Annotated in this window: 49 protein-coding genes (2 of these 49 running past the window's edge); 33 read left to right on the top strand and 16 right to left on the bottom strand. The window is 69.8% G+C overall.

What is annotated here, in order from left to right:
* The 7 genes from truA to ACWEKS_RS02125 form a co-directional block, all read left to right on the top strand.
* Positions 1-194 carry the 3' end of a tRNA pseudouridine(38-40) synthase TruA gene (gene truA / locus ACWEKS_RS02095; RefSeq protein ID WP_452338380.1) on the top strand. 721 nt of this gene lie to the left of the window's left edge, so only the last 194 of its 915 coding nucleotides appear in the window; its start codon lies off the left edge, out of view; its stop codon occupies positions 192-194.
* Between the two features lie 305 nt (positions 195-499).
* The gene (locus ACWEKS_RS02100) at positions 500-1483 is read left to right on the top strand and encodes a hypothetical protein (protein WP_452338381.1); all 984 of its coding nucleotides are present in this window, start codon (positions 500-502) and stop codon (positions 1481-1483) included.
* Between the two features lie 113 nt (positions 1484-1596).
* Positions 1597-2562: a helix-turn-helix domain-containing protein gene (locus ACWEKS_RS02105; protein ID WP_452338382.1), complete on the top strand. Its 966-nt coding sequence runs from the start codon at positions 1597-1599 to the stop codon at positions 2560-2562.
* Positions 2563-2810: 248 nt separating this feature from the next.
* Complete coding sequence (locus ACWEKS_RS02110; RefSeq protein WP_452338383.1) at positions 2811-3791, top strand: AraC family transcriptional regulator; 981 nt, start codon at positions 2811-2813, stop codon at positions 3789-3791.
* A gap of 81 nt (positions 3792-3872) precedes the next feature.
* A complete protein-coding gene (locus tag ACWEKS_RS02115; protein WP_452338384.1) occupies positions 3873-4727 on the top strand; it encodes a nitrilase-related carbon-nitrogen hydrolase in 855 nt (284 codons plus the stop codon).
* Between the two features lie 111 nt (positions 4728-4838).
* The gene (locus ACWEKS_RS02120) at positions 4839-5801 is read left to right on the top strand and encodes an AraC-like ligand-binding domain-containing protein (RefSeq protein WP_452338385.1); all 963 of its coding nucleotides are present in this window, start codon (positions 4839-4841) and stop codon (positions 5799-5801) included.
* Positions 5802-5880: 79 nt separating this feature from the next.
* Positions 5881-6876, top strand: a complete 996-nt coding sequence (locus ACWEKS_RS02125; RefSeq protein WP_452338386.1) for a nitrilase-related carbon-nitrogen hydrolase — start codon at positions 5881-5883, stop codon at positions 6874-6876.
* 3 nt (positions 6877-6879) lie between these two features.
* Here ACWEKS_RS02125 and ACWEKS_RS02130 read toward each other — a convergent pair whose 3' ends face one another.
* Complete coding sequence (locus ACWEKS_RS02130; RefSeq protein ID WP_379382092.1) at positions 6880-7149, bottom strand: metal-sensitive transcriptional regulator; 270 nt, start codon at positions 7147-7149, stop codon at positions 6880-6882.
* Between the two features lie 183 nt (positions 7150-7332).
* Between ACWEKS_RS02130 and ACWEKS_RS02135 the strand changes: the two genes are divergently transcribed.
* The 3 genes from ACWEKS_RS02135 to ACWEKS_RS02145 all read left to right on the top strand — a co-directional run bounded on the left by ACWEKS_RS02135 (position 7333) and on the right by ACWEKS_RS02145 (position 10223).
* Positions 7333-8148, top strand: coding sequence for an S-methyl-5'-thioadenosine phosphorylase (locus ACWEKS_RS02135; RefSeq protein WP_452338387.1), 816 nt, complete (start codon positions 7333-7335; stop codon positions 8146-8148).
* Between the two features lie 227 nt (positions 8149-8375).
* On the top strand, positions 8376-9635 hold the full coding sequence (locus ACWEKS_RS02140; protein WP_452338388.1) for an NAD-dependent epimerase/dehydratase family protein: 1260 nt from the start codon (positions 8376-8378) through the stop codon (positions 9633-9635).
* A 24-nt stretch (positions 9636-9659) separates the two neighbouring features.
* Positions 9660-10223: an NADPH-dependent FMN reductase gene (locus tag ACWEKS_RS02145; protein ID WP_452338389.1), complete on the top strand. Its 564-nt coding sequence runs from the start codon at positions 9660-9662 to the stop codon at positions 10221-10223.
* Here the strand turns inward: ACWEKS_RS02145 and eccE are convergent.
* Entirely contained in the window at positions 10220-11863 is a 1644-nt protein-coding gene (gene eccE, locus ACWEKS_RS02150) for a type VII secretion protein EccE (RefSeq protein WP_452338390.1), read from the bottom strand. The genes ACWEKS_RS02145 and eccE overlap by 4 nt on opposite strands.
* A gap of 130 nt (positions 11864-11993) precedes the next feature.
* On the opposite strand from eccE, the gene eccB reads away from it, so the two are divergent.
* The gene (eccB, locus tag ACWEKS_RS02155) at positions 11994-13481 is read left to right on the top strand and encodes a type VII secretion protein EccB (RefSeq protein ID WP_452338391.1); all 1488 of its coding nucleotides are present in this window, start codon (positions 11994-11996) and stop codon (positions 13479-13481) included.
* A gap of 19 nt (positions 13482-13500) precedes the next feature.
* Here the strand turns inward: eccB and mycP are convergent, their stop codons facing one another.
* Both mycP and eccD read right to left on the bottom strand, forming a co-directional pair.
* Positions 13501-14970: a type VII secretion-associated serine protease mycosin gene (gene mycP, locus ACWEKS_RS02160; RefSeq protein WP_452338392.1), complete on the bottom strand. Its 1470-nt coding sequence runs from the start codon at positions 14968-14970 to the stop codon at positions 13501-13503.
* Positions 14971-14982: 12 nt separating this feature from the next.
* The gene (gene eccD / locus ACWEKS_RS02165; protein WP_452338393.1) at positions 14983-16443 is read right to left on the bottom strand and encodes a type VII secretion integral membrane protein EccD; all 1461 of its coding nucleotides are present in this window, start codon (positions 16441-16443) and stop codon (positions 14983-14985) included.
* Between the two features lie 79 nt (positions 16444-16522).
* Here eccD and eccCa point away from each other — a divergent pair, with 79 nt between their 5' ends.
* Positions 16523-20578, top strand: a complete 4056-nt coding sequence (eccCa, locus tag ACWEKS_RS02170) for a type VII secretion protein EccCa (protein WP_452338394.1) — start codon at positions 16523-16525, stop codon at positions 20576-20578.
* Between the two features lie 115 nt (positions 20579-20693).
* Positions 20694-21233: a hypothetical protein gene (locus ACWEKS_RS02175; RefSeq protein ID WP_452338395.1), complete on the top strand. Its 540-nt coding sequence runs from the start codon at positions 20694-20696 to the stop codon at positions 21231-21233.
* Positions 21234-21359: 126 nt separating this feature from the next.
* Here ACWEKS_RS02175 and ACWEKS_RS02180 read toward each other — a convergent pair whose 3' ends face one another.
* The 5 genes from ACWEKS_RS02180 to ACWEKS_RS02200 all read right to left on the bottom strand — a co-directional run bounded on the left by ACWEKS_RS02180 (position 21360) and on the right by ACWEKS_RS02200 (position 26225).
* Entirely contained in the window at positions 21360-21662 is a 303-nt protein-coding gene (locus tag ACWEKS_RS02180) for a WXG100 family type VII secretion target (protein WP_354830360.1), read from the bottom strand.
* Positions 21663-21711: 49 nt separating this feature from the next.
* Positions 21712-22029 carry a WXG100 family type VII secretion target gene (locus ACWEKS_RS02185; protein WP_452338396.1) on the bottom strand — a complete coding sequence of 106 codons (318 nt, stop codon included), beginning with the start codon at positions 22027-22029 and terminating at the stop codon, positions 21712-21714.
* A gap of 99 nt (positions 22030-22128) precedes the next feature.
* Entirely contained in the window at positions 22129-23331 is a 1203-nt protein-coding gene (locus ACWEKS_RS02190; protein ID WP_452338397.1) for a DUF7373 family lipoprotein, read from the bottom strand.
* A gap of 37 nt (positions 23332-23368) precedes the next feature.
* A complete protein-coding gene (locus ACWEKS_RS02195) occupies positions 23369-24595 on the bottom strand; it encodes a DUF7373 family lipoprotein (protein WP_452338398.1) in 1227 nt (408 codons plus the stop codon).
* A 49-nt stretch (positions 24596-24644) separates the two neighbouring features.
* Positions 24645-26225 carry a serine/threonine-protein kinase gene (locus ACWEKS_RS02200; protein ID WP_452338399.1) on the bottom strand — a complete coding sequence of 527 codons (1581 nt, stop codon included), beginning with the start codon at positions 26223-26225 and terminating at the stop codon, positions 24645-24647.
* Between the two features lie 278 nt (positions 26226-26503).
* On the opposite strand from ACWEKS_RS02200, the gene ACWEKS_RS02205 reads away from it, so the two are divergent.
* Positions 26504-27847 (top strand): FHA domain-containing protein, encoded by a 1344-nt coding sequence (locus ACWEKS_RS02205; protein ID WP_452338400.1) that lies wholly within the window; start codon positions 26504-26506, stop codon positions 27845-27847.
* A 167-nt stretch (positions 27848-28014) separates the two neighbouring features.
* On the opposite strand, the gene ACWEKS_RS02210 is transcribed toward ACWEKS_RS02205, so the two are convergent.
* On the bottom strand, positions 28015-29454 hold the full coding sequence (locus ACWEKS_RS02210) for a metallopeptidase (protein WP_452338528.1): 1440 nt from the start codon (positions 29452-29454) through the stop codon (positions 28015-28017).
* A gap of 148 nt (positions 29455-29602) precedes the next feature.
* Here ACWEKS_RS02210 and ACWEKS_RS02215 point away from each other — a divergent pair, with 148 nt between their 5' ends.
* Entirely contained in the window at positions 29603-32332 is a 2730-nt protein-coding gene (locus ACWEKS_RS02215; RefSeq protein ID WP_452338401.1) for an ATP-binding cassette domain-containing protein, read from the top strand.
* A gap of 79 nt (positions 32333-32411) precedes the next feature.
* Positions 32412-34925, top strand: coding sequence for a hypothetical protein (locus tag ACWEKS_RS02220; protein ID WP_452338402.1), 2514 nt, complete (start codon positions 32412-32414; stop codon positions 34923-34925).
* Here the strand turns inward: ACWEKS_RS02220 and ACWEKS_RS02225 are convergent.
* Positions 34842-35471, bottom strand: a complete 630-nt coding sequence (locus ACWEKS_RS02225; protein WP_452338403.1) for a hypothetical protein — start codon at positions 35469-35471, stop codon at positions 34842-34844. The genes ACWEKS_RS02220 and ACWEKS_RS02225 overlap by 84 nt on opposite strands.
* Positions 35472-35773: 302 nt before the next feature.
* Here ACWEKS_RS02225 and rplM point away from each other — a divergent pair, with 302 nt between their 5' ends.
* The 3 genes from rplM to glmM all read left to right on the top strand — a co-directional run bounded on the left by rplM (position 35774) and on the right by glmM (position 38341).
* Positions 35774-36217 carry a 50S ribosomal protein L13 gene (gene rplM, locus ACWEKS_RS02230; RefSeq protein ID WP_326309446.1) on the top strand — a complete coding sequence of 148 codons (444 nt, stop codon included), beginning with the start codon at positions 35774-35776 and terminating at the stop codon, positions 36215-36217.
* A complete protein-coding gene (gene rpsI, locus ACWEKS_RS02235; protein WP_452338404.1) occupies positions 36214-36735 on the top strand; it encodes a 30S ribosomal protein S9 in 522 nt (173 codons plus the stop codon). Before rplM ends, rpsI begins: the two co-directional genes overlap by 4 nt.
* Positions 36736-36964: 229 nt before the next feature.
* Positions 36965-38341, top strand: a complete 1377-nt coding sequence (gene glmM / locus ACWEKS_RS02240) for a phosphoglucosamine mutase (RefSeq protein ID WP_452338405.1) — start codon at positions 36965-36967, stop codon at positions 38339-38341.
* 49 nt (positions 38342-38390) lie between these two features.
* Here the strand turns inward: glmM and ACWEKS_RS02245 are convergent, their stop codons facing one another.
* Positions 38391-40034: an ABC-F family ATP-binding cassette domain-containing protein gene (locus ACWEKS_RS02245; protein ID WP_452338406.1), complete on the bottom strand. Its 1644-nt coding sequence runs from the start codon at positions 40032-40034 to the stop codon at positions 38391-38393.
* 117 nt (positions 40035-40151) lie between these two features.
* Between ACWEKS_RS02245 and ACWEKS_RS02250 the strand changes: the two genes are divergently transcribed.
* From ACWEKS_RS02250 to ACWEKS_RS02265, 4 genes are all read left to right on the top strand, one after another.
* On the top strand, positions 40152-40358 hold the full coding sequence (locus ACWEKS_RS02250; RefSeq protein WP_452338407.1) for a PspC domain-containing protein: 207 nt from the start codon (positions 40152-40154) through the stop codon (positions 40356-40358).
* A gap of 105 nt (positions 40359-40463) precedes the next feature.
* Positions 40464-40775, top strand: coding sequence for a DUF6802 family protein (locus tag ACWEKS_RS02255; RefSeq protein WP_364605403.1), 312 nt, complete (start codon positions 40464-40466; stop codon positions 40773-40775).
* A 46-nt stretch (positions 40776-40821) separates the two neighbouring features.
* A complete protein-coding gene (locus ACWEKS_RS02260) occupies positions 40822-41142 on the top strand; it encodes a hypothetical protein (RefSeq protein ID WP_452338408.1) in 321 nt (106 codons plus the stop codon).
* Positions 41139-43034: a hypothetical protein gene (locus tag ACWEKS_RS02265; RefSeq protein ID WP_452338409.1), complete on the top strand. Its 1896-nt coding sequence runs from the start codon at positions 41139-41141 to the stop codon at positions 43032-43034. Before ACWEKS_RS02260 ends, ACWEKS_RS02265 begins: the two co-directional genes overlap by 4 nt.
* A 231-nt stretch (positions 43035-43265) precedes the next feature.
* On the opposite strand, the gene ACWEKS_RS02270 is transcribed toward ACWEKS_RS02265, so the two are convergent.
* Complete coding sequence (locus tag ACWEKS_RS02270) at positions 43266-44129, bottom strand: dienelactone hydrolase family protein (RefSeq protein WP_364605397.1); 864 nt, start codon at positions 44127-44129, stop codon at positions 43266-43268.
* A 210-nt stretch (positions 44130-44339) separates the two neighbouring features.
* Between ACWEKS_RS02270 and glmS the strand changes: the two genes are divergently transcribed.
* Complete coding sequence (gene glmS, locus ACWEKS_RS02275; protein WP_452338410.1) at positions 44340-46208, top strand: glutamine--fructose-6-phosphate transaminase (isomerizing); 1869 nt, start codon at positions 44340-44342, stop codon at positions 46206-46208.
* 8 nt (positions 46209-46216) lie between these two features.
* Here the strand turns inward: glmS and ACWEKS_RS02280 are convergent, their stop codons facing one another.
* Positions 46217-46642, bottom strand: a complete 426-nt coding sequence (locus ACWEKS_RS02280; protein WP_452338411.1) for a cupredoxin domain-containing protein — start codon at positions 46640-46642, stop codon at positions 46217-46219.
* Between the two features lie 117 nt (positions 46643-46759).
* On the opposite strand from ACWEKS_RS02280, the gene ACWEKS_RS02285 reads away from it, so the two are divergent.
* Positions 46760-48307, top strand: a complete 1548-nt coding sequence (locus ACWEKS_RS02285; protein ID WP_452338412.1) for an NAD(P)H-hydrate dehydratase — start codon at positions 46760-46762, stop codon at positions 48305-48307.
* Positions 48308-48361: 54 nt separating this feature from the next.
* Here ACWEKS_RS02285 and ACWEKS_RS02290 read toward each other — a convergent pair whose 3' ends face one another.
* Positions 48362-49237 carry a LysR family transcriptional regulator gene (locus ACWEKS_RS02290; protein ID WP_452338413.1) on the bottom strand — a complete coding sequence of 292 codons (876 nt, stop codon included), beginning with the start codon at positions 49235-49237 and terminating at the stop codon, positions 48362-48364.
* A 70-nt stretch (positions 49238-49307) separates the two neighbouring features.
* Between ACWEKS_RS02290 and dapA the strand changes: the two genes are divergently transcribed.
* The 6 genes from dapA to tsaD all read left to right on the top strand — a co-directional run bounded on the left by dapA (position 49308) and on the right by tsaD (position 54250).
* Positions 49308-50213 carry a 4-hydroxy-tetrahydrodipicolinate synthase gene (gene dapA, locus ACWEKS_RS02295; protein WP_452338414.1) on the top strand — a complete coding sequence of 302 codons (906 nt, stop codon included), beginning with the start codon at positions 49308-49310 and terminating at the stop codon, positions 50211-50213.
* A 118-nt stretch (positions 50214-50331) separates the two neighbouring features.
* Positions 50332-51468: an alanine racemase gene (alr, locus tag ACWEKS_RS02300; RefSeq protein WP_452338415.1), complete on the top strand. Its 1137-nt coding sequence runs from the start codon at positions 50332-50334 to the stop codon at positions 51466-51468.
* An 11-nt stretch (positions 51469-51479) separates the two neighbouring features.
* Positions 51480-51911: a tRNA (adenosine(37)-N6)-threonylcarbamoyltransferase complex ATPase subunit type 1 TsaE gene (gene tsaE / locus ACWEKS_RS02305; RefSeq protein ID WP_354831590.1), complete on the top strand. Its 432-nt coding sequence runs from the start codon at positions 51480-51482 to the stop codon at positions 51909-51911.
* Between the two features lie 94 nt (positions 51912-52005).
* Positions 52006-52716 (top strand): tRNA (adenosine(37)-N6)-threonylcarbamoyltransferase complex dimerization subunit type 1 TsaB, encoded by a 711-nt coding sequence (gene tsaB, locus ACWEKS_RS02310; protein WP_452338416.1) that lies wholly within the window; start codon positions 52006-52008, stop codon positions 52714-52716.
* The gene (gene rimI, locus ACWEKS_RS02315) at positions 52713-53222 is read left to right on the top strand and encodes a ribosomal protein S18-alanine N-acetyltransferase (protein WP_452338417.1); all 510 of its coding nucleotides are present in this window, start codon (positions 52713-52715) and stop codon (positions 53220-53222) included. Before tsaB ends, rimI begins: the two co-directional genes overlap by 4 nt.
* Positions 53219-54250: a tRNA (adenosine(37)-N6)-threonylcarbamoyltransferase complex transferase subunit TsaD gene (tsaD, locus tag ACWEKS_RS02320; protein ID WP_452338418.1), complete on the top strand. Its 1032-nt coding sequence runs from the start codon at positions 53219-53221 to the stop codon at positions 54248-54250. The genes rimI and tsaD overlap by 4 nt, the downstream gene beginning before the upstream one ends.
* Before the next feature lie 141 nt (positions 54251-54391).
* Here the strand turns inward: tsaD and ACWEKS_RS02325 are convergent, their stop codons facing one another.
* A complete protein-coding gene (locus ACWEKS_RS02325; RefSeq protein ID WP_452338419.1) occupies positions 54392-55783 on the bottom strand; it encodes an Hsp70 family protein in 1392 nt (463 codons plus the stop codon).
* 636 nt (positions 55784-56419) lie between these two features.
* Here ACWEKS_RS02325 and groES point away from each other — a divergent pair.
* Both groES and groL read left to right on the top strand, forming a co-directional pair.
* Complete coding sequence (groES, locus tag ACWEKS_RS02330; protein ID WP_040855536.1) at positions 56420-56722, top strand: co-chaperone GroES; 303 nt, start codon at positions 56420-56422, stop codon at positions 56720-56722.
* A gap of 138 nt (positions 56723-56860) precedes the next feature.
* Positions 56861-57516, top strand: the 5' end (the start) of a protein-coding gene (gene groL, locus ACWEKS_RS02335; RefSeq protein WP_452338420.1) for a chaperonin GroEL. 952 nt of this gene lie beyond the right edge of the window; only the first 656 of its 1608 coding nucleotides appear in the window; it begins with the start codon at positions 56861-56863; the stop codon falls past the right edge of the window.

The following is a 57516-nucleotide window of genomic DNA, read 5'->3' on the forward strand; positions in this document are numbered from 1 at the left end:
GCCGCCGCACTCCCGCCTGGATCGCCGATTTGCTGAACGAGCGTGAGCGCTCGAGCTCTGTCACCGTGGCCCCGGCCCACGGCCTGTCGCTGATCGCGGTCGACTACCCGGACGACGCCGACCTGGCCGCCCGCAATGCCCAGACCCGCGAGGTCCGCACCGTTCCCGACCCCGAAGGTTGCTGCGGCGACTGACTCGTCCTGCACCCGTGTGGTACACGCCAACCGGCCGGCCGAACGCTGACCAGCGACCGCGCCGACGCCGTGTTCCGCCAACCGGTGTGCGGTCTCGGCTGTTTCGGGCACTCGGACGCACCCGCGCACCCGGGCCGGGCCACCTGCGTGGCTGCACCGGTGCAACCGCCGGCCGGTCGCCGGCGGCACGCTGGGCCGCAGCGTGAATGAGCGCGAAAAGTAGAGGGTGAACTTCTTTTTGGTTCGAGGGTGCGAAGTTTCGCTTTGCGATGTGGTGGCCGGGGTACGGGCGGATAGTCCTTGGTATGGGGAAATCGAAGCGGGCCCGCGGGGGTCGAAAGCACAAGGGTGGGCGTGGCGGCGGGCGACGGCCGGAGCGGGCGCTCGCATCGCACGAGGATGAGCTCGTATCGCACGAGGATGAGGTCGCCCGGTTCGACGGGCAGGGGCTCGATCTACGGGAGCCGATCGACCGTGTGCTGGCGGATGCAGCCGAGCTGGGGGATGACACCGATCCCCTGGAGGTCGAATTCCTGGTCGCCGATCTGCTCGCCGGGGGCGACGAGGATCTAGGGTTCGCCAAGCTGTTCGGCGCGTGGGCGGTGCTCGTGCTCGAGGAGCGAGCGACCTCGGACGCCTTGGGCACGCTGCGCGCCCTGGCCCGGCTCTCGACCGCCGAGCTGTCGCGTGCGGCAGGTGCCGCGGCGGATCGGCTCGAGGCGCAGGGGGTGAGCGTGCCGGGCTGGTCCGTCCGGGCGGCAGCACCGCTGCGGGCGGTAGCGTGCACCCGCTCGACTGCCGCAGACGCTTCGGTGCTCGTCGGCAGTTTCGAACGCGCGGACCGCATCCATACCTTCCTCGTCTGGATGCTCCATGACGGCGGGGAGGTCGCGGAGGTCATCGACCTGCTCCCGGGCGATCGGACGGCCGTGGCGCGGCAGTTGGCCGGCGCGGACCTGCCCGGCGTCACGGAGCGACTGTCACCGTGGGAGTTTCGCCGGCAGGTGGAGGCGGTGCTGGATCGGCGGGCGCGTCGGGAGCGTGCGGCGCTGATGGCGGATCTCGACGTGTTCGACGACCCGGACGACGACGACCCGGACGCCGATCTGCCGCCGTATGCGCTCGCCGCGACGGTACTGCGCGCGCAGCTGCGGACGATCGACTCGACCGTTCGATGTGGTCCGGCCTGCACGGCGGGCAGAGCGGCGAATTCGATGTCGGGTGGAAATGACGGGCATGTGATTGTGGATGGGGGTGTGGGTGTGGGTGAAAGTGCAAGTCCGGGATGAAGATTCGTGGTGCGAGTTGCGGGGAATGGGGAAATTCGGGCGACGTGATGAAAGTTGGATGTTGTTAAGGGAATTCGCGGATCGGGGCGGGCGTGGGGTGCGAGAATCGGGCGATGAGGGGCGGCGTCGAGCCCGCGGTGATGGAGGTTCGGTCCACACCGGAGGTTTCGCAGCAGGAGACTTTCGAGGAATGGGAGGCCGTTGTCGCAGCGGCCTACGTTCCGCTGGTGGTGACGCCGGTGCGGTCGGGGGAGTTCCGGGCGCGCATCGTGCAATCGCGATTCGACGGCATCGATGTGTCCATGGTGACGGCCAGCGGTCAGCACCTCAGCCGGATCCCGCGGCTCCTCCACGAGCCCGAGGAACCCATCCTGTTCGCCAGCGTGACCACACACGGGCACGGCTGGCTGGAGCAGGACGGGCGGGTCGGGGAGCTCGCCGACGGCGGGCTCACCCTGCACGTCAGTTCCCGGCCCTTCAGCGCGCATTTCGAGCAGTCCTGGGGCGTGGTGGCGGTGCAGGTGCCGCTGGCGGAGGTGGTGGGGGCGTCGGGGGTGCCGGCGGACCGGCTGCCGACCGCGGTGCGCTTCCCGCCCGAGGGGGCGGCCGGCATCGTGGGCCGCTTCTTCTGCGGCCTGGCGCAATTGCAGTACACCGCACCGGACCAGGCGGCAGTGCTGGCCAAACACGGTACGGGACTGCTCGCTTCGGTGGTGCAGCTGGCGGCGGGCGAGCTGCCGCGTGACGAACCCGCGCAGACGCTGGCCAAACAGCGGGCGCTGGCGTTCATCCAACGCCATTACGCCGACCCGGAACTCACCATCGATCAGGTGGCCGGCGCCTGCGCGGTGTCACGCCGCACCCTGTACCGGTTGTTCGAGCACGGCGAGGACGGTGTGGCGGCCATGCTCCGGCGGATGCGGGTCGAGCGGGCCCTGGCCCTGATCCGCACCGATCCGACTCGGCCGCTGGGGTCCGTGGGCCGGGCATCGGGCTTCGTGTCCGAGCGGCAGTTCTATCGGGCCTTCAAACGCGAAATGGGGATGACCCCTGGCGAATTCCGGTTGAGTCATGCCTGATCAGGAGGTGTGTCGGGGCTGACGCCAATTGGCAGTGATCTGGCACGCCCGGGCAGTCACAGCGGCGCTGCGGATGGGAATACTGGTGAGGCGCCGCCCGGTCGCCGCCTTCGAGCCGCCGGCGACCGGGCAGCGGCCTATCCGGATCGGCCTGACTACCAGGACAATCCGGACGATTGGTCCGTTTTGTCGCATCGGTCGGCTTCATTCGCAGTTTCCCGGCGTCCGGTAGTGGAATGATGCACGGTGTGGGTATTGCGTCCACTGCCAGCGCCGAAGTCCGTACGACCTCAGAGGTTTCCGCGCGGCAGGCATTCGAGCAGTGGGAGGCCATCGTGGCCGACGCGGTGCTGCCGTCGATCTGTGAGCCGCTCGGCAAGGGTCAGTGGCACGGCAAGCTACGCTCCACCCAGTTCGATCACTCCAGTCTCACCATGATGACCTCCAGCGCGCAGCGGGTGGTGCGTAACAAGCGCCAGCTCGATCAGGCCGCCGGGGACTTCCTGCTGGTGAACATTGTTGTGGAGGGCGCGAACTGGACCGCGCAGAACGGCCGGATCACCGAGGGCGGGGCCGGGACCATCGCCTTCTACGACAGCGCCCGCCCGATCGAGAGCCGCACCACCGAGAACGCGGTGTCCACGATCGTGCGCGCGCCCATGAGCGCGGTGCTCGATCACGCCGGGCTGGTGCGCGACGAGCTACCGATCGCCAAGGCACTGCCCGCCACCGGCGCGATGGGCGTGGTGGTCGACTTCTTCCGCGGCATGGCGGCCCTCCCGGTCAAGGAAACCGACCGGGCCGCACATGCCCTCGAATCGCAGATCACGGCCATGCTCTCCTCGGCGGTGCTGCTGGCCAACGGGCAGAACTCGCCGGCGCCGGCCGATTCGCTCTACACGCGCCAGCAGGTGCTGTCGGTGCTGCGCCAGCGCTATACCGATCCGGATCTGACCGTCGACGAGGTGGCGCACGCCTGCCTGGTGTCGCGGCGCACGCTCTACCGGGTGTGCGAGGACATCGGCGGCCCCGCCGCACTGGTGCGCCGTATGCGGGTCGAGCATGCCCAGCGACTGTTGCGGACCGACCCGGCCCGGCCGCTCTCGGCGATTGCATCGGCTTCCGGATTTGCCACCGATCGCCATTTCTACCGCGCGTTTCGCCAGGAAACCGGGGTGACGCCCGGTCAATTTCGGTCACAACTGGACGCAGGCACGCGCGGTCGGTAGCCCGGCACGGTATGTCGCTGTGACCGGTTCACGTTCGGCGAAGGGTGATTGCACATCATCCGATACCCGTCGAAGGAGCCGGTGCCGACCAAGGTGCGAGTCGCAGCCGTCCAAGCCGAGCCACGATGGCTGGATCTGCGCGCCGGTGTCCAGCAGACCATCGAGTTGATCGAGGACGCGGCCGCGGGCGGCGCGCAGCTGGTGGCCTTCCCGGAGACCTTCCTGCCCGGATATCCGTGGTGGTTGTGGCTGGAATCGGTGAGCTGGGGACAGGGGTTCTTCGCGCGGTATCGCACACATTCGATGACGGTGGGCCGCACCGAGTTCCGGCGTATCGCCGACGCCGCGCGGCGGCATCGCATCCACGTGCTGCTCGGCTTCAGCGAGCGCAGTGCCAGTGCGCTCTACATGTCGCAGTGCCTCATCGATGATCGCGGGGTACTGCTCGGAATCCGTCGCAAGCCCGAGCTGACGCCGCTGGAGCACAAGATCTTCCGCAGTGGCGAGCCGGGCGAGTCGCAGGTCTTCCACACCGCTATCGGCCGCATCGCGGTGCAGGGCGGCTCCGAGCAGTTGCATCTGCCCGCACGGCGGGAGCTGGAGCGCACCGGCGCGCAGATCCACGTGGTGTCCTGGCCGGGGTTCATCGTGGCGCGAGACGTGGATTGGGGTGTGCGCGTGAACAATGCGGCCACGCTCTGGTACGCGGTGGTCGGGCAGTTGAACGTGATCGCGGCGTGTGCGGTGATGGATGTGGCGGGCGGTGAGAGCGGCCGGGGATCGGAGCCGGCCAGGCAGCTGGTACCCGGGCCGGGCGGGCATGCGCGCATCTTCGCGCCGGGCGGCGAGGAACTGGCGTCGCCGCTGGCCGGGCACGAACAGGGTTTGCTGTACGCCGATCTGGAACTGGACCTGAGTTTCGAGTCCGCGGCCTAGTGGTATCACTGCGTACCGCTCGGGGGTATTGGCTCGAATTCCCCTGATCTGACACACTCTCCCGAGTATTCGGCCGTGCAAGGGCCGACCATTGTCATCGAGGGATGGGGAGTGGAACGGTCAGAAGCGGTCGATCGGATCGAGGTGCGGTCCGGACCGGAGCAGTCGGCGGCGGAGGCATTCGAGCGCTGGGAAGCGCACGTGAGCGATGCCTATGTGCCATTGGCGGTTTCACCAAAACCGACCGATCGTTTTGTTGGCTATATCGAACACGCTCGATATGGCGACCTCGATCTGACCGTCGCTGGATCCTCCACTCAGTTCATCCGTCGCACCGATCGGCTGATAGCGCAGGCGAATGACGAGTATCTGATCGCGAGTATTCCGCTTTCGGGTCACGCGCGCCTGCAACAGGACGGCCGCGTCGCCGATGTCCGTCCCGGTTCGATCGTGTTCTACGACACCACTCGTCCCTATCAGTGGGACTTGCAGCAGGAGTGGGAACAGGTCGTGGTGCAGGTCCCGCTGAGCCGGCTGCGCGATCACTACGGCGTTTCCGATCCCGAAGTCCCCACGGCCACCGTGTTTTCCAGTGGAACCGCGCCGGGAATCGTGGCGCAATTCTTCCGGGGTGTCGCGGGATTGCAGCGCACCGATCCGGCCGGGGCGGCGCTGCTGGCCGAACCGGGGATGGATCTGCTGGCGGCGGCGGTGCTCGCGGCGTCCGGGCGCACCCCGCACGACCAGTCCGCGGACGCGCTGAATCGGCAGCGGGTGCTGGCCTTCATGCGCAGCAACTGTGCGGATCCGGATCTCGGAGTCGATCGAATCGCCGAGGGCTGCCGCATGTCGCGTCGTACCCTCTACCGGGTGTTCGGCGAGTTCGAGGGGGGACCGGGAACGGTGTTGCGCCGCATGCGAATCGAACGTGCTTGCGACCTACTGCGAAATGCGCCACAGTTGCCGCTTTCGGCCGTTGCGAAAGCATCGGGATTCCTCACCGAGCGTAGTTTCTACCGAAGCTTCCGATTGGAAATGGGCACGACTCCGGGGGCTTTTCGCACCCTGGCATGATCAGTCGGTGATTCGGCACTCGTCGCCATTGTTATGCCGGAAACTCTTGGCAAGCATCACGTTCCATGAGGGAACAGCGATGAGGATTACGGTGCGAGTCGCCGCCGTCCAGGCCGAACCCAGCTGGCTACGGCTGTCCGACGGCGTGGAGCAGGCCGTCGAACTGATCCGAGCAGCAGCGACGCAGGGCGCCCGGCTGATCGCATTCCCGGAGGCGTTTCTCCCGGGATATCCCTGGTGGCGCTGGATCGATACCAATCAGTGGAATGTCGAATACTCGACTCGGTGCCGCGAGAATTCGATGACTCGGGATGGCGTGGAAATGCGCGTGATCACCGGGGCCGCGGCCGCGCACGGCATTCACGTCGTCCTCGGATTCGGCGAACGGCAGGATCGGCGAATCTATATGTCGCAGGCCGTGATCGACGATTCCGGCGAGTTGCTGTCCGTACGCCGCAAGGCCGGGTTGAACAGCGTGGAACGCAAGATATTCGCCTCCGGAACTCCGAATCTGCCTGCGGTGCACCACACTCCGATCGGCAAGTACGGCGCGCTGTCCGGGCAGGAGAACCAGCGGCCGCTGCTCACCCGTGCGCTACGCGCCGACGAGGAGCAGATCCATGTGGCCGCCTGGCCCGGCAGTCCGTACGCCGATGCGGCAGGGCCGGATTCGAGCATCACGGTCAGCCGGATGTACGCGCTGGAGGTCGGCGCCTTCGTGCTCGCGCCCACCGCGGTGGTGGGGCAGCCGGCGTTCGACGGTATGGGGGGCGCCCCTCGGATCAGCGGCCCTACCGGCCGCGCCCGGATCTACGCCGCGGACGGCAGCGAAGTGGTGACCCCGCTCGGGGACGGCGAGGAGGGCATTCTGTACGCCGATCTGGACCTGGACGCCGGCAGCGGCGACACCCGGCAGCGCGACTCCGTCCCGGCCGCGCGTGACCGCAAGGACCGCGACCCCGTCCCTGTCCGCCGCGGGTCCCGTCGGGTCGCCTCCGGCTGGCAGTCCGGCCCGGACCGCTGGGCGCTGCCCGTGTCCTTGGGTACGTATCCCGGCGGCATCGCCGCCTGCTGAGGGCTAGCTCCGCACCAGCCGGGCGATGGCGTCGGTGGCTTCCTTGATCTTGGCCTCGGCCTCGGGGCCGCCGGCGACGGCCGCGTCGACCACGCAGTGGCTGATGTGATCCTCGAGCAGGCCCATGGCGACGGCCTGCAGGGCCTTGGTCATGGCCGAGACCTGGGTGAGGATGTCGATGCAGTACTTTTCCTCGTCGACCATGCGCTGCAGGCCGCGGGCCTGGCCCTCGATGCGGCGCAGGCGCTTGAGGTAGTCGTCCTTGGCGGTGATGTAGCCGTGGGTGGCGTGGTCGTGGCAGGCCTCGGCGGCTTCGGCGGGCGCAGCCGGGTCTGTGGTCGCGGTCTTGTCGTTGGTCACCTGCGCTGTCCTCACTCCCGGGCGTTAATACCCCCCTAGGGTACATGGTTTGCCCTGGTCCCACCACTCGTGCGCGCATGCGCGAGAATCGTGGGCATGAGTGAGGATCCACGGGCAACGCTCGCCATCATCGGAGGCAGCGGGTTCTACGACTTCTTCGGCGATGATGCGACCACGGTCGAGGTCGAAACCCCCTACGGCGCGCCCAGCGCGCCCATCACCATCGGTCAGGTGGAGGGGCGGGCGGTGGCGTTCCTGCCGCGGCACGGCCGCAAACACGAGTTCTCGCCGCACACCGTGCCCTACCGAGCCAATGTATGGGCCCTGCGGTCACTGGGCGTGCGCCGCATCTTCGGCCCGTGCGCGGTCGGCAGCCTGCGTGCCGACTGGGGCCCGGGCACGGTGTCGGTGCCGGACCAGCTGGTGGACCGCACCTCCGGTCGCGCCCAGACCTTCTACGACACCGGCGGGGTGCACGTGGCCTTCGCGGACCCGTACTGCGAGGAACTGCGTTCGTCGGCGATCGGCGCCCTGGGCGACGAGCTGCCCGCGCACGACCACGGCACCATGGTCGTGGTGGAGGGCCCGCGCTTCTCCACCCGCGCCGAGAGCCGCTGGTACGCCGGACAGGGCTGGGCGCTGGTCAACATGACCGGGCACCCGGAGGCCGTACTCGCCCGCGAACTCGAAATGTGCTACGCCGCAATCGCTCTCGTGACCGACCTGGACGCGGGCCTGGAGACCGGTGAGGGCGTCAGCGCCGCCGCCGTCTTCGCCGAGTTCGAGCGCAACCTGGTGCCGTTCAAGGCGCTGGTGCGCCGCGCCGTCGCTGCCGTCGAGGGCGACGACACCTGCGACAAGTGCCGCGTGCTGACGGGTACCGGCGTGCAGCTCCCCTTCGAGCTGCCCTGAGCTCCCCCGCCTCCCCGCGCCTTCGGCGGACGGCTGAGAGCCGTCCACCGTTGGCAACCCGTGTCGTCGGTTGGGTACGAAACCGATTCTGGGCGTTCCCGGCGAGTTACCCTGATCGGCGCGAAATCAGTTGTTGCGTCTGATTCGAAGAGACCTGAAGGAGAATGTGGTCGCGACGTTTGTCCAGCGGACCTGAGCGTCGGAGGCCGGTCGAATAGGCTGGAACCATGAATGCGGGCGGTTCCGACTCCGTACGCGTGTTGCTGACCGGTGCGGCCGGTTACTTGGGTTCCCACGTGCACCGCGCTCTGCTGGCGGCCGGTCACGAGGTCGTCGCGATCGATGCGTTGCTCGAGAGCGTGCACGGTGCGAATGCCGCTGGCCCCGCGGATGTTTCCCGCCTCGATGTCCGTGATCAGGACGCGCTCGTCCCCCTGCTCGCCGATATCGACGTGGTCTGCCACCTGGCGGCGGCCGTGCCGCTGCCGCAGCTGCGGGGCGCGATCGAGCTGGTGCCCGCCGATTCCTCGAATCTCGCTGCCCCGCAGGATCTTCCGCATCTGAGCCGCGTCTCGGTGGACGGGCAGCGCGGCCGCGACGATGCCGCCCAGGGCGCCGGTCCGTGCGTGCGCCCCCCGCTCGGCGCGGACCGGGCCGGCGGGGCGCGGCCGGGCGCGGAGGGCATGCGCTGGGCCGCGCTCTACGGTGCGCACAATGACGTCGGCACGGCCGTCCTGCTGGCCGCCATGGAGCGGGCGGGGGTGCCGCGGCTGGTGCTCGGGTCCTCGGTGGCCGTGTACGGCGAGGGCCGGTATCGGGGCGTGCGCAGCGGGCCGTTCTATCCGGGTCTGCGGCGGCGCGGTGACCTGGATCGGGGATTGTTCGATCATCGCGCGCCGCGGTCGGGGGAGGTGCTGACCTGGGAGCCGATGGGGGAGGACGCACCGCTGCGGCCCCGGAGCGCCTATGCGGCAAGCAAAGTCGCGCAGGAGCACTACGCGCTGGCATGGGTCGCCAATACCGGCGGGGATGCCGCGGTGCTGCGGTATCACCAGCTCTACGGCGAGCCGGTGGCGGACGGCCGCCGGGTGCGGTCGGCGGAATCCGGTGTGGTGGCGCGCTTTCGGGCCGAACTGGTGGCGGGCCGCCCGCCGCAGGTGTTCGAAGACGGCGGTCAGGTGCGGGATTTCGTGCATGTGCGGGACGCGGCGGTGGCCACCGTTGCGGCCGTGGAACGCCGGCTGCCCGGTTTCGTGCCGTTGAACATCGCCTCGGGGCGGCCGCTCACGCTGTGGGAGGTGGCCTCGGCCATGGCCAAGGCGGTGGACGGGCCGACCCCGGTGGTGACGGGGCAGTGCCGCGTCACCGATATCCGCCATATCGTCGCGCATCCGGAAAGAGCCCGGCACGCGCTGGATTTCACCGCGCGCACCCAGCCCGCCAAGGGGCTGGCCGACTATGCCGCGCGCGGGGTCGGGCGGCGCTGACCGCTCAGCCGATAGGCTCCCGGCATGGACACCCCGCTGCGGCTCGAGGTCATCATCGCCAGTGTGCGTCCCCAGCGGTTCGCGCCGGTGGTCGGGGACTGGCTTCTGCGCCGCGCCCGCGCCGACGCGGATTTCGAGGTGGGCGTCATCGACCTCCTCGACACCCCGCTACCGCTGAACCTCACGGATTCCCCGGAGGTGCAGGCGTTCCGGCAGCGGATCGGGGCCGCGGATGCGTTCGTTGCCGTCACCTCCGAGTACAACCACGGCTACCCGGCCTCGCTGAAGACCGCCTTCGACAGCGTCAAGCGCGAATGGCGTGGCAAGCCCATCGGTTTCGTCAGCTATGGCGGCCTGTCGGGCGGGTTGCGCGCGGTCGAGCAGCTGCGGCAGGTGGTCGCCGAGATCCATATGGTCTCCATCCGCGAGACCGTGAGTTTCCATGAGGCCAAACGCAAGTTCGACGCGGAGGGCGAGACCCGGGACGGCGCGGCCATCGACGCCGCCGATCGCATGCTGCGCCAGCTCGCCTGGTGGGCGGCGGCGTTGCGCACCGCCCGCGCCGCGGATCCGTATCCGGGCAGCTAGCGCGCGAGCGCGACGGCGGCGCGGGGCTGTCCGATGTAGGTGGACTCGCGGGGGATGGAGACCAGGGTCAGAGGCACCTCGCTGGTTCCGGTGCGCAGGACGATCCGGTTGCCGGCGGCGGCGGGCTGGTGGATGGACAGGTCGGGTCTGGTGCCGGGCCAGCCGAGCGGGTCTCCGGTCAGGTAGATGGTGGTGACGCCGGCGTGGGGCGCGGGGGCCAGCACGCCGTCCACCAGGGTCGCGGTGAAATCGGCGTCGGATTGGTGGGTTTCGACGGCTACGGTGAGGCGTTCGGGATTGCCGATGGTGGTGACCAGCTGCTGCCAGGTCTCGGGGCGGTCGGTACGGATGAGGATGCGTTCGCCGACGGCCAGCGCGCGGAAGACGATCTGCTGGGCGAGATAGAGCTCCCCGGCCAGATGGACGCTCGAAATACCCTGCCCGACAAGGCGGATGGCGACGCCGTTGCCGTCGTCGTCGGAGCCGAGCAGCTGGCCGCATCCGGCGGAGGGCAGCTGCAGGGCCCCGATGCCGGCGATGTCGCGGATCTCGGTGGGCACGGTGTCGTCCAGGCCCGGTACGGCGAAGGGGAGATGCGCGAGCAGCCCCTCCCGGTGGCGGCCGTTCATGGAGATCATGTGCTGCTGCACCGGTTCCGCGGGCAGCTCGCGGGCGGTGAGCCGCCAGGCCGCGCCGATGCGCACCGTGTCGGCGCAGCGGCCCGGGCGCAGCCGCACGGCCACCGTGGTGCCGCGTGAGGCGGGCACCCACAGCTGGGCGAGCAGATCGGAGGCCAGCTGCGGGGGATCCACGGCCGCACCGATGTTCACGCCGTTGCCGAGTTCGGCGTAGCGCCAGCGCTGGGTCAGCGCGCCCGGATCGACGCCCGCGGTGACCTGCAGCGCGGCTTGCCGGATCTCGGGTGCGGTGAGCAGCCGGGCCGAGCAGCCGGCGTTCTCGAGGGTGCGCATGATGCGCTGGGTGGCGATGGTGACCGCCCGGCACGCGCCGGTCAGCCCGCCGCCGCGCCGGGTTGCGGCCTGGGGGCAGGTGATCGGGTCGAAGGCGATGGCCAGCCATACCGTGCGGTGCGCGGTGGCGGGCAGCGGGCCGAGCAGGGTGTCGTAGATCGCGCCCGCGGGTGTGCCGGAGCGGCTGCGGAAGCCGTGCGAGACGATATCGATGCCGGACAGCAGAATGTCGTGCCGGCTCAGGCTTTTCGCGAGTTCCGGCAGCGGCAGCAGATGGGTGGACCGCACGGTGCGGCGCCCGAGCCGGGTCAGTCCGCCCCTGGGCGCGAGCACCTCGACGACCGCCACCACACGGCTGCCGTCCCGGTAGAGCCCGAGCGAGCGCCCGTCGGGGGCGCGGAAATCGATCAGGTCGGCGGGCGGGTGGCCGCGCCGGGTGCGGAAGCGGCCGCCGGTGGCGATCCAGTCGGAAACGGTGCGTTTGCCAAGAGGTAACAGAAGGACCAGACCGACCACTATGCCGAGCGTGAGTGCGCCCCACCATGCCAGCCCGCACGGTATGCCGAGGACCAGAACGACCAGTCCGGCAACCTGGGCCCAGATCAGGTTCGCGAGGGAGATCCGGCCGAGCAAAGGCCGCGTCGCCGTCTCCCCGGATTCGATCGTCATCGTCGGTCCCCGGCTCCCCGATATCGGCCGCGCGCGCTGCCCGAGTGCGCTCGCGCGGCGGCCGAGTGCGAATGAATGTCCTTGTCAATGTACTGTGTTCGGCGAACGCACCGACTTGCCGGGGACTTGAATGCCTTCGAAACCCACGACCCGATGGCAGGTGAGCGGCTATCGCTTCCTGGTCCGTCGCATGGAGCACGCCCTGGTTCGCCGGGATGTGCGAATGCTGCACGATCCCATGCGTTCACAGTCGCGGGCATACGCCACCGGACTCATCCTCGGGTGTGTCGCGCTGGCAGGTTGCGGAATGTTGGCTCTGCTGCGGCCGCAGGACCGGATCGGGTCCAACAAGATCCTCATCGGCAAGGACTCCGGCGCGGTCTACGTGGTGCTCGGCGATGTGGTCCATCCGGCGCTGAACCTGGCCTCGGCGCGGCTCGCCGCCGGCGACGCGGCCAAGCCCGCGACCGTGCGGGAGTCCGAGCTGGCCGAGAAGCCGCGCGGGCAGCTGATCGGCATACCGGGAGCGCCGACCTCCTTGAACTTCACCGGCGGCGACGGCCGCAGCTGGACGGTGTGCGACGTGCTGTCCAATGACGGCAGCCGCTCTCTCACCACCTCGGTGCTGGCCGGCGATACGGGCCGGGCGGACAAGGCATCTCCCATGGCGTCCGGCACGGCGCTGCTGGTGCAGGGCCGCGACCACACCTACCTGATCTACGACGATCGGCGCGCCCGGATCGATCTGGACGACCGGGCCGTGGTCGACGCCCTCGAGCTGCGCGGCCGGACCCCGCGCCCGATCAGCGACGGCCTGCTGAACGCGATTCCCGAAGTGCCGCCGCTGGTTCCGCCGCGTATCGAGAATGCCGGCGTCGCACCGGATTACCCGCTCGGCGACCACCGGATCGGCGATGTGGTGCAGGTGCGGACCGACGGCAAGTACTACGTGGTGCTGCCCGATGGCCTGCAGCCGGTCTCGGCGCTGACCGCCGACATCATCCGGAATGCGCACCGCACCAGCGCCGCCGACGACTACATCGCGCAGGCCGACCGCACCGGCGCGCCGGTCTCCTCGGCGCTGCAGGTGTCGAAGTATCCGGACCGGGCCCCGGTCCTGGTGGACGGCAAGGATCAGCCCGTCGACTGCCTCTCGTGGAAACCGGTTCGTGCCGCCGATACCTCCGACGGCAGCAAGCACGCCGAGCTGGCGGTGCTCACCGGGCACGCGGTCCCGATTCCCGACCGCGCCAGGCTGGTTCCGCTGGCGCAGGCCGACGGCAGCGGCCCGAATGTGGACAGCTTCTATATGAATCCGGGCTCGGGGGCGTACGTGCAGTCCACCGGTATCGAGCCGGACAGCCCGCGCCACGACAGCCTGTTCTTCGTGTCCGACTATGGAGTGCGGTTCGGGATCAAGAATCCGGATTCCGCCGGAGCACTGGGCATGGCCCCGGATCGGGTGCGGCCGGAACCGGTGCCGTGGCAGATACTCGGCTTGCTCGCGCCCGGACCGACTCTCAGCCGGGAAGCGGCCATGGTCGCCCACGACGGGGTCGCGCCCGATCCGAATCCCGCCAGGGACCCGGTGAAAACCCCAGCGCCGAGCGGGAACTGAGCTCAGGCGGCGGTCCGAGTCAGGCGTCGGTGTCGCGCACGCCGAACTTGCGGCGCAGCGGGAACGAGGCCAGAAAGCCGAGCACCAGCAGCAGCGCGACGACGCCGGCGCCGATCAGGGCGACATTGCGCGGTGTGCGGTCGGGTGCGGGCGGCGGCGTGGGCAGAGCGAGCTGCTGATTCCGTGGTCCGGCGGGATGCTTGGGCGGCAGGCTGTTTCGCATCTGGGCGGTGAGCGCGGCCACGGGATCGACTGTGCCGTAACCGATGGCCGGATTCCAGCCCTCGCCCGGCGCGTGCGCGGTGGCCTCGATGCGCTCGATGACCTCGGCGGCGCGCATATCCGGGTAGCGGGCCCGCACCAGCGCGGCCACGCCCGAGACCCGCGGCGCGGCGAAACTCGTTCCGCTGTAGGGGACGACCTGGCCCTGATTGGTCACCTTGGCCGTGGTGAGCCCGGTGTCGCGGGGATCCAGCGAGACGATGTTCTCGCCCGGCGCGGCCACCCCCACCCACGGCCCGGGAACGGTGAACTTCGACGGCTGACCGAAGGCGTCCACCGAGCCGACCGACAGCACGTAGGCGTCCCACCAGGCCGGCACCACATACGACGTGATGTGATCCCACGGATCGTCGGCAGGGTGCAGGGGATCCAGGCCCGGATTGCTCGCCTTACAGGTATCGGTATTGCCCGCCGAAGCCACGATGACCACGTCCTTCTCGACGGCCGCGTACTGCACCGCCGCGCCGAGCGCGCCCATTTCCGCGCCGGCGGGCGCGGTGGTCGGGCAGGCGACCAGGGAGATATTGACGACCCGCGCGCCCGCGTCGGCGGCCCGGCGCACCGCCGCGGCGAGCGCGGAGATCTTGCCGTAGCCGTCGGGCATGTCGTCGGGGCCCTTCTCCCGGCCCGCGCCCTTGGTTTGGTACAGCGCGCTGGTCTGGCGGATGGTCATGATCCGCGCCTCGGGCGCGACCCCGGCGAAGCCCTGGCCGCCGACCTCGGCAGCGGCGATCAGGCCCGCCACAATGGTGCCGTGGGCGTCGCAGTCCTCGGTGCCGTCGCCACCCGCGGCCACGTAGTCGCCGCCGGGAATCAGGCCGGGCAGCCGCGGGTGCGGGGACACCCCGGTATCGATGACTGCCACCAATTGCCCTGCGCCCCGCGAGAATTGCCACGCATCGGGGAGGTCGAGGGTGCGCTGGGTGGGCGGAATGGTCGGCCCGCCACCGCCGGCCTGGGTGCTGGAGCACGGCGAGTTCGCGGGGTGTTCGGTCTCGGTCGGCGGCACGGCCGGACCGCCGGGAGGCAGCAGGCCCGCGTCGATGGGCGGCGGCCGGTCCGCGAACGCGACGCCCGGCCCAGCTCCCGTTCCGACTGCCGCACCGAGCGCCAGGACCGCTGAGGCCGCCGCGACCCGCAATCCCCGCACGCCGGGAGCCGCCGCGCGATCTCGGGAACGGTTGGCGCTCAGTGCTCTATCGGGCATGGCCGCCGACGATCACAGTCCGCGTACGAGGGCGTAGAGATCGGTCACCCAGAACGCCAGCGGCACCACGGCTGCCACGAAGCCGTACTCGAGCAGTTCCACCGCCCGCCGCACGGGCGGGGTCGCCTGCCAGCGGGGCACGATGATGCCCAGGACCAGCGCCGCGGTGAAGAGCACCAGTGCCACACCGAAAATCGTGAGTGGCTGTCGCTGGGTGCGGGCCGCGCCCAGGAGCACCAGCAGCACGATGGTGGCGCCGCCCGCGATCAGGACCACGGCTTGTTCCGCGCCCGCATAGGTGCGGCTGCGGAACATCAGCACCACGGCGCACACCAGCGCGAAGGCCAGGCCCGGCCAGTACAGGGTGCCGGCGCTCGGATTCACGGCGGCGACCGCCCCGGCGACCACCACCGCGGTGGTCGCCGCGACCAATCCGGCCAGATAGTCGCGCGCCCGTTCGGATTTCGCGCGCAAGACCTCCATGGTGGGCAGGGCGCGATGGTCGTCGGGGTCGTCCTCGGTGGGGTCGATCGGGGTGCCGGGTGCGGGGACGGGTGGCAGCGGGAGCTTGGCCAGCAGCATGGAAAGCCTTGGGGCCAGGGATAATCCGGCCAGGCCCAGCGCCGCCGCGCCGGCGCCGATGGCGTGCACGGGCAGATCCGTCAGCAGGCCCGCCAGCGTCGCGGGGATGACGAAGACCGCCAGCGCGGTCGCGCCGATGAACAGGCCCAGCCCCACGCCGCTCACCCGCCAGGCCAGCATCGCGGTGGCCCCGGTCAGGACCGCGCCCAATAACGCGTTGGCCCAGCCGTAGTGGCTCGGCACGAACAGCAGGCCCGCGCTGAAGGCGGTGGGCAGTGCGCAGCCGCCCAGCACCAGCGCGCTCGCGCGGTCGCGGTACATGCGGCTGAGCACCGTGCTCGCGGTGACCAGCAGCAGGGTGACGACGGTGACCACGATCGCGCTCACCCAGCAGGGAAAGGCAGCGGGCGCGGCCAGCAGGCCGAAGCAGCCGGTCAGCATGATGGCCACCGCCAGCGCCGATCCGGTCAGCCGGGCCGTGTGCGGCGTCCAGCCGTGGAAGTGGTCGGCGTCGGCGATGGCGACGTTGTCCATGATGTCGTCGAAAAGCGGTGCGGGCGCGAGGTTTTCGGCGCTCTCCAGCATGAGCAGTTCCCCGTCGCGCACGCCCTGCTCGGCCAGGCTCAGGGAGTTGGAGAAGGGCGGCTGCCCGACACGGGCCAGCACCCACTCGTGCGGCTCGAACGGTTCGACGTCGTGGTCGAAGTCATTGACGCGATTGTGCTGATCGACCATGTCGACCACGCTCGGGATGACCAGTGCCACCGGCACATCGACGGGAATGGCCATGTCGACCTGAGTGTGCTTGGCCAGAATGGTGACTCGCGCCAGATCGGGCGCGCGGACCGTGCCGTGGAGTTCCTCGAGGTGATCGGTCCGCGACTGCGCCACGCCCGCACTGTACGGCATGATGGTTGCCGTTCGTACACTGAGCCGCAATTCAATTCGAATTCGTGGGGGACTTTCCGCGATGAGCACCGTACGGTTCCAGCGCCCACCGCGCCGGGTGATGCCCCGCTCACCCGGCGGCGAGGTGACCCTGCAACCGCCGCCGGAGATTCCGCGAACGGTTCCGGCCAATCTCTTCACCAAGCTCATGCCGGTGGTGATGGGCGTGGGCATGCTCGGAATGGTCGCGCTCATGATCACCTCCGGGAGCGGTCTCGCCGCCAATCCGATGAGCCTGATGTTCCCGATGATGATGGTGTTCTCCATGGTCGGGATGTATGCGGGGCAAGGTGGCAAGGGGCAGAAGGCGGCCGAGGCCGACGAGGATCGCAAGGACTATCTGCGCTATCTCGACCAGGTCCGCCGGGATGTGGAGGAGACGGCCGCGCAGCAGCGGGCGGCCGTGGAGTGGAGTCATCCGGAGCCCGGGCTGATCTGGATGCTGGCGGGGACCACGCGGATGTGGGAGCGTCGGCCGGGGGACAAGGATTTCTGTCACGCCCGCATCGGGCTCGGTAACCAAAGGCTTGCTACGAGACTGGTCGCCCCGGAAACTGGGCCCGTCGAGGAGCTCGAACCCATTGCCGCGGTCTCGCTGCGGCGCTTCGTGCGCACCCACTCCACCGTGCCCGATCTGCCCACCGCCCTCGCCGTCAAGGGCTTCGCCGCCGTCCAGCTCACCGGCGACCGCGCCCAGGCTCGCGACATGGCCCGCGCCATACTGTTGCAGCTGGCCATGTTCCAGGGCCCCGACCAGGTGCTGATCGCCGTGGTGTGCGGACCGGACACCGTCCGCGAATGGGAATGGACCAAGTGGCTGCCCCACGCTCAGCACCCCGAATCCCAGGACGGCGTCGGCAGCGGGCGCATGGTGTACGGCTCCATCCGCGAGGCGTACGCCGATCTGAATCCGCTGCTGCACAACCGGGTTCGGTACTCCCGCAATCAGCCGCCCGATCCGAACCTGACCCAGATCGTGCTGGTGGTGGACGGCGGACTACTCGACGCCGAGGAAGATCCCCTGCGGGAGCACGGTTTCGAGGGCGTGACGGTCATCGACCTGTGCGGGTACGCGCCGCGGCTGGCCGGCTCCCGGGGCATTCAAATGGTGGTCGAGAACGGCGAGTGCGCCGGGCGCGGAGCCTCCGGAGCGATGGAGCGCTTCGCCGTCGTCGACCGCATCACCGCCCGCGAGGCCGAGCAGGCCGCGCGCCGGCTCGCGCCGTATCGGGCCGCCGCCGCGCGCACAGCCGAGACCGCCGGCGGGGAGGATGAGGTCATCTCGAGCTGGTCGCAGCTGCTGGGCCTGGGGGATGTCGGCGCCTTCACCCCCGAGACGGCGTGGAAGCCGCGCTACGGCCGGGAGCGGCTGCGGGTGCCCTTCGGTGTCGGGGCCGACGGGCTGCCGGTGGTGCTCGACATCAAGGAGGCGGCCGAGGGCGGCGTGGGGCCGCACGGGCTGTGCATCGGCGCTACCGGGTCGGGTAAGTCGGAATTCCTTCGGACGCTGGTACTTTCGCTCATCGCCACGCACTCGCCGGATCAGCTGAACTTCGTGCTGGTGGACTTCAAGGGCGGCGCGACCTTCCTCGGGCTGGAGGGGGTGGCGCATGTCGCGGCCATCATCACCAATCTGGAGGAGGAGGCCGATCTGGTCGACCGGATGCGCGACGCGCTGGCCGGCGAGATGAACCGCCGCCAGGAACTGCTGCGCGCGGCGGGCAATTTCGTCAATGTCTCCGAGTACGAGAAGGCGCGGGCGGCGGGCGCTGATCTGGATCCGCTGCCCGCGCTGGTCGTGGTGCTCGACGAGTTCTCCGAATTGCTCTCGCAGCATCCGGATTTCGCGGAACTGTTCACCATGATCGGCCGGCTGGGCCGCTCGCTGCATGTGCATCTGCTGCTGGCTTCACAGCGGCTGGAGGAAGGGCGGCTCAAGGGGCTGGAAAGCCACCTGTCCTACCGGATCGGCCTGAAGACGTTCTCCGCCAATGAATCCCGGCAGGTGCTGGGCGTGCCGGATGCCTACAACCTGCCCAACAATCCCGGCGGCGGCTATCTGAAATCCGATTCCGGGGAGATTCAGCGGTTCCAGTCCGCCTATGTCTCCGGACCTTGTGTCGGCGGCGGGTCGCGGCGCGATGCCGCGGTGGCCACCCGGTCCGGCGACGTCGATGTGACCGCACGCCCGTTCACCGCGGGCCGCGTGGAATTCCGTGCCGCCGACCGGATTCCGCTGCCCGACCGGCCGGAACCGATGACGGCCCCCGGCGACGCGGATCAGATCTCCAACCTGCAGATGCTGGTGTCGCGGGTGCGCGGGCACGGTCGTCCGGCCCACGAGATCTGGCTGCCGCCGCTCGGCGCGGCATCCACGCTGGATCAGCTGCTGCCGCGCTCGATACTCACCGGGGACTGGAATCCCATTGCGGCCCTGCGCGCCCCGATCGGCATCGTCGACCGGCCCTACGATCAGCGCCGCGACCCCATGGTGGTGGACCTGTCCGGATCGCGCGGCAATGCGGCGATCGTCGGCGGTCCGCAGTCGGGGAAGTCGACCGCGCTGCGCGCGCTGGTCATGGCGATGTCCTTGACGCACACCGCCGAACAGGTGCAGTTCTACCTGCTGGACTTCGGTGGCGGCACCATGGTCGGCCTGGCGGGGCTGCCGCACGTGGGTGCGGTCGCCAGCCGCATGGAGGAGGACCGGGTGCGGCGCACCGTGGCCGAGATGGTGGGCATCGTGCGCCGCCGCGAGGCCACCTTCCGGCGGCTCGGCGTGGAGTCCATGGCCGAGTTCCGGCGGTTGCGCGCCGACCCGGGGACCGGTGATCGCGCCACCGACCAGGGAACCGGTCCCACCGCCGCGGGCGTGCACGAGGATCCGTTCGGCGATGTGTTCCTGGTGATCGACGGGTACGGCGCGTTCCGGCAGGAGTTCGAACTGCTGGATCAGACCGTCATGAACCTTGCGGTGCAGGGACTTTCGTACGGCGTGCACCTGGTGATGTCGATGAACCGCTGGGCCGAGGCGCGGCCCGCGCTCAAGGATCAGATCGGCACCCGCGTCGAACTGCGGCTCGGCGATCCCATGGACTCCGATCTGGGGCGCAAGTTCGCGGCGCTGGTGCCCATGGGCCGCCCGGGCCGCGGCATGACCGCCGACGGGCTGCACATGCTGACCGCGCTGCCGCGCGTGGACGGCGACCCGGATCCGGCGACGCTGGGAACCGGTGTGGCGCACGCTGTTTCGGGCATCGCCCAGTTCACCCCGGGACGTCGGGCACCGGCGGTGCGCATGCTGCCCGACCGGCTGCCGCGCACGGAACTGCTGCGGCTGGCGGGGGACTGGCCCGCCGAGGCGGATAGCACCCAGCCGTGCCTGCGCTTTCCGCTCGGCATCAATGAATCCGGGCTGGCCCCGGTGTATCTGGATCTGGCGGCGAGCCAGCATTTCGTCGTCATCGGCGATTCCGAGTGCGGCAAGACCACCCTGCTGCGCGCGCTGGTGCAGTCCATCTGCGCGTCCAATACCACCGATCAGGCGCGCATCATCATGGGCGACTACCGCCGGACCATGCTCGGCACCGTGCCCCAGGGCCATCTCGCCGGCTACGGCACCACCGCCCCGCAGTTCACCCGGAACATGGCCGACCTGGCCGCGTACGTCACCCAGCGCATGCCCGGCCCCGAGGTGACCCCGCAGCAGCTCAAGGATCGGTCCTGGTGGCGCGGCCCGGAACTCTACGTCGTCGTCGACGACTACGACCTGGTGGCCACTGCCGGCGGCAACCCGCTGCACGCCCTGGTCGACCACCTGGCCCACGCCCGCGACCTCGGCTTCCACCTGATCCTGGCCCGCCGCTCCGGCGGCGCGGGCCGTGCCATGTACGAGGCCACCCTCAACCGCCTCAAGGAACTCAACTCCGCATCCCTGATCATGAGCTGCAGCCGCGACGAGGGCACCCTCTTCGGCGACACCCGCCCCTCCGTCCTGCCCCCGGGCCGCGGCACCTACGGCACCCGCGCAAGCGAGGACCTGATCCAAACCGCCTGGCTGCCCGCGGCCGAGCTGTGACCGCGAGCTGCCCGAGACACCACCGGCGGCCCTCAACCACCGGCGTCGTCGTTTGATAACTTGAATTGGTTACTCGTTGAACACGAGGTGGTTCCATCGCTATGGTCCGCACAACGTGATAAACGTCGGCTGCGACAGTCCGGAAAACGCCGCACTGTTGATAGCGGGGGTCATCGACCGATTCGCTTCCGCTTGGAGGGAGCGGGGTGCGCCGCCGGATCCACACGCATTCCTCGGGGAGAGCGGTGGATATCGTCGAATTCTGCTGATCGAACTCATCAAAGTCGACCTCGACTACCGTTGGGTCCACTATAGATTTCCGAAACGGCTGGCCGACTACCAAGCCGAGTATCCCGAGCTGAATACGGCTCCGCTGCCACCCGATCTCGTTTACGAGGAGATTCACGCTCGCCTCAAAGGCGGCGACGCACCGGATCCGGACGAGTACAGCGCGAACCCCTCTTTGCAGGCGACTCGACTGACGCCGAATCTCGCGGAACCCGAATATCACAGCACTCTGATCGTGCAGCCGGGCATTCTCGACGCGCTCGAGGAATTCGAATCGGGCGACTTGTCTGCACTCACCCGAGTGGTGGAACGTTCCTGGTTCGACAGTTCTGAGCGCCATGACAGCGAGTCGGCCCAAAGGTTCTGAGGGAAAGGCCTTTTCAGTTTCAGAACCCCAGCGTGAATGCGTTCGGATGGCACACGGTGGAACCCGGCAGGCGGCCCGTTGCGCGGGCCGACTGCCGGGTTCCACAACCGGAAATCAGCAGGCGGGTCAGAACAGGCCGGCCAGGGCGGTGTCCTTGGCCTGGAGTTCGGCGTTGCCGGTGCGGACCAGGGTGGCCGCGCCGTTGAGGGTGGTGTTGAGCTGGAGGACGTGCTGGTTCCACGTGCGCTGGAGGTCGGCGAACGCGTCGTTGGCGTCACCCTTCCAGTTGTTCTGGACGAACTCCTCCACGCTGCGGTGGAAGGCCTCGAGTTGGTCGCGGATGACCTCCGCGCGGCGGATGATCGAGTTCGCGCCGTCGGCGACGCCCTCGAAATGGGCCGAGATGATCCGGCCGTCTACTGCTGCCATGGTGAATTCCTTTGCCACTGGTCCGAATAGAGGGGGGAGACCGAATCGGCTAGACAGCCGGGAGGTCCAGGCTGGAGATCTGCGCGTTGACCTTGGATTCGTAATCCTTGTCGTGCTCTTCGTAGTTGGAGCCGACCTTGATCAGGGTCTCGGCGGTGTGCACCAGCTTGTCGGCCTGGAAGTAGTACCGCTGCATGAACGCATTGAAGGCGTCGGCCGCGCCGCCCCTCCAGTTCGCACCGGCGACCATGCTGTCCTCATCGCGCTTCAGATCGGCGATGGCATGCATCAGCATGTCGTGTGTCTGCTGGAACTCCTGGGCCTTGGCCTGAATGAGCTCATTGCTGGCTTCGAATGCACCGGCCACGGTGTCTCCTCTCGATTCGCGGGCGGACGACCTCTCAGTGCTATTGGACGTAGGTCACGACCCGCCGGTTCCACCCGGCTCAGCTCGCCACCGAACCGGCTACCAGGTGCTGTTCGCCAGCAAGGCGTACTGGGCGGCCGCCCGCTGATGGGCGTCGGCGAGCTGATTCGACTCGACCGCACCCGTGTAGCGGCGGTAGCTGACCATGCACCGGAAGCGCTTGGCACCACTGTTCCGGTTCTGGTCGCTGGTCTCTCCGCATTTCGCGTTCGGCACCCCGGCGGGCGCGTCCGCGACGGCGGAATAGCCGTGCGCGAGAATGGCCCCGGACAGCCGCTCGGCGGCCTGCGCGTCCCGCGCGCGGAAGAGCATGCTGACGCCGTCGTAGGACGCACCGGAGGTGGTGAATCGATCCATGCCGCTGTCGGCGACCAGCCGCCCCCAGAAGTCCTGGTCCCTCACCCGATTCAGGAATCCACGCGGTTCGGCGACCGCCTGGTTGGCGAAGTCGGGTGCGAGATAGACCTGTGTGGCAAGAGTCCGTCGCAGCATGCCGTCCGCGTCGAAGGGCATCCGCAGGACGCCCTCGCGGTCCAGGGGCGGCAGCGAATCCAGTAGTGGCAGTTGGGCGTCGTAGACCTTTTCGGCGAGGTCCGTCAATTTCGACAGGTCCGGCTCGTTCACCCCGAGATAGGTGTCCACGACATAGCTGCCGTGCGCCAGCGTCGACCCGATACTGGCCACACCGGGACGCCAATGGCTGTGGGCATCAGGGTATTTCGAGAGCGACACGTGCTGATTCACCTCGGCCGCCACTCCGAAATCGGCATTCTCCAAGTCTGCGGCGGCCTTCGATGCTGCCGCGGCATCGGGGAATTGCATCACCGTCACCGTGGTGAACGCGCTGTCGTCGGGGGTCTTGCCGTACTTGTCCGGCTGTTTCACGCTGTGCCCCACCGCGACGCCGAACATCATCTTGGCGGCGTCGAGGATGGGCGCGGTGACCTTGGCCAGTACGGCGGTCGCGCCGTCCGAATCCTTGAAAGGCTGAACGCCGGTGCTGTACTTGAATTCCGGATCGACGTCCGCGGCATTGACCACGTGGTCGGCCAGTCGCTGCTCGGCCAGTTCGAAACCCTTGGTCATGTCGGGGGAGTACTCGTAGCGCAACTCCAGCGGATCGGTGGAGTACCTTCCGACATCCAGCGTGCGGACGTCGATTTCCCCGGGACGGGCGCTGCCCTGGACGGTCGGGCCACACCCCGCCACCGCGGCGACGGTCAGCGTGAGCAGGGCGGTCACTCGAAGTTTGTGCGAGAGCATGGTTTTCCGTTCCCCCTCAGTGTTCCGCGTTGACCAGCAGGGCGTACTGCGCCGAGATGCGCTGCTGGGCATCGAGGAGCTGGTTCGCCGAAACCTCGGCGGCGAAGCGACCGCGCCTGACGTAGCAGTAATGGGAGATCGCCAACTTATCGGGACCGGTGTACTTGCGGCACTGGGCATTCGGCAGGTTCGCCGGAGATTCGGCCGGCCGGAAGGTGCGTGAGGTCTCGCTGCGCGCGGCGACGATCGCATCGGCGCCCACGGCGTCGCGGGCGCGGAAGACGGTGCCGCCGTTGAACGCCACCCGGTCGACACCCGCCTTGTCGAACAGTGCCGCGTTGTCGTCGCCGGGGAACAGTTGCAGTCCGCCGTGTCGGTCGTAGACGCCCGGAATGCCGCGCTCGGATTGATCGTCGGACACCGTCGGCAGCGTGCGCCCGAGTACTCCGTCCATATCGACCGGCTGTTCGGTCAGCTGGTCCTGGGGAATGACCGGGAACTTGGCGAGGGCGGGCGGGATGGCGTCGAGGCCGAGCTGCGCCCGGGCAATGAGCTTGGCCGGATCGCTCACCCCGGTCTGGGCCATCACGTCGTCCCAGACGTAGGTGAAGAGGACGAATCTGCCTGTGGCATACCAGGATCGGACGGTGGCGTTGAAGTTGTACTGGGTGTCGAGGTAGACGAACGCGTCCGGATACTTGTCGATCCGCAAGCGCTGGCTGCCCGGGACGGCATCGAAATCGGCCTGGCCCAGGGCCCGGGCGGCGGCGCTCGCCGCGGCGTCGTCGGTGAACAGCAGCACGACGTTCGAGTACTCGTAGGCCAGAGTGGCCTGTTCGCCGGAGTCGCCGGTGGTGACGAAGCCCGAAATGAACCCCGGGGCTGCGGCCTTCAGCGCATCGGCTTTGGCGTTGGTGCGCAGTTTCATGGCGCCCGAACCGAAATCGATGAACGGGCGGATAGCGCCGTTCACCGCTGCTGCCGGGAACCTGACCTGTGGATTCACCTCGGACGGCAGGGGAATGTAGTTGGCCAGCCGCTCGGCCTGCACGGCGCGCGCCAGGTCGGGGTCGGTCGCCTTGTCGTAGTGCTTGGGCTGGGTGGGCAGACTGCCGGTGTCGAGCTTGCTCAGGTCGATCACCGGTTCGGCGGGCGCCGCTTCGGTATCCGAGCCGCAGGCGGCTGTCACCACCGCCGATACCACCAGGGCGACGGCCACGGCCGCCCGTCTCACCGTGCGCATGCTTCCCCCTCCATCAACAACAATCGGTACGAACTATCGGTCGTAACCGCTACTTGATTCTGTTGTGCAGCACCGGAACCAGCTTGTTGACCAGGGTCTGCGTGGAATCCGGGCTCCAGCCGCGCAGCGCGGCCACCGCGGCCGGATCGTCGAGCGGGACGACGATGGCGCGCGAGCTGGTGATCTCGCTCGGCAGGCCGAGCAGCCCACCGCCACCGGCCTTTTCGTCGCTGCGCACCGCGATGATGTAGGAATCGTCGGGCACGGTCAGCGACCCGTAGCCATCGGAGGGGCGGGGAGAGGTTTCCTCGCCCTTGGGCTGGTACTCGTTGTTGTAGACGAAGCCGAGGCTCTCCAGGAACTTCGCCTGCGGGGTGCCGGCCAGGTAGATGCTGTATTTGGTGTTGAACTGCGCACCGGTCACGTCGACCATGGTGACGGTCTTGCCCGCGAAGGCGGGATTGTCCTTGCGCGCCTTGTCCACCGGGCTCAGATTGGGATCCACCGTGGTGGTTGCCGAGGCTCCGGCGCTGGAAGCCGGTGTGGCGGAGTTGGTCTCGCCGCCGACGGCCACGATCGCGATGCCCACGGCCAGCGCGACCGCCACCACCGCCGCGCCGATCCCGATGTAGAGCCGGTTGCGGTTCCGCGGGGCCGGCCCGGTCTCGGTCGGCTCGGACGCGGAAAGCGGTATGCCGCCTGTGGTTTCGCCGCCGGACAGTGGCATGCTCGGCGGTGCGACCTGGATCGGATAGGTCGGCGAGGTGGTGGTCGACACCGGGTTGTAGCCGGGCATCAGTGCGGCCGTGGCGGCGTCGGTGAACTCGCGGCAGGAGTTGAAACGCTCGGCCGGGTTCTTCGCCATGACCCGCGCGAAGACCTCGTCCAGCGTCGCGGGCAGGTGCGGGTCGACGTCGGTGGCGCGCGGCGGCGGCTCGTGCAGGTGGCCCATCATGACCAGCGCCGGTTGCGTTGCGGGATAAGGGTTCCGGCCGGTCAGCAGCTTGAAGAAGGAGCAGCCGAGGCTGTAGATGTCGGCGCGGTGGTCCAGCGGCCGGCCGGAGAGCTGTTCCGGCGGCGCGTAGGCGATGGTGGCCACGAAGCTGCCGGTCTGGGTGAGCTCGGTGGTGTCCTCGGTCGACTTGGCGACGCCGAAGTCGGCGAGCAGGGCGCGCTCGTCCTCGCCGTCGACGCTGGAGAGCAGGAAGTTGGCGGGCTTCACATCGCGGTGCAGCAGGCCGCGGCGGTGCGCGTAGTCCAGGCCGCGGCCGATCTGGGTGACGATGGACAGCGCACGCAGCGGCGGCACCGCGGCCGGATCACGCTTGAGCTCGGCCGAGGCGTCGGTGCCCTCGACATACTGCATGGCGATCCACAGCCGGCCGTTCTCCTCGCCGCGATTGTGGACCGAGACGATATTCGGGTGGTCCATGCCCGCAACCACATTCGCCTCGCGTTCGAAGCGGCCGCGGAACTCGTCGTTGGCGGTCAGATCGGAGGAGAGCACCTTGAGCGCGTCCATGCGCGGCAGTTCGGGATGTTTGGCCAGGTAAACCGTGCCCATGCCGCCGGAGCCGAGCACGCGGACGATCCGATACCCGCCGACGATGGTGCCTGGACTCATCGCCATTCCGCCTCCCCGTGACTGCCGCTCCGCCTCCCCGCGCGGCGGGCGGCTGAGAACCGTGGGCCGTAGTGCACCGGTGCCGGCGGCCCGGTGCCGCACCGATTTCGGACGTACCCGGGGAGTTACCCCCATCGGTACGAGATCATCGGTCACTTTGGCATACGAAGACTCGTCAGTCGAATGGACCGGGGATGGGCGAGCGGGTGGTCCGGGGGCGGCACGTAACCTGGGGCTGTGTCGAACAACTCCTCTGACGTGCTCCTCGGGGGTCGGTTCCCTTGATGGATCGGCAGGTCGAGGTGGTCGCGGGCGGCCATGTGGTGAGCCGGGTGGCGGGTGCGGTCATCCTGGTGGCGCATCGGGAGCCGGGGGCGCTCACGCCCGGATCGCGCGCCGTGGTGGCGGCGCGGGCACTGGGCGAACTGGTCGCGGACGCGACGGATCAGGCCCCGGACGGGCCGGGCCGGCTGGTCGCGCGGCACGCCACCCGCTGGCTGATGAAGGAGGCCGAGCGCATTTCGCCCGGCGCGCCCATCGAATTCGGCATTCTGACCGCCGCCGACACCGGTGGCCTGGCGATCTTCCTGCACGGATCGGTGACGGCGCTGCTGGCCGGGTCCGCGGTCGAGTACTACCGCGGCAGTGATGCCGCCTTCACCGTGGACCGGGTGGCCGAACGGCCCGCGCGGGCAGCCGCCCTGTTCATCGACGGTAGCCGGCCGCCGGAGCTGCCCGGGCGCGGAATCGGTTCGCTCATCGAGGGTCTCGCGCCGGCGGGGGGCGCGGTGGTGTGGTTCGAGGGCGGGCCGGTGGTATCGCGACGGCCCGGGCGCCCGGGCGGGGCGCGGCATCGGGTCGTGGAACCGCCGCCGCCGACCGCGGCGTTCGACGCGGAGCGGGATCCGCAGCCGGAAGCGCTTCCCCTGGACCCCAACCTGATTCCGACCCGCACCTCCAGTCGCATTCCGGCGAGCCTGGACCCGGAACCCGGACCCGCCCAGGATGATCCGGACACCGAGGGCATCGACCTGCACCGCGCGCCGACCGAGATGGGCGGCGCCCGGGAGGCGAACGGCACCAACCCCGCGCCCAAACCCGACCCGGACCTGCAGCGCCGCCTGGAGGCCACCGCCAAGGCCACCGCGCTCACCGTGAAGGTGCTCGGATTCAAGTGCGCACGTGCGCATCCCAGCGATCCGCGGGCGGCCTTCTGCACCGTGTGCGGCATGCCCGTGGATCAGACCCAGCAGCCCGCCGAGGTGATCCGGCCGCCGCTGGGCATGCTGGTGCTCGACGACGGCATGACCTACATGGTGGCCGCCGATGCCGTGGTCGGCCGCGACCCCGAGCACTCCGATCCGGTGCGAGCGGGCCTGCTGCCCTTGCGAATCGACGACAACTCCGGCGGCATGTCCCGCGTCCACGCCGAGATCCGCCTGGTGAACTGGGACATCACCCTCGTCGACCACGGCTCCACCAACGGCAGCCGGGTCCGCCCGCAGGGCTACCGGGATTGGATTCGGCTGCAACCGAATCAGCCCTTCACCCTCGCCGCCGGCACCGAAATCATGCTCGGCAACCGGGTGCTGCGGCTGGAGCCAGTTGCGCCCCCGCCGTTCGGATGATGAGTTTTCGGATCAGACCGTGACAACTGATTTCGCGCCGTCCGGGTAACTCCCCGGGTACGCCCAAAATCGGTTCGACAACCGACCGCCGGCACGGGTGCGTGACCGTCCACGGCACTCAGCCGTCCGCCGCGCGGGGAGGCGGAGCGGCAGTCGCGGGGAGGCGGCTATGTGTAACGGGAGTAGCAGGTGTCCTGGGTGCCGAGGACACCGGCGCGGAAGGCGTCGACTCGGGAGAAGCCGCTGGGTACCGTCTTGCCGTCGGTGTCGCTGGCGGCCAGGCCGTCGGAGAGCAGGCCGGAGACCGCCTCGTCGAGATCGCCCGCCGACAGCGAGATGTCGCCCTGGGACTTGCTTCGGTTGGGGTCGGCCAGCTTTCCGGAGATCACGCCCGACAGGCAGGCCGCGCGCAGGCCGGTCTTCGCCCCCTTCAGCGGCAGTCCCGCGGCATGCTGCACGGCCAGGGTGTAGCGCGAGATGAAGACGATGTAGGCGGTGAAATCGCCGGTCACATCGGCGGGCAGGGCGTCCTGGTCGTCGGCGTTGGAGACGCCGCGATCGTGCAGCGCGGGCACGTCGGTGCCGATCAGGTTGGTGGCGGGGCAGTAGGTGACCGGGACGGTGTCGGCGCCGTTGCGGCAGTTCAGTTTTGCCGAGTCGTAGCCGTACTTGGGCTCGTCCGCGATCGGCATGATGGCGGCCATGGCCTTGGCCAGCTCCTGGAGGTTGGCCTTGTTCACGTCGGACTGGCCGTGCCCGGAGTCGTTGCCCAGGGTCTGCGGCAGATCGCCGCGGCGGCGGTCGATCTCGTTCTGGTCGATGGCCTTGCAGCCCTTGGGCCCGTCGGTGAAACCGATCTGCACCGCGGTCACCCGCTCGAACGCCGAACCGTGCACGTTCTGCGGATCGTCCGGGTCCGCGTCGCGGAAGGCGACGGTGGCGGCCAGCACCGCGTTCAACCCGTCGGAGGTGTTGATGGTGAAGTGCTTGGCCTTCCCCTCGGCCACATTCCGGATGAACGCCCCCGCGAAGCAGTCCGCCTGCTGCTCCTTGACGATGGTCGGGGTGCGGCGGCCGACGAGCTTGGCCATCTCCTGGATGGCGTGCCCGTACTCGTGGGCCAGCACCATCACCACCGACATCTTCCCGAACTCGTCGGCCACCGCGGGCAGCAGCACCCCGCGATCCCAGCCGACGGATCCGTCCAGGCGGCAGTAGGCGGCATTGACGAGCCGGTAGCTCGACTCCCCGCAGAACTGCCCGGCCTGCGAGCGCGGCGTCTTCGCGCTCCACGAGATGAACTTGCCGACCGGGCTGAAGGCGCCGCTGAACTCCAGCGGGAACTCGCCCCGCCAGTAGGTCTGGATATCGTCGAGCGCGTTGAGAACCAGGTGGTCGACCTGGCCGCCGTCGGAATCCTGCGCGGTCAGCGTCGAATCCGGGGCGCCCGCGCGCGGACCGCTGGGGCCGCTGGTGGTGGGCAGACCGGCCACCTTGAACGGGTCGTCGTAGATGGAAACCGCCCGACCGTGAACAGTTCGTGTACATCCGGACAAGAGCGCGACCGCGAGCACCAGTACCCCCGCCACCACGACCACGCGGCGAATCCCCCCGGACCGGCGCGTGCGCACCGCCTCCCCCTGGCGTCTCGCCACGTGCACTCCCTCGCAGGCTGATTCGATGTCTGTCCCGTTATCGGGCCTGCGGCCGATGAGCGCAACGCCGGACTTCGGGGGCTTCGCTTATTATCCAGCCATGTCTTCACCGGGGGCGCAGCAGATCACCGTGCGTCATGAAGGAACCGAACGGGTCTTCGACGCGACCCAGCAGATCACCATGGGCAGGGCGCCGGAGGTGACGCTGTTCGTCGACAGCCCGCTGGTGTCCCGGGTGCACGCGACCCTCAGCTACGAGGCCGGGTCGTGGATGCTCAGCGACAACGGCAGCACCAACGGCGTCTTCGTGGACGCCCGCCGCCTGACCACGCCACTGGTCATCAACCGGCCCACCCAGGTGCGGCTCGGCGATGCCATCACCGGGCCGCTGCTGCACCTGCTGCCGCAGACCAGCCGGGTCGGTGGCACGCCGCCGCCGCAGCAGCGTCCGGGCATGATGCCGCCGCCGAACCGGCCGCCGTCGCGGCCGATGCCGCAGGCGGGGCAGCCGCAGCAGGCCCAGCAGCCGCCGGTGCAGCCCTTCGCGCAGCGCCCGCCGGTGCAGCAGCGGCCCAATCCCCAGCAGGCCTGGCCCAACCCGGCCCAGGCCAACCCGAATCTCGCGCAGCGGCCGCCGGTGCACCGGCCCGCGTCCGGGCCGCAGCATCAACTGCCGCACCCGGTACCACACCAGCAGCCGAATCCCCTGCAACAGCGGCAGACTCCGCCTCCCGGCACCGCGGCGACGCCGAATGTGCCACGCCCGCCGGTGCATACGCCGCCCCCGGCCGCCGCCGACAACATCAATATGACCACCAAGGCGGACACCTCCGCGCTGCCGCCGATCCGCGCCCGCGCCTCCACTGCGGCCATCGCGCGCGCCGACCGGATTCCGCGCGACGGCCTCGACATCGGCCGCACCAGCGACAACCAGATCGTGGTCAACGACCCGATGGCCTCGCGCCGGCACGCCCGCCTGGTGCCGGACCGGCAGGGCCTGGCCATCGAGGACCTGGGCTCGGCCAACGGCACCTTCGTCAACGGCCGCCGCGAACAGCGGGCGCTGCTGCGTGAACGCGACATCGTCACCATCGGTAACGTCGACTTCGTCGTGCAGGAGGGCACGCTGGTCCATCGCCAGCGGCCGGTCGCCGAGCAGGGCCTGCACGTGCACGGCGTCTCGTTCACCGTCGAGGGCAACAAGCAGCTGCTCATCGACGTGAACATGCAGGCCGGGCGCGGCTCGCTGACCGCGATGATCGGCCCCTCCGGCGCGGGCAAGTCGACCCTGTCGAAACTCATTGCGGGAACGACGCATCCGTCCGCGGGTGTGGTCACCTTCGAGGGCCGCAATCTGCACGCCGAGTACGAAGCATTGCGCTCCCGTATCGGCATGGTGCCGCAGGACGACGTGCTGCACCGGCAGCTGACGGTCAAGCAGGCGCTCAACTTCGCTGCCCAGCTGCGCCTGCCCCCGGACACCAGCAAGGCCGATCGCCAGCAGGTGATCGCCGATGTGCTGAAGGAACTTTCGCTCACCCAGCACGCCGACACCCGCGTGGACCGGCTCTCCGGCGGTCAGCGCAAACGCGCCTCGGTGGCCATGGAGCTGCTCACCGGTCCCTCGCTGCTGATCCTGGACGAGCCCACCTCGGGCCTGGACCCGGCGCTGGACCGCCAGGTCATGACCATGCTGCGGGAACTGGCCGATGCCGGGCGCACCGTCATCGTGGTCACCCACTCGGTGGCCTGCCTGGACATGTGCGATCAGGTGCTGCTGCTCGCACCCGGCGGCAAGACCGCCTTCTGCGGGCACCCGGGCAGCGTCGGCCACGTCATGGGCACCAGCGACTGGGCCGAGATCTTCGGCCGCGTCGCCGCCGATCCGGACGGGGCCTTCGCGAATTTCCGCTCCCGCCAAGCGTTCGCGGAGCCGCCCGCGCCGGTCAAACCGGTGGAACGGGCGAAGGCGCCGAAATCCAGTCCGCTCAAACAGTTCTCCACGCTGTCGCGGCGGCAGCTGCGGCTCATCTTCGCCGACCGCGGGTATCTGGCGTTCCTCGCGATCCTGCCGTTCGTGCTGGGCGGTCTGTCGCTGGTCGTGCAGGGCAAGAGCGGATTCGAGTCCGTCGGCTTCGTGCAGGCGCCCGACGGCAGTTTCGTGCGCGCCAACAATGGCGAGGCCCAGCAGCTGCTGGTGGTGCTCATCCTGGGCGCCTGCTTCATGGGCGCCACACTCACGGTGCGTGACCTGGTCGGCGAGCGGGCCATCTACCACCGGGAGCGTGCGGTCGGATTGCGTTCCGGCGCATACCTGATGTCGAAGGTCGTGGTCTTCAGCCTTGCGGCACTGCTGCAGTCGGCCGTGATGATCGGCATCGTGCTGGCGGTGAAGAAGCCGCCGAGCAAGGGCGCGGTGATTCCCTACGGCCCGGCGGAGCTCTATCTCGATGTCGCCCTCACCGCGGTGACCTGTGTGGTGCTGGGTCTGGCGCTGTCCGCGCTGGCCAAGTCCAACGAGCAGGTGATGCCGCTGCTGGTGGTGATCATCATGGCGCAGCTTGTGATGGCGGGCGGCATGATCCCGGTGACGGGCCGCGTTGTGCTGGACCAGCTTTCCTGGCTGTTCCCCTCGCGCTGGGGCTATTCCGCGGGGGCGTCCACGGTCGATCTGCCCAATCTGTCGGCCTCGGCGGCGGCGCAGCAGGACCACTTCTGGAAGCACACCGTCGGCGCGTGGGCACTCGATGTCTCCGTGCTCGGCGTGATCGCCGTGCTGCTCGCCCTGTTCACCTGGTCGCGCCTGCGCTTGAAGAAGTCGGCTGCGTGATCGGCCATTCGCGCAGGCGGGGGTGCGAAGTGTGGATTCGGTCGCGCGCGCTGCGAAGCGAGCAGGCAGACTGATGACTGTGACGGCTCGAGTTGGGGCAGTGCATCTCGGCTGGGACGTGGTGTCGGTGGCCGCCGGTGGCGGCGGTTCGCCCATTCGCCCGGTCCAGGTCGAAAGCTCATACACACCGCCCGCATACCTGCTGGCGGATTCGTCCGGCCGGCTGCACACCGCCGGCGTGGACCGGCGTCCCGACGTCGGCATCGCCATCTCCGATGTGCGCGACATCATCGGGCACCCGCAGATCGTGGTGGCCGGGGCGACCTGGCCGGCCGAGCTGGTCTTCCGGGCCCGCATGCACAATCCGCTCGCGTCCATCGTCGAGCACCTGGGCGGTGCGCCGGATGTGCTCGCGCTGCCCTTCCCCGACGAATGGCCCGACCCCAAGGTCGACGAATTCGTGCGCCTGGTAGAGCAACTCGGCGTGCCCGCCGAGCCGCTGCCCGAATCGGTCGCGCTCTCCGGCTATGTCCGCGCGCTCGGTCTGGTGCGCGCGCCCGGCCGCGGTCCGGCGGTCGGCGCGGTCGGCGTCTATTCCGACGGCCGCGAATGCCTGGTCGTCGCCGTCCACGGCAATGACGATCAGCCCACCGAGTCGGTCAGCGTCGCCATCACCGCCGAGGCGCTGCACGAGGCCCACGCCGCCGACAATGTGGTCATCGAGGTGATGGCCGCGGCCCGCGCCATCAATGCCGACACCTCGACGGTGCTGCTCACCGGCAATGTGTGCTTCAACGACGCACTGCGCCTGGCCTTTCAGAACCACCTCGGCCACCGCTTCCAGGTCGCCGACCACCCGATGCACGCCCTGGTCCTGGGCGCGACCCATCTGCTGGTCGCCGACAGCGAGGGCGACCCGGCCTACGACCGGCCCGCGGCCGCCGCGCCGGAGCCGGCGGGCGCCGATGCGCGCCCGATCGAGCAGGGTCCGCGTCATGTCACCGGCGGCCCGGCCGCCGGGCAGCCACTGCGGCGTCAGCCCGAGCCGCTGGCCCACCAGCCGGAATTGATTCCCCGGCACATGGATTCGCCGCCCGCACCCGAATCCGGCGCGCGGCGACCGGATTCCGCGCGCGGCACCGGCCCGCAGCCCACGGCCGATCCGGCCGCCGCGCCGGATCATTCGGGTGCCGACCCGGCGGGTGCGACCGTCCGCCTCACTGCCGAGGAGGCCGCGGCAATGACCGCCGCCGCCCAGGCGAAGCAGGCAGCCGGGACCGGTCCACAGGCCGTCGCCGATCCCGCGGCAGCGGGACTCACCAGGCGAATCACCGCGCAGGAGGCTGCATCTCCGAGCGGTGGCGCGGGCACGCCGACCGGACCCGGCGGCCTGACCCAGCGAATGACGGCCGAGGAGGTCGCGCGGCTCACCGCGCAGGCAGCGGGCCAGTCGCCGAGTGGCGATGCGGGCCAAGGGGTTCCCCGTGGCACCGAGAATCCGAGCACCGGGCCGCAGCCGGTGGCCGGCGGCCGCGGCACGCTGCCGCCCGGGCTGGAGGGCGTGGGTGGCCGGTTCATGCGGCCGCCCGGGTCGCCGGCCGATGATCAGCTGACCACGGTCATGGGCCAGGGCGGCGCCGGGGCGGGCTCGGGTGCCGGAGGCGTGCAACAGGGTTCGGGCGGTGCGCCCGCCGGACCGTACGGCTCCGGCGGTTACGGGCCGGCCGGCGGCTACGGCCAGGCGGCCGGGCAGCCGGGCTACGGCCAGCCCGCCGGCCAGTACGGACCCGGTGGTTCCTACAGTTCCGGTCAATCCGGACCGGGCGCCGGGTCTTCCGGCTACCCGGCCGGTGCGGGCTACGGTTCGGCGAATGCCCCGGGCTCCGATGCGGCCGCCCAGGGCGGCTACGGTCCGGGCGGCGCGCAGCCGAGTGCGGGTGGCCAGTACGCCCCGCAGCAGGGTGCCGCCGGGCAGTACGGTCAGGGCGGATACGGTTCGGGCGGCTATGGGCAGCAGGGTGGGTACAACACCGGCGGCTACCCGGTCGGTCCCTATGCGCCCGAGGGAGATTCGTCCGGTTCGGGTCGCGGGAGCTTTGCTGGATCCGGTGGAAACGCTCCTGGCCAGTCCAGCGGGATGTACGGTGGGTCGATGTCGACGGGGGCGCCTGGGGCGAATCCGCAAACGCCGGAAGATGCGGCTGGGCAGCCGGATTCGGAATCCGGCCCCGAGGGCGACCGCAAGCAGCGCAAGGGCAAGCTGTGGAACAAGATGCGCAAGCCCTTCGGCGCTCCGATCATCGTCGGCGCGGCGGCGCTGTCGCTGCTGGGTGCGCACTCCGACCAGCGGTCCGACCCGGTCGCGTCAACCACGCCCGCCGACACCGTGATTCGGGCCGGTGGCGGGACCGTGAGCCCGGTCAACGAATCCTGCGCCGTGACCCCGTTCGTGTCCGGCCTCCCGCACGCGGGCATCGCCACCGTCGGTGATCCCAGGGATCAGGACTGTCTACGCTTCGGCATCGACACGCTGCGCTACACCATTCCCGGACCCGCGCGCGGCGCTGATCCGGGCCCGCCCCTGCACATCTGATCCGTCCGCTGCGAGATCGTCGAGCCGCAGCCAGTTGGTGGCGGTCAGCAGCTCGACCCGGGAGACCCGGGGCGCGGGTCCGGTGTGACCGGTCAGCGCCCAGGCGCGTTCGATGGTGAGTCGCAGCAGCCGCCGGGCCGCGTAGAACAGCAGCGCGGCCAGCGGCAGTTCGCCGATACCGGCGGAGAGCAGGGCGAACCACAGATCCGGGCTGTTCCAGTCGAGCACGATGTCGAACCAGGCATCGCAGATCAGCAGCGTCCCGGTGATCATCGCCCATGGAATGAAGACCTGCCGGCGCCGCCAGGCGTGCCAGGCGGTCATGCCGATCGCGCCGACCAGCGCGAAATCGAAGCCCACCCACGCGATGTCCCACTGGCTCACCTGCCGTTCGGAGGGCAGGCTGACCGAGAGGTACGCGATCCAGGGGATCAGGAACACCAGACTGCCGGTCACCACGGTCAGCAGGATCCGGCGCATGGCGGCCGCATGCGGGTGCGGCGTCGCTGCTGCGCGCGAATAGGTCGGCTGGGTGCTGATCGCCATGGCGGCCTCCATTGGCAGGACGGCTGGACCAACCGTCGCGATGGTTCCCGTTCTCCTTACAATGCCCGTACCGGAGGAACCCATTCCGCTTACGCTGTGAGATGGATCACTCTTCGATTGGGCGTTCCCTGCCCGCCGGGACCGATTCGGGAGACGGCCACCCTCGCTGGTAAGGTGGCTCGTTGGCGTGCGGTACGGCCGGGTAACCGGTTGTCGTACGAGCCCCGGGTCTCCACCGGCCGCCGGGAATCAGCTCGACCTCACGCTTGGCTGGCAAAACCTACGACAGACAGGGATGCACTGTGCCTACGTACAGCCCCAAGGGCGGTGACGTGACCCGCAAGTGGTACGTCATCGACGCCACTGACGTAGTGCTCGGCCGTCTTTCCGTGCAGGCTGCCAACCTGCTGCGCGGCAAGACCAAGCCGACCTACGCCCCGAACGTGGATGGTGGCGACTTCGTCATCATCATCAACGCGGACAAGGTCGCCGTCTCCGGCAACAAGCGCGAGGACAAGGTCCTCTACACCCACTCCGGCCACCCCGGTGGTCTGAAGGGTCGTACCGTGGGCCAGATCCTGGACACCCGCCCCGACCGTCTGGTCGAGCGTGCCGTCAAGGGCATGATCCCGAAGAACAAGCTGGGCAACCAGATCATTCGCAAGCTGAAGGTCTACGCGGGCCCGAACCACCCGCACGCCGCCCAGCAGCCCATCCCCTTCGAGATCAAGCAGGTGGCCCAGTGACCGCTCCTGAGGAATTCAACGACGACTTCGTCGTCGAGGACACCGCCGTGGAGGTCGTCGAGGAGGGCGACGGTTACGAGGCCGAGGCCGAGTACACCGAGGCCGAGACCTTCGCCGCCCCGGTCGTCATCGACCGCCCGGTGCAGACCGTCGGCCGCCGCAAGGAGGCCGTGGTCCGCGTGCGCCTGGTGCCGGGTTCCGGCAACTTCGTGCTGAACGGCCGCACCATCGAGGATTACTTCCCGAACAAGGTGCACCAGCAGCTGGTGAAGTCCCCGCTGGTCACCGTCGAGCGCACCGAGACCTTCGACGTGCACGCCCGCCTGGTCGGCGGCGGCCCGTCCGGTCAGGCCGGCGCCCTGCGCCTCGCCATCGCGCGTGCCCTCATCGAGGTCACCCCGGATGACCGTCCCGCCCTCAAGCGTGCCGGCTTCCTGACCCGTGACCCGCGTGCCACCGAGCGCAAGAAGTACGGCCTCAAGAAGGCCCGCAAGGCGCCTCAGTACTCGAAGCGCTGATATTGCGCCGTCGGGCTCTACCGTGCCCGGTCCTTCCGGGGGCCGGGCACGGTACGGTCTACCCGGCAACCTGTACGAGAGCAGGCTCCCCGCAACAGTTTTCACAGCTGTTGCCCCTTATTTCCCGGACCCACTCCGCTGCGGAACACGGCGGAGTGCGAGAGTCCGGGAGAGGGCCGGAAGCCTGCTCTCGTGCTGTATCGACCGAACCAGCAGGGGTGTTGAGGTAATGGGACGTTTGTTCGGCACCGATGGTGTGCGCGGGCTCGCCAATGAGTCTTTGAGTCCGGAACTGGCGCTGCAGGTTTCGGCCGCCGCCGCCCAGGTTCTGAGTCGGGGGAAGAAGCGCGCGCTGGCCGTCGTCGGCCGGGACCCGCGCGCCAGCGGCGAGATGCTGGAGGCCGCCGTCACCGCGGGCCTCACCGCCGCCGGTGTGGACGTGCTGTCGGTCGGCGTGCTGCCGACACCCGCCGTCGCCTACCTGACCGGCCTGTACGACGCCTGCCTGGGCGTCATGATCTCCGCCTCGCACAACCCCATGCCGGACAACGGCATCAAGATCTTCGCCGCGGGTGGCCACAAGCTGGACGACGCCATCGAGGACCGCATCGAGGCGCTCATCGCCGAGGGCGCCTTCATCCGCCCCACCGGGGCCGCGATCGGACGGGTGCTCGGCCGTCCCGGACTCGGTGGGCACGTCTACGACGTGCACGACCGCTTCAGCCTGGAAGGCACCCACGAGCGCTACGTCGAGCACCTGGTCCAGGCCACCGGCCGCGATCTGCGCGGGCTCACCGTCGTGGTGGACTGCGCGAACGGCGCGGCCTCCGAGGTCGGGCCGACCGCCTATCGCGAGGCGGGCGCCACGGTCATCGCCATCAATGCCGAACCCGACGGCCTGAACATCAATGACGGCTGTGGCTCCACGCATCTGGAGCAGGTCCAGCGCGCCGTCCGTGAGCACGGCGCGGACCTCGGCCTCGCGCACGACGGCGACGCCGACCGCTGCCTGGCCGTCGACGCGACCGGCGCGGTCGTCGACGGCGACGCCATCATGGCCATCCTCGCCCTGGCCATGCGGGACTCCGGTGACCTCGTGCAGAACACCCTGGTCGCCACCGTCATGAGCAATCTCGGCCTGCACATCGCCATGCGCGAGGCCGGAATCACCATGCGCACCACCGCCGTCGGCGACCGCTACGTCCTCGAGGACCTGCGCGCGGGCGGCTACACGCTGGGCGGCGAGCAGTCCGGCCACGTGGTCTTCCCCCGCTTCGGCACCACCGGCGACGGCGTCCTGACCGGCCTGAAGCTGATGGCCCGCATGGCCGAAACCGGCCGGGGCCTGGCGGAATTGGCGAGCATCGTGCAGACCGTCCCGCAGGTGCTGGTGAACGTCCCGGTCACCGACAAGGCGGCGGTCGCGGCCGCGCCGTCGGTGCTGGAAGCCGTTGCCGAAGCCGAGCGCCTGCTGGGCGATACCGGCCGAATCCTGTTGCGCCCCAGTGGAACCGAACAGCTGGTCCGCGTCATGGTGGAGGCGACCGACCCTACCCAGGCGCATGACCTGGCCGACAACCTCGCCAAGCTGGTCGCCGCCGTCTGAGTAGCCCCTGTCGCCCCGGCATGCCGAATCGCATGCCGGGAGCGCCGGGTCAGTGCGTTTCGGTGAGCTGCCCGCCATCCATGTGCCAGCGGCGGGTGGCCCGGACATTGTCGAGCATGCGACGGTCGTGGGTGACCAGGAGGACTGTGCCCTCGAAGGATTCGACGGCCTGCTCCAGCTGCTCGATGGCGGGCAGGTCCAGATGGTTGGTGGGCTCGTCCAGGACGAGCAGGTTCACGCCGCGGGCCTGGAGCAGGGCCAGCGCGGCACGGGTGCGCTCGCCGGGGGAGAGAGTGTCGTTGGGGCGCAGCACATGTGGACCACGCAGGCCGAACTTGGCGAGCAGGGTGCGGACGTCGGACTCGTTCCAGTCGGGCACCTGGGCACTGAAAGTGTCGGCCAGGGTGGCGGTTCCGCGGAACAGGCCGCGCGCCTGATCGACCTCGCCGATCGCGACGCCCGAGCCGAGGGCAGCGGATCCGCTGTCCGGCTTCGTCTTTCCGAGCAGCAGGGACAGCAGCGTGGACTTGCCGGAACCGTTGGCGCCCGTCAGCACGATGCGGTCGCCCCAATCCACCTGCACCGTCACCGGTCCGAGGGTGAAGTCGCCGCGGCGCACGGTGGCGCCCGACACGGTTGCCACCACCGAGCCGCTGCGCGGTGCGGCGGCGATGGACATGCGCAGCTCCCACTCCTTGCGCGGTTCCTCCACCGTGTCCAGGCGTTCGATGCGTTTGAGGGTCTGCTTGACCTTGGCGGCCTGCTTCTCGGTGGATTCCGCGCGGGCCTTGCGACCCATCTTGTCGGAGTCCACCTTCGACTTGCGGCGGGCATTGCGGACGCCGTGTTCCATCCAGTTGCGCTGCATATTGGCGCGCGCTTCCAGACCGGACCTGGTGTCGGCGTACTCGTCGTAGGCCTCGCGCGCGTGCCGGCGCGCGATCGCCCGCTCCTCCAGGTAGGACTCGTAACTGCCGTCGTAGACGCCGACCTGCTGCTGCGCCAGATCCAGTTCCACGATGCGATTCACGGTGCGCGCCAGGAACTCCCGGTCGTGGCTGATCACCATGAGAGGCTCGCGGACGCCGGTCACGAACTGCTCGAGCCGGGCCAGGCCGTCGAGATCCAGATCATTGGTCGGCTCGTCGAGCAGCAGGATGTCGAAGCGCGACAACAGGACCGAGGCCAGGCCGGCGCGCGCGGCCTGACCGCCGGAGAGCACGGTCATGGGGGTGTCGAGGCCGTGCGGGAGGCTCTCGGCCAGGCCGAGATCGGCGGCCACCTCCTCGGCGCGCTGCTCGAGGTCCGCGCCGCCGAGGGCGAGCCAGCGCTCCAGGGCGGGGGAGTACTCGTCGTCGCCGCCGTCGGCGAGGCGTTCGGCGGCGGCGTCCATGAGCTGCTGGGCGGCGGCCACTCCGGTACGGCGCCGCAGGAATTCGAGCACGGTCTCGCCGGTCAGGCGCTCGGGTTCCTGGGCCAGGTAGCCGACGGTGGCGTCGGGCGGGCTCAGCACGATCTCGCCCTCGTGGGCGCGACCGTCGGCGAGCAGGCGCAGCAGGGTGGACTTCCCGGCGCCGTTCACGCCGACCAGCCCGATCACGTCGCCCGGGGCGAGGATCAGGTCCAGGTCGGAGAACAGAATCCGCTCACCGTGTCCGGCGGCCAGGCCGCGCGCATGCAGAGTGGTGCTCACCAGGGCGATTCTGCCGTGTTCGGGGTGGCACCCCGACTCCGGCCCTCGGAAAGTTCAGGGTCGTATCGGGGCGCGCGACCGATGTGCGCCGAGATCGAACTGGGCACTGTGGGAGACATGACGACACAGTTTCCGACTCCGGCCCCCAAGCGACTGACCCGCTCCGCCACCGACAAATGGATCGGCGGCGTGTGCGGCGGCCTCGCCCGGTACTTCGGCTGGAACGCCAACCTCGTTCGCGCCCTGTTCGTGGCGTCCTGCCTGCTGCCCGGGCCGCAGTTCCTCATCTACATCGCGCTGTGGATCGTGATCCCGAAGCAGTGAGTTGTGCACAGGCCGCGAGTTGTCCACATTCGTGATCGACGGTGATGCGGGTGCCTCGGCAAAGTGACAGGATGAGAGCCACGTCACAGCGGAGGAGTGCACACCATGGTCACATCGGGTGATCTGCCCGGACTGGAGCTGCCGGATCTCGACGCGCACACGGAACTCGGCGGGCTCGGCGCGGTCGAGTTATCGCACCCCACGCAGGATCTCGACGGTGACGGCCTGCTCGACACCGTCACCACCAGCACCGATCACGCCATGCAGGTGTGGACGGATCTGGATCACGACGGCTACGCCGATCATGTGACCGTGGTGGACAGCGGCGGAGATTTCTCGGCCTGGGAGTTCCACCACAATCCGGACGGCACCACCGAGTGGGTGCGCATGGACGTAGGACACCTCGGCGGCACATAGCCGGGGCGGCGGGGGTTTTCGCGGCATCGGGATTCGAGGGGGAGCAATGAGTGAATCCGGCGATTTCGGCGTGCGCATTGCGGCCCTGCGCGACGGGGCCACTACCTTGCGCGACAATGCGGCGGCCCTGGGGCAGCATGCCCGCACCGTCGGCGAACACGCCTTCGGCGTCGGCAGGGACGAAGCCGGGCGGAACTATTCCGCGCAGGGCATTGCCGTGCACCAGGGCTTCGAGCGCGCGGCCGCCTGCCTGCGCTACTGGGGCGCGGCAGCCGCCGCCACCGCCGAGGTATTCGACCGCGCCGCCACCGAATACGCGCGCCTGGACCGTGAATACGCCACCGCACTCACGCGGGTGGGCCGATGAGCTTCGACCCGACCGGCAAGAGCGTCGACCAGATTCTCGATTACGGTGCGCCCGGCCTCCAGTACTGGGAAAACTTTCTGCCCCTGTACACCAAGGCATTCGGCGCGCCGCAGGGGCTCGGACTCGCCGACCTCTGTGCCCGCTATGACGAGCAGCGAGGCGCGGATCTCATCGAATTCGACACCGCCCGAATCGAATTGGACAGAGCGCTCACGGATGCCGAGTCGCGCTGGTCGTCGCACCGGGCGATCGCGCAAGCCTTGCCCACCGTCTGGACCGGCGCCACCGGCACCGAGGCGCTCACCATCGTGAATTCCCAACTGCGCCAGGCGCGCGACGATCTCGACACCATCCGCACCGCCGCCACCGCCATCGTCGCCGCCCTGGACCCCCTCCATGACTCGGTCCTCACCAAGGCCGAACACGCCCTCGCGCTGCTCGAAACCACTCCGGACGGCGAAGGCCGCCTCACCATCGACGGCAGAACCCCGGAGGACATCGAAGCCCTCGACACCACCGACCCCTGGCTCACCGGCACGTTCCGTGCCGACGTCGATCACAAACTCGCCGCTTTTACCGCCGCCTGCGCCGCCACCAACGAGACCTTCGAATCCCACTACCGCACCATCGTCACAGCCCTGGCCCAGGTCATCGACCATCCCTACCCGCAGCCGGCCCAAGCCCTGCTGCCCCGGCCCGAGGAGAACCCCGCCCCGAGTTTTCCTACGACCCAGCCCTGTCCAGCACCGCGGTCGTACCCGGCGACAACGCCGCCAACATCGCACCCCCAGCCGTCACAGCCGGTCGTCCCGCCTGGATACCCGCCGTCATCGGGTGGGGAACCGACACCCGACCCGGCCCAGCCGCAGTCGCCGGATCGAGCCCAGCCGTCTACCGTCCCGCCGGAATCCCTGCCTGGCCGAGCGGGTTCCACCACACCGGCCGCCGAGACGCAACCGGCCGGCGCTGCGGACCTCAGCGGTGCGGAGCCCGATGGCTCCGCGGGCTCGGCGGACACTGGAACCGCAGCAGCCCCGGACCTGGCCCAGCAGCGATCCGACCAGTTCGGCCGGACTCTGAAAGACACTCTCACCCAACTCGAAAAGGGCCTCCAACAGGGCATTTCCGCCGCCATCGAGAAGCTCGGCTCGCTCACGGGCCAAACCTCGCCATCGCCCGGTGAACCCGAGGCCGCCACCGATCCCGAGCCCGAACCGGATCACTCGGATAACCCAGCTCTCCCGTCCGGCCGACTCGAATTCGACCTGTCCGGAAAGCATTTCGTGCTCGAGCGCACCCCCGCAGGCGACCTGACCCTCGCCGTGACCGATGAATCCGGCCAAACCAACACCTACACACTGTCTTTCGATCAGAACGGCACCCCCGTCCTCACCGCCGACGACGCGGCCCACACCCCCACCGCACCCGCCAGTGATGCCCACCCGGACCCGGCCCCACCCACCCCGGCGGACACGCCACCCAGTACAGATGGCGGCGCAACGCCCGGTCCCGACTGCGTACCCCGCGTCTGCACAGTTCCCGACCCGCCGGCCGCTCCACCGAATCCCTGCCCCGACCCCACCCCGAATCAGTCTGCGCCGCCAGAGGGTCCGCCCCCACCCGCCGCCGAGGACGGTGCCCCGCCGGGCTGCACCCAGCCGCCCACCCCCGATCACACTCCGGACCAGACTGCGGGCGGTTGCGCGCCGCCGACCCCGCCCGTCCCCGCGCACCCGCCCGAAAACCTCACGCCGCCAACAGCTCCGGATCAACCCGGATCCGACGCGCCACTCGCCGACGCCCCGCCCTGGTCAGCGGAGCCGCACCCGCCGCTGGAGATCCCGGAGGGAGGTCTCGAAATACCCGAGACCACCGAACCTCTCGCGCCGTAATCGTCGTCCTGCCGGTGCTGTCCGGACTCCGCGCGCGCACCGGTCCCGGCACCCTGCGCTGCCGTAGCCGGGGACCCGGTCGCTCGGCGCGCTCGTGAATCCGGTTCCCGCGCTGGGGAGTCCGGACGGACTGGCGGAGAGTGCCGAGGGAGGCGTCGAGCTCCGCAGTGCGGGAACCGGCTGTGCCGCCCGCAGAATCGCTCGAGGCGAGCGTTCCTTGGCCGCCCCGGGTTACTTGCGGAGGGCCTGGATGAGTTGGAGGACGGGGAGTTTCTGGGGCTGCTCGGGCTCTTCCTCGATGGCGTTGGGGTCCACGAGCTGGGTGTGGGGGAGGGCGGCTTCGGGGTCGGCGAAGGGCTTGTACTTCTTGTCGCCGAGGACGGTGTAGTTGAGGTAGCCGACCAGGAGGGCTCGGGTGAGGCGTTCGGTTTTGGGTTCGTGTTTGCCGGCGCCGAGGGCGGCCAGGGCGCGGCGGCCCTCGATCATGCCGTTGTGGCCGGCCTTGTCGAGCGAGCGCAGGATCGCGCCCTCGCCCCAGGCTGCGGCCAGCGGGATGGCGTCGGAGCTGACCGAGTCGATATCGGTGGCGCCGGCCAGGATCAGGGCCGGGGCGTCGATCTTGGGGGCCAGGGCCTCGGCGGAGGGCGCGGTGGGGGACGGGTACAGGGCCGCGACGGCGGCGACGTCGCGCTGGGAGGCGGCGATGACGGCCGCGCCCGCGCCCATGCCGTGCCCGGCCAGGGTCAGCCGCTTCGGATCCACGCTGACATTGCCCGCGCCCAGCCGCACCCCGGCGCAGATGTCGAGGGTGGTCAGCAGATCCGTCGCGAGGTTCAGGTGCGAGGGGATGGGTCCGCGCTCGGTGTCGGGCGCCGCGGCGACATACCCCCAGGAGGCCAGGTGCTCCAGCAGTCGGCGATAGTTGCCGACCCCGGTCAGCCACCCGTGCCCGAACGCCACCGCGGGCAGGTTGAGTCCCTTCCCGGGCGTGTACACCACGCCGGGCAGCCCGGCGATGCCGAGATTCCCGCGCAGCACCTCGTGCGGGCCACGCAGGGTCAGAGTGCTCAGGAGCGATTTCACAGACGCCGACACGGAGATGAACTTAGTCGGTAATGGCCCGAGATGCTTCAAGCGCACAAGGTTCGCGGCCCGTCTCGTTCTGGACTGCGGCTTGATCGACCTCCGCCTTGGAGCGGGGGAGCGAAGCGGAGGAGCGGAGGAGGGAAGAACGAGACCTTCAGGGCCGCGAACCCGCCCGGAGCGAAGCGGAGGGCAAATTGGATACAGCTAGGCTAGGGGGCCATGTGCGGAATCGTGGGGTATGTGGGGTACCGGGATGCGCTCGGCGTGGTGGTCGATGCGTTGCGCCGCATGGAATATCGAGGTTACGACTCCGCCGGAGTGGCGATCCTGAACGGCGCGGGCGGCCTCGCCGTGGAGCGCAAGGCCGGGCGCCTGGCCAATCTGGAGGCGGAGCTCGCCGAGACCGGCCGGGACCGATTCGCCGGATCGACCGGCATGGGGCACACCCGCTGGGCCACGCACGGCGCGCCGACCGATCGCAATGCCCACCCGCATCGCGATGGCACGGGCCGGGTCGCGGTGGTGCACAACGGCATCATCGAGAACTTCGCCCCGCTGCGCCGTGAGCTGGAGGCGGCGGGCATCGAGCTGGGCAGCGACACCGACACCGAGGTGGCGGTGCACCTGGTGGCCCGCGCCTACGCGGCCGGGGACACCGCCGGTGATTTCGTCGCCTCCGCGCTCGCGGTGGTGCGCCGCCTGGAGGGCGCGTTCACCCTGGTCTTCTCGCACGCCGACCACCCGGGCACCATTGTGGCCGCCCGCCGCTCGACCCCGCTGGTGGTGGGTGTCGGCCAGGGCGAGATGTTCATCGCGTCGGACGTGACCGCCTTCATCGAACACACCCGGGAGGCAGTCGAACTCGGCCAGGACCAGGCCGTGGTCATCACCGCCGACGGCTACCGGGTCACCGACTTCACCGGCGCGACCGAGGGTGTCCGGTTCCGTCCGTTCACCATCGACTGGGATCTGGCCGCCGCTGAGAAGGGCGGCCACGACTACTTCATGCTCAAGGAGATCCAGGAGCAGCCCGCCGGCGTCGCCGACACCCTGATCGGCCACTACGCGGGCGGCCGGATCATTCTGGACGAGCAGCGGCTGGCCGATCAGGAGCTGCGCGAGTTCGACAAGGTCTTCGTGGTCGCCTGCGGCAGTTCGTATCACGCGGGCCTGCTGGCCAAGTACGCCATCGAGCACTGGACCCGGCTGCCCGTGGAGGTCGAGCTGGCCAGCGAATTCCGTTACCGCGACCCGGTTCTGGACCGCTCCACCCTGGTGGTCGCCATCTCGCAGTCCGGCGAGACCGCCGACACGCTGGAGGCCGTGCGTCACGCCAAGGAGCAGAAGGCGCGAGTCCTGGCCATCTGCAATACCAATGGCGCGCAGATCCCGCGCGAGTCCGATGCGGTGCTCTATACCCGCACCGGCCCGGAGATCGGCGTGGCCTCGACCAAGGCGTTCCTGGCCCAGATCACCGCCAACTATCTGGTCGGCCTGGCGTTGGCGCAGGCGCGGGGCACCAAGTATCCGGACGAGGTGGCGCGCGAGTTCGCCGAACTGGAGTCCATGCCGAAACTCGTTGCCCAGGTGCTGGAGTCGGCCGACCGGGTGCGGGAGATCGCCCGCCAGTTCGCGCACGTCCCGACCGTGCTGTTCCTGGGCCGCCATGTCGGCTACCCGGTCGCCCTGGAGGGCGCGCTGAAGCTCAAGGAACTGGCCTACATGCATGCCGAGGGTTTCGCGGCGGGCGAGCTCAAGCACGGCCCGATCGCGCTCATCGAGGACGGGCTACCGGTCTTCGTGGTCATGCCCTCCCCGAAGGGCCGCGCGGTGCTGCACTCCAAGCTGCTCAGCAATATCCGGGAGATCCAGGCGCGCGGCGCGCGCACCATCGTCATCGCCGAGGAGGGCGACGACACGGTGCGCCCGTTCGCCGACCACCTGATCGAAATCCCTTCGGCCCCAACGCTGTACCAGCCGCTGCTGTCCACGGTTCCGCTGCAGATCTTCGCCGCCGAGGTGGCGCAGGCCCGCGGCTACGACGTCGACAAGCCGCGCAACCTGGCCAAGTCCGTCACGGTCGAGTAGCCGCGCGGCTACTGGACGGTGACCGTGCCCTTCATGTCCGGGTGCAGCGGGCACAGGTAGCGGTAGGTGCCGGGCGTGGTGAAGGTGTGGCTCCACTCGCCCTTGTGGATGATCGGGCTGTTGATGCCCAGCGCGACATCGCCGATGCCCTGCACGGCGTGCGGGGCGCGGTCGTCGAACTTCCAGGTCACGGTGTCCCCGGCCTTGACGGTGATGTCGGCCGGGGAGAACTTCATGTCCTTCACCTCGACGGTCACCGCGGCGGCAACCGCCGGACCGGTGCTGGTGGCCGTCGCGGAGGCGGCCGGAGCGGCCGTGGTCGAGGTGGCCGCGGTCTTCGAGCTTTCCGACGAGCAGCCCCCGGCCACCAGCGCTCCGGCCACGACCGCGACGAGAAGCAGGACACGCGAAGACGACTGGCGACGGATCGACATGCCAGCCAGGTTAGTACCCGGCGATAGCGCGCCATTCGCGGGCACCGCGCTGACCTGCGCCGCGGCTCCCCAGGCGTAGTCTCCTCAAGCGCAGGCAATCACATCCGGGAGGCGATCATGACCGCACCGGCGGTGCGCGGGTACTACACGGCCGACGAGGTCCGGGCCGCGGAGTCCGAGCTGTTCACCAGGGTGCCCGAGGGAATGCCCATGCGGCGGGCCGCCTTCGGCCTCGCCGACGTGGTGGCGCGGGAGCTGCGCGAACGCACCGGTGGCGTCGCCGGTCGCGCGGTGACCCTGCTGATCGGTTCGGGCGACAATGGCGGCGACGCGCTGTGGGCGGGCTCGTTCCTGCGGCGGCGCGGGGTCGCGGTGCGGGCGGTCCTGCTGGTACCGGAGCGCGCCCACGCGGCGGGCCTGGAGGCCTTGCACCGGGCGGGCGGGCGGATTCTCGCCGTCTCCGCCACCGCCGAGGAACTGCGGGAAACGGATCCGCCCCGGCTCGGGCTGCGGCAACACGTCGACACCGGCACCTCCGTGCCCGACCGGGTCGGTCGGCTGCTGGGCGCGCCGGATCTGGTGGTGGACGGCATCGTCGGCATCTCCGGTCGTGGCCCGCTGCGCCCGGTGGCGGCCGAACTGGTTGCGGGCGTGCGCTGTCCGATCATCGCCGCCGACCTCCCCTCCGGCGTCGATCCCGATACCGGAGCCGTGGCCGGTCCGGCCGTCCGCGCGGACGTCACCGTCACCTTCGGCGCCCGCAAGCCGGTGCACGCGCTCGCCGCACCGCACTGCGGCCGAATCGAGCTGGTGCCCATCGGATTACGACTGCCCGAGGCGAATCTCATCGCGCTGGAACCGCGGGCGGTCGGTGCGGGCTGGCCGGTCCCGGGCCCCTCGGACGACAAGTACACCCAGGGCGTCACCGGCGTCTGCGCGGGCAGCGGCACCTATCCCGGCGCCGCCGTGCTGTGCACGGGTGGCGCGGTCGCCGCCACCTCGGGCATGGTGCGCTACGCGGGCACCGGCGCGCAACAGGTCCTCGCCCATTTCCCGGAAGTGATTGCCGCGGAGACCATTTCCGCGACCGGCCGGGTCCAGTCCTGGGTCTTCGGCCCGGGCGCGGGCACCGACGCCGCCGCCCGCGACCGGCTGGCCGAGGTCCTGGCCACCGACCTGCCCGTGGTGGTGGACGCCGACGGCCTCACCCTGCTCGCCGCCGAACCCGGTCTGGTCACCGGCCGCGCCGCCCCGACCGTCCTCACGCCGCACGCCGGCGAATTCGCCCGCCTGACCGGTGCCGAACCCGGCGCCGACCGTGTCGCCGCCGTGCGCAAACTCGCCGAATCCTGGCAGGTGACAGTACTTTTGAAGGGTCGCGCCACCCTGATCGCGGGCCCCGGCGTCCCGGTCTTCGTCAATGAGGCGGGCGGCTCGTGGGCCGCCACCGCCGGTTCCGGTGACGTCCTGTCCGGCATCGTCGGCGCCCTCCTGGCTCGCGGCCTCCACCCGTCCTGGGCCGCCGCGGCCGCGGCCCGCGCCCACTCCCTGGCCGCGAATCTCGCCGCGCACGCCACCACGTCCGCGGGAGCCCCGATCTCCGCCTCCCCGTTGCTCTCCCATGTCCGCGAGGCCATCGGCACCCTCCGGGAGCTCGCCGCCTGATCCTCCGGCACCGGTGATCCCCGGTCGGCTACGCGCTGTTCCATCCCGACGACTTCACGCGGCCGTACCGGTAGCGGCGGCACGCAGGGCGGTCCGCGCGGCCGTGACGATCGGATGGGCGCCGGTGCCGCGGCGGTAGGCGAGGTGGGTGCGGCGGCGGGCCGGTAGCGCGGTGAGGGTGACGCCCGGGGGTGTCGAGCGGACGCCCAGGTCTGGGACGAGTGCTACGCCCTGGCCCGCGGCGACGAGCGCCAGCACGGTGCCGAAGTCGTCGGCGTGGTGGCGGATGCGCGGGGTGAATCCCGCGGCGAGACAGGCGCGGACCGTCATCTCGTGGCAGAGGGTGCCGGGCGTGCCCGCGATCCACGGCGAATCGGACTGTGCGGCAAGCGGTCCGGGCTCGCGGGCGGCCAGGTGGATGATTTCCTCGAACAACGGCTCGGTGTCGAGGCCGGGTTCGGGTGCGAGGGGAACGTAGTCGTACTCCTGCAGCAGCGCGATATCGAGGGTCTCGGCCCGCAGGGCAGCGGGGGCGGCCGCCGGATCCAGTTCGGTGACAAGCAGTTCCAGCCGCGGATGGTCGCGGCTCAGCGACACCAGCGCGGGGGACAGGATGGCGTGCACGGCGGTCGGGAACGCGCCGATGCGCAGGGTGCCCGTGAGTTCGTGCCGGGCGGAGGCGAGTTCGGCGGTGGCCTCTTCCAGCACGGACAGGATGGTCTCGGTGTGCTCGACCAGCCGCAGCGCGGCCGGCGTGAGGGTGACGCTGCGCCCGGTGCGTTCCAGCAGCGGCACCCCGGCCTCCCGCTCCAGCGCGGTGAGCTGCTGGGACACCGCCGACGGCGTGTAGGTCAGGGCCTCGGCGACCGCGGCGATGGTCTTGCGGTGCGCGAGCTCGCGGAGCAGGCGCAGACGGCGGACATCCAGCATCAGCTGATCTTATGCTCGGGCGAAGAAACGTGAAATAGACCTGAAGCCCGGCATCGATCACGCTGGTCACATGACATTCACCGGCCTGTATGTGCCCCTGGTCACGCCCTTCACCGCCGACGGCGACCTGGCCGCCGACGCCCTGGAAGCGCTCGCCCACGAGGTCCTCGACGCGGGCGCGGCGGGCCTGGTCGCGCTCGGCACCACCGGCGAACCCGCCGCCCTGATCGCGGCCGAGCAGGCCCGGGTCATCGATATCTGCGCGAACGTCTGTCGCGAGCGCGCCGCCGTCCTCATCGTCGGTGCGGGCTCCAACACGACCCTCGACTCAGCGCGCGCCCTCGCCGCCCTCGACCCGCGCGCCACCGCCGCCCTCGCGGTCGTCCCCTACTACCTGCGTCCGTCGGAAGCCGGTGTGGTGGAACATTTCCGGACCCTCGCCGCCGCCAGCCCCGTGCCGCTGCTGATCTACCACATCCCGTACCGCACGGCCCTGACCCTCAGCGCCGACACCCTGCTCCGCCTGGCCGAACTGCCGAATGTCGCGGGCTTCAAATACACCGCGGGCGGCATCGACGACACCACGATCTCCTTCATGTCCCGGGTGCCCGGCCACACCTCGGTGCTCGCGGGCGACGATCTGTATGCCGCTCCGCTGCTGGCCCTGGGCGCGTCGGGTGCGATTCTCGCCTGTGCCAATGTCGCCCCGGCCGCCTACGCCGACCTGATCGCCGCCTGGCGCCGGGGCGAACTGGAATCCGGCCGCGAACTGGGCAACCGCCTGGCTCCGCTGGCCGCCGCCCTGTTCACCGAACCCAATCCCGTTGTCGTGAAGGCGGTTCTGGCCGCCCAGGGCCGCATCCCCACCCCGGGCGTCCGGCTGCCGCTGCTCGCGGCAAGCGAGAGCGCGTTGTCCGCCGCACTGGCGGCGATTGCCGCTGCGAAGGTGACAACTGATTTCGTGAGGGCCGGGTAACTCACCGGGTACGCCCAAAATCGGTGTGGCAACCAACCGCCGGCACGGGTGCGCGACGGTCAACGGCTCTCAGCCGTCCGCTGAAGGCTCGGGGAGGCAAGATGGCAGTATCGAGGGCGTGAAGAAGCCAGACCCACAGGTGGAGATCGTCGTCGACCTGGATGCCATCGCCCACAATGTGCGAATCCTGGCCGAGCACGCCGGCGACGCCGCGGTCATGGTCGTGGTCAAGGCGGACGGGTACAACCACGGTGCGGCCGAGGTGGCGCGGGCGGCCCTGGCGGCGGGCGCGCGGGAACTCGGCACCACCACGGTCGGGGAGGCGGTGGAGCTGCGGGCCGCGGGGATCACCGCACCGATCCTGTGCTGGCTCAACACCTCCGACACCGACTACGCGAGCGCCATCGCGGCCGATATCGAAATCGGCGTCTCCGCACTCACGCAGCTCGAGGGCGTGGCGCAGGCGGCGCGGCAGCTCGGCCGGACCGCCACCGTGAGTCTCAAGGTGGACACCGGGCTCAATCGCAACGGCATCCCCGCCGCCGAATTCCCCGAGGTGCTCGACCTGCTCGGGCGGCTGGTGGCCGAGGAGACGGTGCGCTTCCGCGCCATCTTCTCCCACCTCGCGCTCGCCGACGACCCGCAGCATCCGGTCAATGACCTGCAGCGCGAACGGTTCCTGGAGTTCATCGCCACCGCCAAGGAGCACGGCCTGCAGCCGGAACTGGTGCACCTGGCGAATTCCGCTGCCGCACTGACCCGTCCGGACCTCGCCTTCGACATGGTGCGCCCCGGCATCGCCGTGTACGGCCTGTCACCGATCCCGGAGCTGTCCGATTTCGGGCTGCGTCCGGCCATGACCTTCCGCGCCCGGGTGCTCCGGGTGAAGCGGGTCGCGGCGGGGGAGGGCGTGTCCTACGGCCACGAGTGGACCGCCGACCGCGACACCACGGTCGCCCTCGTTCCGGCCGGCTACGCCGACGGCGTGCCGCGCCCGCTGGGCGGCCGATTCTCGGTGGCGCTGGGCGGCGTCCGCTACCCGCAGATCGGCCGGGTCTGCATGGATCAGATCGTGCTGGACCTGGGCGAGAACGAAGCCGGGGTCCGGGCGGGTGACACCGCGGTGCTGTTCGGTGGTGAGCCCGGTCACCCGCACGCCCAGGAGTGGGCCGACACGCTCGGCACCATCAACTACGAGATCGTCTGCTACCCCCGCGGCCGCGTGGTCCGTACCCACGTCGGCGGTGACCGGTGACCGATCACCGCATGCTCGCCACCGTCGAGGACACCGAGGCGCTGGGCCGCGAGCTCGCCGAACAACTGCATGCCGGGGATCTGGTGATCCTCGACGGGCCGCTGGGCGCGGGCAAGACCGCGCTCACTCGCGGCATCGCCGCCGGGCTGGGTGTCGAAGGACGGGTCAGCTCACCGACTTTCATCATCGCCCGCCAGCACCGCGCCGGAACCCACCCGGGCGCGGTGGCCCTCGTGCACGTGGACGCCTACCGGCTCGGCGGCGACCTCGACGAACTCGACGCCCTCGACCTGGACACCGATCTCGACCACGCCGTGGTGGTGGTCGAATGGGGGCTGGGCGTGGCCGAACACCTGTCCGATCGCCATCTGCGCGTGCAGCTGCGCCGCGAACCCGAGTCCGATGTGCGCACCGCCGAATGGGAGTGGGTCGCCGCTAATTGAAACCGGACCGGAAAAGTCCCGGATCCGCCGGTAAGTTCCCGCAGGCAGACACCACGCCGAGTGGGCTGTACCACCCGGTATCGTAAAGACAATCATGCTGATATTGGCTGTCGACACCGCGACCCCCGCCGTCACAGCGGGACTGGTGGAACTGGAACCGGCGCAACCCGGGTCGAACGCACCGCAGATCACCACGATCACCGCCAAGGTGACCGTGGACGCTCGCGCGCACAACGAGGTGCTGACCCCGCAGATCCTGGCCTGCCTCGCCGAATCCGGCCGCTCCCGTGCCGATATCGCCGCTGTCGTGGCCGGTGTCGGGCCCGGGCCGTTCACCGGACTGCGCGTGGGCATGGCCACCGCGGCCGCCTTCGGTGACGCACTGAGCGTTCCGGTGTACGGGGTGTGCAGCCTGGACGCCATCGCCGCCGACACCGAGAGCTATCTGCGTGAGAGCGCCGACCCGATCGAGCTGATGGTCGTCACCGACGCCCGCCGCCGCGAGGTGTACTGGGCGCGCTACCGCACCGCGGCCGGGGGCCGCATGCTGACGCGGTCCGAGGGACCCGAGGTGAGCAAGCCCGCCGATCTGGATCAGGCCGCCGCCATCGTGATCGCCGGATCCGCTTCGCACGTCGACTATTTCGATCTGCCGGTGCTGCCGGTCGAGACGCCGTCCCCGGCGGGCCTGGTGCGCTGCGCCGCCGCCGAGATCCTGGCCGGCGTCGTGCCCGCGCCGCTGGTGCCGCTGTACCTGCGCCGCCCCGATGCCGTCGAGAAGAGTTACGCGCAGGTGGGCCGATGACCATCCGCATCGAACCGATGCGGCCTGCCGACGTCACCCGCTGTGCCGAACTCGAGCAGGTGCTGTTCCCGGAGGACGATCCCTGGCACGAGGTTTCGTTCCTGTCGGAGCTGGCCGGACCGCACAACCGCTACATCACCGCGCGCGACACCGACGGCCGCATGATCGGCTACGCCGGCATCGCACTGCTCGGCACCGCCGAACATCCCGAGGCCGAGGTCCACACCATCGGCGTCGATCCCGCCGAGCACCGGCGCGGCATCGGCACCCGGCTGCTGGAGGCGCTGCTGCTGGAGGCCGGGCGCCGCGGCGGGCCGGTGTTCCTCGAGGTCCGCACCGACAACGCGCCCGCCATCACGCTCTACGAGAAGCACGGCTTCCACATCATCGGATTGCGCAAGAACTACTACCAGCCCAGCGGGGCCGACGCGTACACCATGCGGCGACCCGCCATGGCCGGCTTCCCGCAGGACGGATTCACCACCGACGCCGAGGTCTCGTCATGATCGTCATGGGTATCGAAAGCTCCTGCGACGAAACGGGAGTCGGCATCGTGCGCCGACTGCCCGACGGCAGTTGCGAACTGCTCGCCGACGAGGTCGCCTCCAGCGTGGACCAGCACGCCCGCTTCGGCGGCGTGGTGCCCGAGATCGCCTCCCGCGCACACCTCGAGGCTATCGTGCCCGCCATGCGCCGGGCGCTGGCCACGGCCGGCATCAGCAAGCCCGACGCCCTCGCCGTCACCATCGGCCCCGGTCTCGCGGGCGCGCTGCTGGTGGGCGTCGCAGCGGCGAAAGCCTATGCGGCGGCCTGGGATATCCCGTTCTACGCGCTCAACCATCTGGGCGGGCACGTGGCCGTCGACACCCTCGAACACGGTCCCATGCCCCCGGCGGTCGCGCTGCTGGTGTCCGGCGGGCACACCCACCTGCTGCAGGTCATCGATCTCGCCCACCCCATCACCGAATTGGGCAGCACGGTCGACGACGCCGCGGGCGAGGCCTTCGACAAGGTGGCCCGCCTGCTCGGCCTCGGCTACCCGGGCGGGCCGGTGCTGGATTCCATTGCCACCGAGGGCGATCCGAGCGCCATCGCCTTCCCGCGCGGCATGACCGGCCCCCGCGACCCGCGCTACGACTTCTCCTTCTCCGGACTGAAGACCGCCGTCGCGCGCTATGTCGAAGCGGCGCAACGGGAAGGCCGCGAGCTGCCCATCCCGGATATCGCGGCGTCCTTCCAGGAGGCCGTGGCGGATGTGCTCACCATGAAGGCGGTGCGCGCGGTCCAGGACACCGGCGTCGACACCCTGGTGCTGGGCGGCGGCGCGACCGCCAACTCCCGCATCCGCTCGATGGCCGAAGAACGCTGCACCGCAGCGGGCATCACCCTGCGCGTCCCCAAGCCGCGCCTGTGCACCGACAACGGCGTCATGATCGCCACCCTCGGCGCCCACGTGATCGCCGGCGGCGCAGAGCCTTCCGAACTCAGCGTCGCCACCGACCCCGGTCTTCCAGTCTCCACCAGCCACCTGTAGCGCCGCCTGCAAAAGATCGTGGCGGTTTGGCGAATGCCGAGGCGACAACCGATTTCGTGACGGTTGGGGTAACTCATCGGGTACGTCCGAACTCGGTTCGGCACCCAACCGCCGGCCCGGGTACGTGACCGTCGACGGCTCTCAGCCGGCCGCTGAAGTCTCGGGGAGGCGGTCCGACTCGGCCGACGGCAGCGAGGTGCCGAGCAGCGGCCCGAGCAGGCGGGGGAGATCCGCGGGGAACGGGATCTGGGGTAGGTCGGGATCCGGGCGCAGCGGCGGCTGGGCGGTGCTACTGGGCGCGGCGGGCGCGCCGCCGGCCGAACCGGTCAGGGGCGTCGGAGCCGCGGCCGTGGTGCGGCGCTGGGTAGTCGTGGTGCTGGTGGAGCCGCCCGCAGGACCCGTCGGCGTGGTCTGCGGGACCGACTGCTGCGGGCCGGTCGTGGACGGCGAGTAGTGGGTGTTCTGCGGCTCGGGCACCACGAATTCCTTGACCCCGTACCCGACGATCAGTCCGACCACCACGATCGCGCCCGCCAGCGTGCCCGCGAGCTTGGTGAAGGTGCCGATCGGCGCGTCCGAGCCCAGGCCGATCACCGGGAAGGTGCTGCTCGGCGTGGTCGAATCCGCTACCAGCGCCGCGCCTTTCGCGATCGCGGCCTCCGGCTCCGGCACGGTGACGACCGGCACGTCGAGCTCGCGCTCCAGCCCCACCACCATGATCGGCACATTGGCGCCGCCGCCGATGACGGCGACCGCCTCCGGGAACTTCGGCGCGCGCGCGAACACGGTGCGGGAGAACACCGCCAGCTCGCGTAGCAGGTCGGCGACGATCTCCTCGAAGTCCACCCGGGTCAGTTTGAGCGGCTGCCCGGCCACATGGTCGATGGTGACCGCCGGGACCACCGACAGGTGCTCCTTGGCGGCGCGGCTGCGGTTGAGCAGGATGCCCCGGTTGGGGCGGATGCCGCGGCGGGACAGGTGGCAGTCCAGCAGATGCTGCAGGATCAGCTCGTCGATGGCGTTACCGCTGATGGCGGTGGTGCGCTCGGTGCGCAGCACGGTGTCGTCGGCGTGGTCGGCCACGGTGACCGTGGTGCCGGTGGCCCCGATGTCGATGATTGCCACCGTGTTCCAGCGGTCCAGCAGGCCGGTGTGCCGCAGATAGGCCAGGGCCGCGGTGCTTTCCGGGATGAGCTGCACGCCGTGCCGCTGCCGGCCGATCGCCGAGCGGATGATCTGAGCCTGCTCCCGGTCCCGGTAGGCGACCGCGATGTCACTGGGCGGGGCCGAGTCGGGCTCGCGGTGGCCGTTGCCGCGGGCGATCGGATGGGCGCCGACCGGATGCACGCTGTCGCGCGGGATCTGGGTGGTCATCAATTCGATCGAGGAGGCCACCAGGTCACCGACGTCGGAGTGGGCGGTATCGGCTGTCACGACGCGGTAGTCGAAGTTCTGGGCGCCGTTGGGCGCGGTGGCGACCGTCGCCGAGCACACCACCTCGCTCCCGGCGGAGATGCCGAGGGATGTTCGCATGTTCACCTCCCTTCGAGCGGATGGTCCGGGTGGAGACGACCATCTCGAACGGACTCCGGACGCGCCCTACGGGTAGCGGACGTCTCCGAGCTTCGGATCGCGGCGGGCCCTTGTCCGATAGGGCATCCGGACCTGCCACTGATCACTTGCGGTCTTGCTCTCTTCTCGAGCCCGCGCGCTGGGTTGCCGCGCGGTTAGCGGGGTGAAGCAGTTGTGAAACTCTCGACGGTGCACGTGGCGGGACCGAGTCGGTCTCGTCGCGTGGCCGACGTCAATGGTGTCACAATCCGTTATCCGAACGTTACAGATTTTCGGATTTCTTTGGAAGACCTCAGATTCCCGGGCCGTCGTGTCGGCGAGTCGCGTTGTCCAGCGGTGTTGCCGTGCTGTCCAGCGGCGTTACAGGTAACACCGGGCGCCGAGTAGCAGTGCCCGGCCTTGAGCGCTGGCACTCCCGTGTATAGAGTGCTAGTTGGCACTGGGTTAGTGCTGAGGTGCCAGCTGATGACTACTGAGCAGGGGTCCCGGCACCCGCGACGACGGGGCTGATTGCGCAGGGTCACACACATGACCGAAACCGTGAGTCCGGGGAACAGCCCCGGACGCGACGAATCCCCTGAAAGTGGAGGGCTCAACGTGGCGAGCGTGAACATCAAGCCGCTCGAGGACAAGATCCTCGTCCAGGCCAACGAGGCCGAGACGACGACCGCCTCCGGCCTGGTCATCCCCGACACGGCGAAGGAGAAGCCCCAGGAGGGCACCGTCATCGCCGTGGGCCCGGGTCGCTGGGACGAGGACGGCGAGAAGCGGATTCCGCTGGACGTCAAGGAAGGCGACGTCGTCATCTACAGCAAGTACGGCGGCACCGAGATCAAGTACAACGGTGCGGAGTACCTGATCCTGTCGGCTCGCGACCTGCTGGCCGTCGTCACCAAGTAAGAACGCTCCAACTCTCGGGGCTCTCAGGGGCTTCCCCTGAAACCCCCTCGAGAGACACCGCCCCGGAGTCGCAGCTGCCAACAGCAACCGGCCCGGGGCGGAGTGCGTTCCGACCCAACTCATTTCAGGAGTAGGTACATGGCAAAGCAGATCGAGTTCGACGAGAAGGCTCGCCGGGCTATGGAGCGCGGCGTCGACAAGCTCGCCGACGCCGTCAAGGTCACCCTGGGCCCGCGCGGCCGGCACGTGGTGCTGGCCAAGGCGTTCGGCGGCCCGACCGTCACCAACGACGGCGTGACCATCGCCCGTGAGATCGACCTCGAGGACCCCTTCGAGAACCTGGGCGCGCAGCTGGTCAAGAGCGTCGCCACCAAGACCAACGATGTCGCCGGCGACGGCACCACCACCGCCACCGTGCTGGCGCAGGCCCTCATCAAGGGCGGCCTGAAGAACATTGCCGCGGGCGCCAACCCGATGACCCTGGGCAAGGGCATGAACAAGGCCGCCGAGGCGGTCGCCGCCGCCCTGCACGCCGCCGCGACCCCGGTCAACGGCGAGAAGTCCATCGCGCAGGTCGCCACCGTGTCCTCGCGGGACGAGGAGATCGGCGCGCTGGTCGCCGAGGCGCTGACCAAGGTCGGCAAGGACGGCGTCGTCACCATCGAGGAGTCCTCGGGTCTGCAGACCGAGGTCGCCATCACCGAGGGCGTGCAGTTCGACAAGGGCTACCTGTCCCCGTACTTCGTCACCGACCCGGAGACCATGCAGGCGGTCTACGAGGACGTGTGGATCCT

The sequence above is a fragment of the Nocardia sp. NPDC004711 genome, assembly GCF_053601595.1.

Excerpts from the sequence above, each read along its gene's own strand:
- eccCa (WP_452338394.1), top strand. The coding sequence starts at position 16,523 with ATGAGCACCGTACGGTTCCAGCGCCCACCGCGCCGGGTGATGCCCCGC.
- ACWEKS_RS02145 (WP_452338389.1), top strand. The coding sequence starts at position 9,660 with ATGGACACCCCGCTGCGGCTCGAGGTCATCATCGCCAGTGTGCGTCCC.
- ACWEKS_RS02200 (WP_452338399.1), bottom strand. The coding sequence starts at position 26,225 with ATGGCGATGAGTCCAGGCACCATCGTCGGCGGGTATCGGATCGTCCGC.
- eccE (WP_452338390.1), bottom strand. The coding sequence starts at position 11,863 with ATGACGATCGAATCCGGGGAGACGGCGACGCGGCCTTTGCTCGGCCGG.
- tsaE (WP_354831590.1), top strand. The coding sequence starts at position 51,480 with ATGCTCGCCACCGTCGAGGACACCGAGGCGCTGGGCCGCGAGCTCGCC.
- ACWEKS_RS02325 (WP_452338419.1), bottom strand. The coding sequence starts at position 55,783 with ATGCGAACATCCCTCGGCATCTCCGCCGGGAGCGAGGTGGTGTGCTCG.
- ACWEKS_RS02125 (WP_452338386.1), top strand. The coding sequence starts at position 5,881 with ATGAGGATTACGGTGCGAGTCGCCGCCGTCCAGGCCGAACCCAGCTGG.
- ACWEKS_RS02180 (WP_354830360.1), bottom strand. The coding sequence starts at position 21,662 with ATGGCAGCAGTAGACGGCCGGATCATCTCGGCCCATTTCGAGGGCGTC.
- ACWEKS_RS02205 (WP_452338400.1), top strand. The coding sequence starts at position 26,504 with ATGGATCGGCAGGTCGAGGTGGTCGCGGGCGGCCATGTGGTGAGCCGG.
- ACWEKS_RS02225 (WP_452338403.1), bottom strand. The coding sequence starts at position 35,471 with ATGGCGATCAGCACCCAGCCGACCTATTCGCGCGCAGCAGCGACGCCG.
- ACWEKS_RS02140 (WP_452338388.1), top strand. The coding sequence starts at position 8,376 with ATGAATGCGGGCGGTTCCGACTCCGTACGCGTGTTGCTGACCGGTGCG.
- rimI (WP_452338417.1), top strand. The coding sequence starts at position 52,713 with ATGACCATCCGCATCGAACCGATGCGGCCTGCCGACGTCACCCGCTGT.
- glmM (WP_452338405.1), top strand. The coding sequence starts at position 36,965 with ATGGGACGTTTGTTCGGCACCGATGGTGTGCGCGGGCTCGCCAATGAG.
- ACWEKS_RS02105 (WP_452338382.1), top strand. The coding sequence starts at position 1,597 with ATGAGGGGCGGCGTCGAGCCCGCGGTGATGGAGGTTCGGTCCACACCG.
- ACWEKS_RS02100 (WP_452338381.1), top strand. The coding sequence starts at position 500 with ATGGGGAAATCGAAGCGGGCCCGCGGGGGTCGAAAGCACAAGGGTGGG.
- ACWEKS_RS02260 (WP_452338408.1), top strand. The coding sequence starts at position 40,822 with ATGAGTGAATCCGGCGATTTCGGCGTGCGCATTGCGGCCCTGCGCGAC.
- ACWEKS_RS02215 (WP_452338401.1), top strand. The coding sequence starts at position 29,603 with ATGTCTTCACCGGGGGCGCAGCAGATCACCGTGCGTCATGAAGGAACC.
- mycP (WP_452338392.1), bottom strand. The coding sequence starts at position 14,970 with ATGCCCGATAGAGCACTGAGCGCCAACCGTTCCCGAGATCGCGCGGCG.
- dapA (WP_452338414.1), top strand. The coding sequence starts at position 49,308 with ATGACATTCACCGGCCTGTATGTGCCCCTGGTCACGCCCTTCACCGCC.
- ACWEKS_RS02265 (WP_452338409.1), top strand. The coding sequence starts at position 41,139 with ATGAGCTTCGACCCGACCGGCAAGAGCGTCGACCAGATTCTCGATTAC.
- ACWEKS_RS02285 (WP_452338412.1), top strand. The coding sequence starts at position 46,760 with ATGACCGCACCGGCGGTGCGCGGGTACTACACGGCCGACGAGGTCCGG.
- ACWEKS_RS02135 (WP_452338387.1), top strand. The coding sequence starts at position 7,333 with ATGAGTGAGGATCCACGGGCAACGCTCGCCATCATCGGAGGCAGCGGG.
- eccB (WP_452338391.1), top strand. The coding sequence starts at position 11,994 with ATGCCTTCGAAACCCACGACCCGATGGCAGGTGAGCGGCTATCGCTTC.
- ACWEKS_RS02290 (WP_452338413.1), bottom strand. The coding sequence starts at position 49,237 with ATGCTGGATGTCCGCCGTCTGCGCCTGCTCCGCGAGCTCGCGCACCGC.
- tsaD (WP_452338418.1), top strand. The coding sequence starts at position 53,219 with ATGATCGTCATGGGTATCGAAAGCTCCTGCGACGAAACGGGAGTCGGC.
- tsaB (WP_452338416.1), top strand. The coding sequence starts at position 52,006 with ATGCTGATATTGGCTGTCGACACCGCGACCCCCGCCGTCACAGCGGGA.
- ACWEKS_RS02280 (WP_452338411.1), bottom strand. The coding sequence starts at position 46,642 with ATGTCGATCCGTCGCCAGTCGTCTTCGCGTGTCCTGCTTCTCGTCGCG.
- ACWEKS_RS02255 (WP_364605403.1), top strand. The coding sequence starts at position 40,464 with ATGGTCACATCGGGTGATCTGCCCGGACTGGAGCTGCCGGATCTCGAC.
- glmS (WP_452338410.1), top strand. The coding sequence starts at position 44,340 with ATGTGCGGAATCGTGGGGTATGTGGGGTACCGGGATGCGCTCGGCGTG.
- ACWEKS_RS02250 (WP_452338407.1), top strand. The coding sequence starts at position 40,152 with ATGACGACACAGTTTCCGACTCCGGCCCCCAAGCGACTGACCCGCTCC.
- ACWEKS_RS02195 (WP_452338398.1), bottom strand. The coding sequence starts at position 24,595 with ATGCGCACGGTGAGACGGGCGGCCGTGGCCGTCGCCCTGGTGGTATCG.